This is a genomic window from Brachybacterium squillarum M-6-3 (assembly GCF_000225825.1).
GTDB lineage: Bacteria > Actinomycetota > Actinomycetes > Actinomycetales > Dermabacteraceae > Brachybacterium > Brachybacterium squillarum.
This window is the reverse complement of sequence record NZ_AGBX01000008.1, coordinates 170,432-217,225: the sequence shown is the minus strand read 5'-3', so window position 1 is coordinate 217,225 and position 46,794 is coordinate 170,432. Positions and strand designations below refer to the sequence as shown.

The window sequence follows — 46,794 nt, the reverse complement described above, 5'->3', positions numbered from 1 at the left end:
CGGGCGTTCGCGGTCCACGGCGAGATCCGCACGGTCTACCTGGAGCGAGGCGCCTACGACTGGATCGGATACCCGCTGACCTACGCCTACGCCTCCGGCGCCGGGGTCCGGCAGGACTTCCAGCGCGGATTCATGACGTACAGCGCCGCGAACGGGGTGCAGAGCACCATCCGCTGACGTCCGCCCGCGGCGGCCGGCGGGCGGGCCGCGGCATCGGGGCGTTCCTCCTGCTGTGGCCCGCCGGTCGGCTGCTGGTCACGGCCACGCCATCTTCGCCGTGAAGGCTCCTCGGAGGGTGCCGGCCAGGCTCCCGTCCCCGCGCCCCGAGGAGCCACCGGTGAAGATCGCGCTGCTGTGCGATGTCGACCAGACCGTCTACCACGTGGGGGACGAGGCGATCGCCACCGCGACCACCCGGCGGCTGCGCGCCCGCGGGCACGAGGTGCGGCGCATCTCCCGGCACGAGAAGTACGGGCCGGACGGTGCGACCGCGGCGGAGCGCACGATCCCGGCTCTGACCTTCCCCTGGCCGCTCGAGGACCGCGCCCGCTATCTCGCCGAGATCCGTGCGGTCCTGGCGGGGGAGCGCGACGCCCTGCCCGCGGGCGACAAGCTCTTCGCGATCATCGAGGAGCTGCGCGGGGTGGACGCCCTCGTGATCGGAGGTGGCGGCAGCCTCACCTCCCGCTTCGGCTGGCTGCTGGACGAGCGCCTGGCCACCGCCCTGGTGGCCGGGTCGCTCGGGAAGACGGTGGTCCTCAGCGGCCAGAGCCTCGGCCCCGAGCTGACCCCCGCGGACCGGGAGGCCGTCGGCGAGCTGCTGGGCCTGTGCCGCGTGGTGGGTCTGCGCGACGCCGCCAGCACCGCGCTGGCCCGCCGGCTCGCCCCCGACCACCCGGCGATCGTGCACACCCTGGACGACGCCCTCGGCCTGCCGGAGGTCACCGCGGCACCGCCCGCCGCGCGGGGCGAGCAGCAGCCGGTGATCAGCGTGACCGTCGGCGCCGACGGCGACCCCCTGCCGCGCGAGGACTACCTGCGCCTGCTCGCCGCCGTCGTCACGGAGCTGGCCGACCGCACCGGCGCCCGCGTGGAGCTCCTGCCGCACATGGCCGACCCCGACGAGGGCGGCAGCGACGAACAGGCCCACGCCGAGCTCGCCGCCCTCCTGGACCAGCCCGTCACCACCCACCGCATCGAGACGGACACCGTCTCCGCCGCCCGCACCGCGGCCGCCGACTGGGTGGTCACCACCCGCTTCCACCCCGCCGTCTTCGGCACCCTCGCCGGGGCCGCCGTGCTGGCCCTGCCGCTGAACCGCTACGGCATCCTGCGGATGGAGGGAGCCCTGTCCGCGACCGGCCTCGGCGGCGGCACCGTGCCGCTGGCCGCCCTCTGGGACCCCGCCGCCGGCGCCCTCGATCACGACCTGCTCGACGCCGTGCTCACCGCGCTGATCCAGGGCCGCGAGCAGGAGCGCGCGCAGCTGGCCGCGGCCCGGCCGCGGCTGCTGGAGGCCGCCGAGTCCTGGTGGGACACCGTGAGTGCCGAGCTGGAGCGCGCCCGGACCGAGCCCGTGAGCAGGCCCGCCATCACCGACCCCCGGGGTGCCGGGATCCCGGTCCGGCCGCGGTTCGGGGCCGAGCTGCGCGAGCGCCTGACGCCCTGGCTGCCGCCCGCGGCCCGCGGCCCCGAGGCGGGGGAGGCCCCGGACCCCACCGCCGCGATCGTGATGCGCACCCGCGACCGGCTGCGCCTGCTGGACCGGGCCGTGCAGGACGTCCTCGCCCAGACCCGGCAGGACTGGGAGCTGGTGGTCGTCGACGACGGCGGGGACGCCGACGCCGTGGACGCCGTGCTGGAGCGCCACCGCGCCGAGGCGGGGGAGCGACTGCGGGTGCTGCACCGGGAGACCTCCCACGGCATGGAGGCCGCCAGCAACCTCGGCCTGCGCGCCTCCACCGGCCCCGCCGTCGCGATCCACGACGACGACGACACCTGGCACGGCACCTTCCTGCAGGAGACCCTCGCCCACCTCGCCTCCCACCCGGAGCAGGAGGCCGTGGTGGTGCGCACCCTCATCGTCCACGAGCACGAGGTGGCCACCGGGTACGTGGAGGACGCCGCCTTCCCCTCCTGGCCGGAGCTCGGCGGGGTACGCCTGCTGGACTATGTGGCCGTGAACCGGCACGTCCCCATCGCCATGCTCTACCGGCGCCGCGCCCACGAGGCCACCGGGCCCTTCCAGGAGGACCTGCCCGTCGTCGGCGACTACGCCTTCCACCTGGCCCTGCTGCAGCGCTTCGAGGTCGGCTTCCTGGAGCGGCCGCTGGCCCAGTGGCGGCAGCGTCCCGCCGCCGTCGGCGCCCAGGCCAACTCGATGAACGCCGCCGCCGAGGGGCACCGCCACTACGACGCGGTGCTGCGCGAGCGGGCCTTCCAGGAGTGGACGGCCGAGCACGGCCTCGGACTGCCGATGTACCTCACCAAGACCACCGAGACGCAGCTCGCGGGGACCGAGCAGCGCCTGCTCGCCGAGATCCAGGGGCTCGCCCAGGAGGTCCGGGACCTGCGCGGCCAGCTCGCCGAGACCCGCGAGGAGCTCGGCGCGGTGCACCACCGGGTGCGGCGCCTGGACCCCTTCGCCCTCGGCGGCCGTGCCTGGCGGCGGCTGCGACCGGGCGACCGGGCCGCGCAGGCCTGAGCCCGCGCCCCCCGCCGTCGGGGCTCAGCCCAGGTGGCGGGGCAGGGTGCCCTCGCGCAGCTCCCGCAGCTCGGCCAGCTCGAAGACACCCACCCCGGCGAGGTCCAGCGCGGTGCCGCCGGTGGTGCCCAGCACCGTGACCGGGACCCCCTGGGAGGCAGCCAGCTCCCGCAGCGCCTCCTCGTGGGCGGGATCCACGGCCACCAGGGCGCGCCCCTGGGTCTCGGAGACCAGAGCGGAGAGCAGGTCGACGCCGGAGGACTCGACCACGGCGGCCGGGTCGACACGGGCGCCGACGCCGAAGCGGGTGGCGGCCTCCACCAGGCCCTGCACGAGTCCGCCCTCGGAGAGGTCGTGCGCGGCGGCCAGCAGCCCCCGCTCGCCGCCGGTGATGAGCACCTCGGCCAGGGCGCGCTCGGCCTCCAGGTCCAGCGCAGGGGGCAGCCCGCCCAGATGGCCGTGGGCGACCTGCGCCCAGGCCGAGCCGGAGAGCTCCTCGCGGGTGGCGCCCAGCAGCCACAGCGACTGCCCGGGCTCGGTCCAGCCGGCGGGGGTGCGGCGGCGCACGTCGTCGATCACGCCGAGCACGCCCACCACGGGGGTGGGGTGGATGGCGGAGTCGATGCGGCCGGGCTCCCCGGTCGAGTTGTAGAGCGAGACGTTGCCGCCGGTGACGGGCACGCCGAGGACCTCGCAGGCCTCGGCGAGGCCGCCGATCGCCTCGACCAGCTGCCACATGGGGCCCGGGTCCTCGGGGGAGCCGAAGTTCAGGCAGTCGGTGACGGCGAGCGGCCGCGCCCCCGAGGTGGCGACGTTGCGGTACGCCTCGGCGAGGGCCAGGGCGGCGCCGGTGCGCGGGTCCAGCTTGGTGTAGCGGCCGTTGGCGTCGGTGGCGATGGCGACGCCGCGGTGGGTGGTCTCGTCGACCCGCAGCACCCCTGCGTCGTCCGGCATCGCCAGCGCCGTGTTGCCGCCCACGTAGCGGTCGTACTGGTCGGTGATCCACCCGGTGGAGGCGAGGTTCGGGGAGGAGATCAGGGTGCGCACCAGCGCGGCCAGCTCCTCGGCGCCGGCGGGGCGGGGCAGGTCCTCGGCGCGGTCGGCCTGCAGGGCGTCCTGCCAGTCGGGCCGGGCATAGGGGCGGTGGTAAGTGGGGCCGCCGTGGGCCACGGTCACCGGGTCCACGTCCACGATGCGTCGGCCGAAGTGATCGATGGTGAGGCGGCCGTCGCCGGTGACCTCGCCGATCACCGCGGTCTCCACGTCCCACTTGCCGGTGATCGCCAGGAACCGCTCCAGGTTCTCCGGGGTCACCACGGCCATCATGCGCTCCTGGGACTCGCTCATCAGGATCTCGCCGGCGGTGAGGCTGGGGTCGCGCAGCAGCACGGTCTCGAGGTCCACGTGCATCCCGGAGCCGCCGTTGGAGGCCAGCTCGCTGGTGGCGCAGGAGATCCCGGCCGCGCCGAGGTCCTGAATGCCCTCGACGACGCCGCCCGCGTACAGCTCCAGGCAGCACTCGATGAGCACCTTTTCCATGAAGGGGTCTCCCACCTGGACGCTGGGCCGCTTCACGGGGCCGCCCTCCTCGAAGGTCTCCGAGGCCAGGATGGAGGCGCCGCCGATGCCGTCGCCGCCGGTGCGGGCGCCGAACAGCACCACCTTGTTGCCGGCACCGGTGGCGGAGGCCAGGTGGATGTCCTCGTGCCGCAGCACGCCCACGGCGAGGGCGTTGACCAGCGGGTTGGTCTGGTAGGCGGCGTCGAAGACGGTCTCGCCGCCGATGTTGGGCAGGCCCAGGGAGTTGCCGTAGCCGCCGACGCCCGCCACCACGCCGTGCACGACGCGCCCGGTGTCGGGGTGGTCGATGGCGCCGAAGCGCAGCTGGTCCATCACGGCCACCGGGCGGGCGCCCATCGCGATGATGTCGCGCACGATGCCGCCGACGCCGGTGGCGGCCCCCTGGTAGGGCTCCACGTAGGAGGGGTGGTTGTGGGACTCGACCTTGAAGGTCACCGCCCAGCCGTCGCCGATGTCGACCACGCCGGCGTTCTCGCCCATGCCGACCAGCAGGTGCTCGCGCATGGCAGGGGTGATGTGGTCGCCGAAGGTGGACAGGTGCACCTTGGAGGACTTGTAGGAACAGTGCTCCGACCACATCACGGAGTACATCGCGAGCTCCGCGTTGGTGGGGCGGCGGCCCAGGATCTCGCGGATGCTCGCGTACTCGTCGTCCTTGAGGCCGAGTTCCGCGAAGGGCTGGGGCTGCTCAGGAGTCGCGGCGGCGTCCTCGACGGTGTCGATGTCGGCGGCGCCGCGGGGAGCCGAGGGGGTGGGGGCGGGAGCGGTCATGCGCGGTCGTCATCCGTTCTCGGGACTCGGGCGGGAGCGGGCCCCGTCAGGGGCCCGCTCCATCCTACGGCGAGGTCGCGCCGCGGTGCCGGGGCGTCCCGGCGGGTCCGCGCGTGCCGCCTCAGCCGCGGCCGCCGCGGCCCCGGGAGGTGCGGGCGCGCTTCTTCTCCTGGTCCCGCAGCGCCTTCTCGCTGATCGGGGCGGAGGAGCTGGCCCGCTGGGCCCGGAAGTAGGCGGCGGCCTCCCGCTGCCGCTCCTCCTCGGCGCCGAGCGCGATGGGGGCGCGCACGTGGCCGGGGCGGATGTCGAAGGCCTCCACCAGGTCCAGGGCGTGGGGGCGCAGGCGCCACAGCAGTCGGTGCAGGTCCGAGGAGATCTGCCGGCCGCGCTGGGTGGAGATCAGACCGTTCAGCAGGTACCAGGCCAGGTCGTCCTCGATCAGGGTGAGGCCGAACAGGTCCCGCACGTCGGTGAGCACGGCCCGGGAGCCGGCGTCCTCGAGGCGCTCGATGCCCTCGGTGAAGGCCCGCCAGCGCACCAGGTCCGCATGGGCGCGGGCGGCGTCCAGCATCTCCACCTGGTGCTTGTTCACGTGCGCGGCCGCGTCGGCGGGATCCATCCGGGAGGTGGGGCGCAGGGCGAGGGCCACCTCCTCCACCTTGATGCGGGCCCGCTCGGTGAGCATCTCCTCCTGGAAGTCGGCCTGCCGCATCGAGTCGAAGGCCCGCTTGGCGTTGCCGCGATCGGAGAGGTCCTGGGCGAGGTTCGTCCAGGGGGTGTGACGTCGCGCCAGGGTCTCGGCGCGCTGGGCGATGAAGCGGCCGACGCCTGCCCGGTCCACCTGGCGCAGCTCGGAGGTGTAGTCCGAGAGCAGGCGCTTGGCGACCAGCTGCAGCAGGATCGTGTTGTCGCCCTCGAAGGTGGTGTACACGTCGAGGTCGTCGTGGAGCCCCACCAGCTGGTTCTCCGCCATGTAGCCGGCGCCGCCGCAAGCCTCGCGGCACTCCTGGATGGTGTCCATCGCCAGCCGGGTGGAGGTCGGCTTCAGGGTCGCGGCAAGGGTCTCGAGGTCCTCGCGGCCCTCGGGAGTGTCCCCGCGGCCGGAGAAGACGTCGTCGAAGGCCTGCAGCAGCTGCTCGTGGGCGAAGGTGCCGGCGTAGGTGGCGGCGAGCTTCGGCAGCAGACGGTGCAGGTGCGCCTGGTAGTCCAGCAGCACCGTCTCCCGGGTGGGGTCGGCGGCGGTGAACTGGCGGCGCTGGGAGGCGTAGGTGATCGCGATGTGCAGGGCCAGCTGGGAAGCGCGGGCGGCGGAGCCGTCCAGGGAGACGCGGCCCTGGACCAGGGTGCCGATCATGGTGAAGAAGCGGCGCCCGGGGGACTCGATGGGGGAGGTGTAGGTGCCCTCGGCGTCCACGTCCCCGTAGCGGTTCAGCAGGTTCGTGCGCGGCACCCGGACGTGGTCGAAGGCCAGACGGCCGTTGTCGATGCCGTTCAGGCCCCCCTTCTCGCCGTCGTCCTCGCTCTGCACGCCGGGCAGCAGGTTCCCCTCGGCGTCGCGGACGGGCACGTAGAAGCAGTGCACGCCGTGGTCGACGCCGTTCGTGATCAGGCGGGCGAAGACGGTGGCGGCGCGGGCGTGGATGGCGGCGTTGCCGTTGTAGTCCTTCCAGGCGGCGCGGAAGGGAGTGTGGATCACCCACTCGCCGTCCTCGCCGCCGTCCGGGTCGAAGGTGGCGGTGGTGGCGAGGGACTGCACGTCGGAGCCGTGGCCGATCTCCGTCATGGCGAAGGCGCCGGGCACCTCCAGGCTCATGGCGCCGGGGATCCAGCGGTGGTGGTGCTCCTCGGTGCCCAGCTGCAGGATCGCCGAGGTGAACAGGCCCCACTGCACGCCGGCCTTGATCTGCAGCGAGGGGTCGGCGACGACCAGCTCCTCGAAGCCGGCCACGTTGGCGCCGTTGTCGTTGGGGCCGCCCAGGTGCTCGGGCAGCATCGGCCAGGAGACGCCCTCCTCGGCGAGGATCTTCATCTGGCCGAACACGCGATGGCGGTGTTCGGCGACGCTCGCGTCCAGGGGGCGGTGCATCTCGGGGCGGGCGGCCCGCTGCCGGGCGGTCTCCCGGGTCTCGGCCCAGGCGCCCATCAGGGCGCGGGAGACGGCGGGCACGTCCAGCCGGGCGGTGCCGTCCGGCGGCAGCTCGATCGGGCCGGTGGGGTTCGCGGTCGAGGGGCCCGCCTCCCGCGGCGCCTGCGCGGGCGAGGCCGGGGAGTCGGGGGTCGGGGCGGTCACGGTGACGGGGCGGGGCCCCTCGGCGACGGTGTTCATGCGTGCATTCCCTTCATGAGCCAGGAGACGAGACGGAGGACGAGCCGATCGGCGTCGATCACCTCGTCGGGGGAGGGGGAATCAGGGTCCTGAGCGGCGTCCTGGTCGGTCATCCATGCCTCCACGGAGCGCTCGACGAAGCCGACGGCGCCCTGCGCCCACATGTGCGGGGTGGGCACGTCCTCGGGAAGGAAGGTGGTGACCAGGCGGGCCACGGAGTCCAGGAAGTGGTGCAGGCCGGCGCTGGGCCGGGTGACGAAGCGGTACACGCCGGGAGAGCGCTGCGCGGTGGCCACGTAGGCGCGGATCATCGCGTGCAGGCGCTCCTCGGCACCGGGGTGCTGGCCGTCCCGCTCCAGGGCCGCGAGCTCCTCCAGCAGCCGCTGGTGCATGGTGGCCAGGATCGAGCGCCCGAGCTCCTGCTGCAGCTGCGCCTTGTCCGCGAAGTAGCGGTAGACGATCGACTTGGAGGTGCCGGAGGCCGCGGCGATGTCCTCCATCGTCACGTCCGGGCCCTGCTCGTGGATCAGGTGGCGGGCGATGTCGAGCAGCTCCGCGCGCCGCTGCTCACGATGCTGGGCCCAGCGTGCGGAGCGGCCGTCGACCGGGGCTTGCGTCGTCGCATTCACGGAACCTAGGGTATCAAGTACCGAGGGTTCTATGTAAAGTCCTCCCGGGAACGCGATCCGGGGACTGCCCCGATCCGGACCCCGACCGAGACCCCCTCGAGAACTCCCGATGTCCGAACAGCCACAGTGAGGTGCCCCGTGACCGACAGCCCCCGCGACGCCCTGATCCTCGGCGGCAACCGCATCCCCTTCGCCCGCTCCGGAGGCCCCTACGCGGGGATCTCCAACCAGGACCTGCTCACCGCAGCCCTCGACGGCCTGGTGGCGCGCTACGGCCTGCAGGGTGCGAAGCTCGGCGAGGTCTCCGGCGGCGCGGTGCTCAAGCTCGCCGGCGACCTGAACCTCACCCGTGAGAGCGCGCTGGGCGCCCCGCTGGATCCCCGCACCCCCGCCATCGACCTCTCCAAGGCCTGCGCCACCGGTCTGGAGACCGTGCTGCACAGCTCCAACCGGATCCGCCTCGGCCAGATCGACTCCGCGATCGCCGCCGGCGTCGACTCCGCCTCGGACTCCCCGATCGAGGTCACCCCGCGCCTGCGCCGCACCCTGCACCGCGCCTTCGCCGCCAAGACCCCCGTGCAGCGCCTCAAGGCCCTCGCCGCGATCCGCCCCGCCGACCTCGCCCCCGTGCCCCCGCGCAACGGCGAGCCCCGCACCGGCCTGTCCATGGGCGAGCACATGGCCCTGACCGCCGCCGCCTGGGGCATCACCCGCGAGGACCAGGACGCCCTCGCGCTCGCCTCCCACCAGAAGCTCGCCGCCGCCTACTCCTCCGGCTTCCTCGACGACCTGGTCACCGGCTACCGCGGTCTCGGCCGGGACCAGAACCTCCGCGCCGACTCCACGATGGAGAAGCTCGCCGGCCTCAAGCCCGTCTTCGGGGTGTCCTCCCCGCAGGTGCCGGAGCCCACCATGACCGCCGGGAACTCCACCCCGCTGTCCGACGGCGCCTCCGCCGTGCTGCTGGGCAGCGCCGACTGGGCCGCCGAGCAGGGTTACACCCCGCTGGCGCGGGTGGTCGACGCCCGCACCGCCGCCGTCGACTTCGTGCACGGCGACGAGGGCCTGCTGATGGCCCCCGCCTACGCCGTCCCCGAGCTGCTCGACGCGAACGGTCTCAGCCTGCAGGACCTGGACTTCTACGAGATCCACGAGGCCTTCGCCTCCACCGTGCTGGCCACCCTCGCCGCCTGGGAGTCCCCGCAGTTCGCCCGCGAGCGGCTGGGTCGCGCCGAGCCCCTCGGCGCGATCGACCGGGACCGCCTGAACGTGCTCGGCTCCTCCCTGGCCGCCGGGCACCCCTTCGCCGCCACCGGCGGCCGCATCGTCGCGACCCTCGCCAAGCACCTGCACGCCGAGGCCGTCCGCACCGGCCGCACCCAGCGGGGCCTGATCTCCGTCTGCGCCGCCGCCGGACAGGGGACCGTCGCCCTGCTCGAGTCCGTCGCCTGAGCCGGCCCGCCCCCACGCCGCCCGTCCCGCCCCCAGGAGGAGTCCGCATGACCGACGCCTACACCCGCTTCGTCCGCTCCGCGCCCGGGAAGGCCATCGCGAAGCGCACCGGCCTGCCCCGCCCCGCCCGGCTGCCCCGCCGCGCCGACCGTCCCGGCACCGTCCTCGGCCCGGCCGTGGTGCTCGGCCACGGCGAGGGCGCCGAGCAGATCACCCGCCACCTGCTCGGCCACGGCGCCGACGTCCGCCGCCGCGTCGAGGAGCTGCGGAAGGTCGGCACCGTCGTGCTGGTGCTCGACGAGATCGCCGCCCCCGCCGAGCTCTCCGCGACCCTCCTGCCGCTGGCCGGGGCGATGCGCTCCCTCGCCCCCGGCGCCCGCGTCGTCGCCGTCTCCCGGCCCGCCACCGGTGAGGACCCGGCCCGCGACGCCGCCCGCGGCGGCGTGGAGGGCTTCGTGCGCTCCCTCGCCCACGAGATGCGCGCCGGCGGCACCGCCAACGGCCTGCAGGTCGCCGACGGGGTGGGCCTGGACGCCCCCGCCGTGCTCGGCGCCCTGGACTTCCTGCTCTCCGCCCGCAGCGCCTTCGTCACCGGCCAGTTCCTCACCGTCAGCCGCGACGCGGGCACCGCTCCCGCCGACCCGGCCCGGCCGATGGCCGGTCGCACCGCGCTGGTCACCGGGGCCGCCCGCGGCATCGGCGCCGCCATCGCCCGCACCCTCGCCGCCGACGGCGCCCGCCTGGTGCTGCTGGACGTGCCCGCCGCCGGCACCGAGCTGGCGCGCCTGGCCAACGAGCTGCGCGCCACCCCCGTCCAGCTCGACGTCACCGCCGCCGATGCCGGGGACCGCCTGGTGGCCTTCCTCCGCGAACGCCACCTGGTGCTGGACTCCGTGGTCCTCAACGCCGGCATCACCCGCGACAAGATGTTCGCCAACATGACGCCGGAGCGCTGGGACCCCGTCATCGCCGTGAACATCACCAGCCAGATCACGCTGATGGACACCCTGCTCGCCGCCCAGCAGCAGGACGGCGACGTGCTCGGCGAGCAGCCCCGCGTCGTCTCCCTGGCCTCCACCAGCGGCATCGCCGGCAACACCGGGCAGACCAACTACGCCGCCTCGAAAGCCGGGGTGATGGCCTTCGTCGACGCCCTCGCCGGGCGCCTGGAGCCGCTCGGCGGCACCGCCAACGCCGTCGCCCCCGGCTTCATCGAGACCGAGATGACCGCGAAGATCCCGCCGCTGCGTCGCGAGATCGCCCGCCGGGTCAGCTCCCTTCAGCAGGGCGGCCTGCCCGTCGACGTGGCCGAGGCCATCGGCTTCCTCGCCTCCGACCCCGCCGGCGGTATCCAGGGCCGCACCCTCCGGGTCTGCGGCCAGAACATCGTGGGGCGGTGACCATGGACACCGTGCACATCCAGACTCCCGGTGGTTCCGCGGAGGAGATCGTGGACCTCGCGCAGGTCCCCTCCTTCCCCGCGGTCTACACCGCCGCCCTCAGCCCCGGTCGGCCCCGCCGCCGAGGACGCCCCGTGCTGCCGGACACCGTGCTGCGGGTGCGCGGGGTGCACCTGGACGCCGCGCGGGCCCGCGACTTCGACCACCTGATGGGCGGGCCCGCCACCGACCTCGTCCACCCCGGCGTGCTGCACGTGGTGGCCTTCCCCGTCGCCCTGTCCCTGATGGCGCGGCGCTCCTTCCCCTTCCGCCTGCTGGGCGTGGTGCACCTGCGCAACCAGCTCCTCCAGCACCGCCCCGTGCGCGTGGGCGAGACCGTCGACGTGCAGTGCCGGGTGCGCGCGCTCGCCGCGCACCGCAAGGGCTGGACCTTCGAGGCCGTCGCCACCCTCCACGGCCAGGACGGGGAGATCATCGCGACCGACGTCTCCACCTACCTCGCCCCCGAGGATGTCGAGCACACCGGCACGGGAGGGAAGACCGGGGAGAAGAAGAGCTCCGGCTCCCGGCGCCGGGAGTTCACCCCGCCGGAGCCCACCGGCCGCTGGAGGCTCCCCGCCGACACCGGCCGCCGCTACGCCGCGGTCTCCGGGGACGCGAACCCGATCCACCTCTCCGCCCTCAGCGCCAAGGCCTTCGGCTTCCCCCGCGCCATCGCCCACGGCATGTACACCGCCTCCCGCGCCCTCACCGAGTCCCGGCCGGACCTCGCCACGCCGCTGCGCTGGGACGTCAGCTTCGACGCGCCCGTCACCCTGCCCGGCACCGTGCTGGTGGCCTACGAGGACACCCCCGCCGCGGCGTTGCTTCGAGGTGGAGGTCACCGCGCTGGGCTGAGACGCCGGAACCGCCCGGCCGCGGAGCGCGTGCGACCTAGAATCGCGCCATGAGCACCACCGCGGAGTTGCATGTGCTGGAGGCCCGGGCGGTCCCGCTCGGCGGGCCGCGCGGGATGACCGTGCACCGTTCGCTGCCGGCCCGGCGCACCTCCCTGATCGGGGCCTGGTGCTTCGTGGACCACTTCGGGCCCGACGACGTCTCGGGCGGCGGCGGGATGCAGGTGGCCCGCCACCCGCACACGGGCCTCGCCACCGTGTCCTGGCTGTTCGAGGGCGCCATCACCCACCGCGATTCGCTGGGCAACCACGCCCTGGTCACCCCCGGCGACGTGGACCTGATGGTCGCGGGATCCGGCATCACCCACTCCGAGTTCTCCGCCGCCGACACCACCGTGCTGCACGGCGTGCAGCTCTGGTACGCGCTGCGCGACGATCGCCGCTTCGGGGAGCGCGAGTTCCTGGTGCACTCCACCGTGCTGCGGCGCGACCTGGGCCTCACTGCCCGGGTGGGCCTCGGGGAGCTGCACGTGCGCACCGCCGACGGCTCCGTCTTCGAGGACTGCAGCCCGGTGGTCACCGACACCGCGCTCACCCTCGCGGAGCTCACCCTCGACGCCGGCACCGAGGTGGCGCTCGAGGTGGACCCGCGCCACGAGCACGGGATCCTGGTGGACACGGGCGCCGCCACGGTGACCGTCGCCGGGGAGCGCGCCGAGGCGGGCCGCAGCGACCTGGTGCTGCTGCCCGACGGCGCCCGCCGGGCCGTGCTCCGCGCCGGGCAGGAGCCGCTGCGGGTGCTGCTGCTGGGCGGGGAGCCGCTCGGCGAGGACATCGTGATGTGGTGGAACTTCGTGGGCCGCAGCCACGAGGAGGTCGCCGCCTTCCGCGCCCGCTACCAGGCGGAGATCGGCGCCGCCGACGCCGACCCCGACGCCCCCGTCGCGGAGGTGGTGCGTGAGCGCGGCGGCCTGAGGGCGGACGCCGAGCAGTTCGGGCCCTTCGCGGCCCACACCCCGGCCGCGATCCCCGCCCCGGAGCTGCCGAACGCGCGCCTGCGCAGCCGTGGCCGCGTGGGGAGCATCGAGCGATGAGCGGGGCCCTCGCGCCCGACCAGACCGAACGGGCGATCCTGCAGCACGCGTCCGAGGACGGCATGGGATGCCCCTGCGACCTGATGGTGCTCGAGGACGCCACCGGCGCCCTCACCGCCGAGGCGCTGGACATCGCCGCGGAGCACGAGGACGCCCGCGTGCTGAGCTGGACCGCCTCCGCGCGGCGCGCCGCCGCCCTGCACGAGCGCTTCTCCGACCACCCGCTGCGCGCCCGCCTGCTGCTGCCGGAGGGGCCGGAGCCGTGGCCGCTGCAGGAGGCGGCCGCGAGCATGGACGCGCGCACCACCCTCGCCCGGCTGCCGCGGTCGCTCGGCGAGCTCGAGGACCGGGCGCGGCGCCTGGGCGTCGCGGCCCTGACCGCCGGACGCGACGACCTGACGCTGATCGCCGGGGGACGGGTGAAGCACATGACCCGGTCCCAGAACGAGGTGCTGGCCCGGGTGTTCATGGAGGTCGCCCCCGGCCGCGGCGTCGGCAAGTCCCGCGCCCTGCGCGGCGCGGGCGTCCGTCCGGGTCTCGCCCTGCCCGAGCCGGCCGCCGGCCAGGCGGACGTCCGCGTGCGCGGGGAGTCCGCCCGCATCCCGCTGCGCGGGATCGGCGGGGCCTTCGGCGGCGCCAAGCCCGATGCCGGCAGCCTGCTGCTGCTGGGCGCCTTGGATGCGGCCCTGGTGGACGGCGAGGTACCGGAGGTGTCGGCCGCGGTCGACCTCGGCTGCGGCACCGGCCTGCTCACCCAGTGGCTCGCCCGGGCCCTGCCCGCCGCGCAGGTGCTCGGCAGCGACGACGACGCCGACGCCGTCGCCTCGACCCGCGCCGGCCTGCAGGCCGCAGGCCTCGACGACCCCGCACGGATCCGGCTGAGCTGGGACGACGCCCTGTCGCGGGAGCCCGAGGGCTCCGCGGATCTGGTGCTGCTGAACCCGCCCTTCCACGCGGGCACCGCCATCGACCCCACCCTGGTGCAGGGCCTGCTGGACGCCGCCGCCCGCGTGCTGCGCCCCGGCGGCGAGCTGTGGACGGTGCACAACTCCCACCTGCGCTACCGCCCCGAGGTCGAGCGCCGCATCGGCCCCGTCCGCGAGAGGGCCCGCGACCGCCGCTTCACCGTGCTGAGCGCCCGTCGCGCCTGACGCCCCACCTGCTGCCCCGTCACGCGGGACGGCGCCGGCCCCCACGGGGGACCGGCGCCGTCGGCGAGCGGGTGGTGCTCGGGTGAGTAGTGTGCTCAGGCCACCATGCTGCGCAGCACCGAGGTGAACAGGCCCAGCCCGTCGGTTCCGGTGCGGGTGCCCTGTCCGGGCTCGTCGGGGCCGAAGCCCGGCTCGACCGCGTGCTCGGGGTGCGGCATCAGCCCCACCACGTTGCCGCGCTCGTTGGTGATGCCCGCGATGTCGTGCCGCGAGCCGTTGGGGTTGACCTCGAAGCCCTCGGGGCCGTGGGTGGAGCCGGCCACGTAGCGGAACACCACGCGGCCCTCCTCCTCGAGCTGGGCGAGGGTGCGCTCATCGGCCACGAACTGGCCGTCCTGGTTCTTCAGCGGGATCCGGATCACCTGGTCGGCGGAGAAGTCGGAGGTCCAGGCGGTGGAGGTGTTCTCCACCCGCAGCGGTTGGTCGCGGCACAGGAAGCTGCGGTGCGCGTTCTTGATCATCGCGCCCGGCAGCAGGTGCGTCTCGCACAGCACCTGGAAGCCGTTGCAGATGCCCAGCACCGGCATGCCGCCGCGGGCCGCATCGATGACCTTGTCCATCACCGGGGCGAAGCGGCTGATCGCGCCCGCCCGCAGGTAGTCGCCGTAGGAGAAGCCGCCGGGCAGCACCACGGCCTCGACGTCGTGCAGGTCGTCCTCGCCGTGCCACAGCTCGACGGCCTCGCCGCCGCCCAGGCGCACCGCGCGCAGGGCGTCGCGGTCGTCCAGCGTGCCCGGGAAGGTCACCACGCCGATCCGCATCAGGCGGCCCCTCCGGTCGGATCCTCCACCTCGAGGGCGACGACGTCCTCGATCACCGGGTTGGACAGCAGCGTGGACGCGGCCTCGCGCAGGGAGGCGAGCACCTCCTCGGTGACCTCGCCCTCCACCTCGAGCTCGAAGCGCTTGCCCTGGCGGACCGAGGCGATGCCCTCGAAGCCGAGGCGGGGCAGGGCGGCGGCGACGGCCTTGCCCTGCGGGTCGAGGATCTCCGGCTTCGGCATGACGTGGACCACGACACGTGGCATGGGCGTCCTCCTGGGGAACGGCGCTGAGAGGGTCGGGGATGTGCGGATCGCCACCGGGGGCGGCGTGCACCCGGCCATCGTAGGCCAGTGCCCGGCCCCGGTGACGGGGCCGCCCGCCGCGGCGTAGCGTGAGCGGGAAGAACCCGCCCGGAACGTTCGAGAGGACACCCGTGAAGATCCGCCACCTCACCCATTCCTGCCTGCTCGTCGAGGTCGCCGGGCGGCGGCTGCTCATCGACCCGGGCGGCTTCAGCCTGGACGCCGTGCGGGCCCTGGACTCGGAGGTGCTGGCCGGCATCGACGCCGTCGCGATCACCCATCAGCATCCCGACCACGTCCATCGCGGCCTGCTCGCCGAGGTGCTGGAGGCCAGCGGTGAGGCGATCGTGGTCGCCGAGCCGGAGACCGCCGCGGCGCTCGCCGAGCCCGCCGGCGAGGACGCCCCCACCGGCGCCGCCCCGGCCGTGCCGCGCGAGCGGATCCTGGAGCTGCACGCCGGGGCCGCCCACGAGTTCGAGGCGGTCGACGGGGAGGCGCCGCTGCGGATCGCCGCCGTCGGCGGGCGCCACGCGATCATCCACCCCGACATCCCGAGGGTGGGCAACACCGGCCTCGTGATCAGCGCGGGGGAGGGGCCGCGGCTCGGCGTGACCGGCGACAGCCACGAGCCGATCGAGGAGTTCCACGGCATCGATGCCCTGGCCTTCGCCGTCGTCGCCCCCTGGTCGAAGATGGCTGAGACCATCGACTTCCTGCGGGCCGTGCGGCCGCGCCTGGCGCTGCCCGTGCACGACGGGGTCGCGAGCGCCGGGGGCCGCGGCATCTATCTGAATCAGGCGACGAACCTCGCCCCCGAGGGCACCGAGGTGCGCGACTGGGTCGACCCGGACCGCACCGTCGAGCTCTGAGGGCCTCCGCCACCACCACGCCCCGCCACGAGCGGCGCCGAGTCCGGTCTGGGTGAGGGGTCAGCTCGGGGCGGGAGCGTTCCTCAGAAGTCCCGGCCGGTGAGGCGCTCGTAGGCCTCGACGTAACGGGCGCGGGTGGCGGCCACGACCTCCTCGGGCAGGTGCGGCGGCTCGCTGCCGGAGCCCCGCGACCAGCCGGAGGCGGGGGAGGTCAGCCAGTCCCGCACGTACTGCTTGTCCAGACTGGGCTGGGTGCGGCCCTCCACGTAGGCGTCCGCGGACCAGAATCGGCTGGAGTCCGGGGTGAGCACCTCGTCGCCCAGGGTGAGGGCACCGTCGGTACGGGAGTGGCCGAACTCGACCTTGGTGTCGGCCAGCAGGATGCCGCGCTCCGCGGCGATGTCGCGGGCCCGCTCGTAGATCGCGAGGGTCAGCGCCTCCAGCTGGTCCACCAGCGGCTCGCCGAGGCGCTCGCGGGCCTCAGCCACGGTGATGTTCTCGTCGTGCTCGCCCTGCTCCGCCTTGGTGGAGGGGGTGAAGATCGCGGGGTCCAGGCGGGATGCCTCGACCAGGCCGGGCTCGAGCACATGCCCGCCGACGGCGCCGCCCGCGCGGTAGTCCGCCAGGCCCGAGCCGGTGAGGTAGCCGCGGGCCACGCACTCCAGCGGCACCATGTCCAGGCCGCGGCAGCGCAGCGCCCGCCCGGCCACCTGCTCGGGGACGTCGTCCGCGGAGAGCACGTGGTGGGGCACCAGGTCGGCGAGCTGCTCGAACCAGAACAGGCTGATGCCGGTGAGCAGGCGGCCCTTGTCGGGGATGCCCGGCTGCAGGGAGAAGTCGTAGGCGCTGATCCGGTCGGTCGCGACGACCAGCACCTCCTCGGCGGTGGCGGGGTCGGCGCCGGCCGGCACGTACAGCTCGCGGACCTTCCCGGAGACCAGGTGGTCCCAGCCGGGCAGCGCGGGGGCCTCGATCAGGGCGGCGCTCATGCCTCGTGCCCCGCGGCGGCGGCCTCGTCCTCGGCGGCGCGCTCGGCGATGTCGCCGCGGTGGAAGGCGCCGGGCAGCTCGATCGCCTCGACCCCGGCGAGGGCCTGAGCCCGCGCGGCGGAGAGGCTCGTCCCGGTGCCGACCACGCACAGCACGCGTCCGCCGGCGCTGCGCAGGGTGCCGTCCTCGTCGGCGGCGGTGCCGGCCTGGATGACGTGCGCCCCGGTGGCCTCGGCGGCCCCGAGCCCCGTGATCGGGTGCCCGGAGCGGGCCCTGCCCGGGTAGCCGCCGGCGGCGAGCACCACGGTCACGGCGGCGTCCCGGTGCCAGCGCGGCGCCTCGGCCTCGCGCAGGTCGCCGCGGGCGGCGGCCAGCAGCAGTGGGCCGAAGGGGGAGGCGAGGCGCTCGAGCACCACCTGGGTCTCGGGGTCGCCGAAGCGGGCGTTGAACTCGACCACCCGCACGCCGCGGGCGGTGAGCGCGAGCCCGCAGTACAGCACCCCGATGAAGGGGGTGCCGCGGGAGGCGAGCTCGTCGATGGTGGGCTGGGCGACCTTCGCGAGGACCTCGCGCTCGAGGCCCGCGGGCGCCCAGGGCAGCGGCGAGTAGGCGCCCATGCCGCCGGTGTTGGGGCCGGTGTCACCTTCACCGGCGCGCTTGAAGTCCTGTGCGGGGGCCAGGGGGACGACGCGCTCGCCGTCGCTGATGCAGAACAGGGACACCTCGGGGCCGTCGAGGTACTCCTCGACCACCACGGAGCCGCCGGCGCCGATCACGGCGCGGCCGTGGGCGACGGCCTGGCCGAGGTCCTCGGTGACCACGACGCCCTTGCCGGCGGCGAGACCGTCGGCCTTGACCACGAAGGGCACGTCGCGCAGCGGGTTCACCCGGTCCAGGGCGGGCCGCACCTCTTCGCCCGCGGCGACGGAGACGGCCATCGCGGTCGGGACCGAGGCGGCCTCCATGACCTCCTTCGCCCAGGCCTTGGAGCCCTCCAGGCGCGCGGCCTCGGCGGAGGGGCCGAAGACGGCGAAGCCCGCCTCGCGCAGCCGGTCGGCGGCGCCCGCGACCAGGGGCGCCTCGGGGCCGACGACGACCAGCTCGGGGTCGAGCTCGCGGGCCAGGGCGACCTGGCCGTCGAGGTCGTCCACGGCGACGTCGTGGCAGGTGGCGAGCGCGGCGATCCCGGGGTTGCCGGGGGCGGCGTGCAGGTCAGGGGCGGGGGTGTCGGCGGCGAGGCGGCGCACGATCGCGTGCTCCCGGCCCCCGGAGCCGATGACGAGGATCTTCACCCCTCCAGCGTAGCGAGCGGCCCTGACCGTCCGCCGAGTCGCCCAGCGCCACCATCACCGCTAGCATCGCCGCCATGTCCGAGCAGCCCGTCGTCGTGCCCGAGACGGGCCATGATCACGCCTCCCACCAGCGCTTCCGCCTGGACCTGGCGTACGACGGCTCCGGCTTCCACGGCTGGGCCGCCCAGCCCGGCCTGCGCACCGTGCAGGGGGTGCTGGAGGAGGCCCTGGGGCGCGTCACCCGGGTGCCGGTGCCGGTCACCGTGGCCGGACGCACCGACACCGGGGTCCACGCCCGCGGGCAGGTCTGCCACCTCGACCTCCCGCCCGCGGTGCTCGCCGCCCTGCCCGGCCGCTCCGACCGGGACCCCGCCGTGGCCCTGCTGAGCCGCCTCGCCGGGGTGCTGCCCGCCGACGTGGTGGTGCGCGCCGCCACCCCGGTGTCCGGGGACTTCGACGCCCGTTTCTCGGCGCTGGGCCGCCGCTACCGGTACCGCATCTCCGACGGCCCCGGCGCGCACGACCCCCTGCGTCGCGACGTGCTGCGCCACCGCCGCGAGCTGGACGTGGAGGCGATGGCCCGGGCGAGCGCCGTGCTGCTCGGCGAGCACGACTTCCTCTCCTTCTGCCGTCCCCGCGAGGGCGCCACCACCATCCGTTCCCTGGAGCTGCTGGACTGGCGGCGCCCCGAGGAGGGTCGGGCCGATGCGGGCCTGGTGGTCGCCACCGTCGTCGCCGACGCCTTCTGCCACCACATGGTCCGCTCCCTGGTGGGCACGCTGCTGCCGGTGGGGGAGGGTCGCGCCCCCGAGGACTGGCCCGCCGCCGTGCTCGCCGCCCGCACCCGCCAGGCCGCCCGCCGGGGCACCGCCGGCGCCGCCCCGCTCGCCCCGCCCCACGGGCTCACCCTCGAGCACGTCGCCTACCCGGATCCGGAGGGCTACGCCGCCCAGGCCGGACGCAGCCGCACCACCCGGGGGTGACCGCCCGCGCGGGCATCGGCCACGTGGACTCCGACACATTCGCCGCCCCGAGGGCGGTTCCCGCAGGTCATCCCGCGGATCGTCGCCCTTCATCAGAGTCCCCGCGCGTTGACCGGCCGTGCCTGGACCGCCTATTGTGGGTCGCTGTTGTGCCTTGATGCGGCACTGCTCCGCAGCCGACCTCTCACGTCCGGCGCGAGCAGGGCTCCTCACACGCATCGGGACCGTCGTCGCATCGTGAGCGGACCGGGACGGGCGCAGCAGGTGTGGCCATGCTTTTCCGAAGGAAGCGTGTCCCCGGTCCATTCGAACCGTGCCCCCGCCGTCCGGCGGTGGGCACACACGACGAGAGAAGAAGGCACGAGTGCGTACGTTCACCCCGAAGCCCGGCGATGTCGAGCGTTCCTGGTACGTCATCGACGCAACGGATGTCGTCCTCGGCCGGCTCGCTTCCCAGGCTGCTCAGCTGCTGCGGGGCAAGCACAAGCCGGTCTTCGCACCCCACGTGGATGCGGGCGACTTCGTGATCATCATCAACGCCGACAAGGTGGCCCTGACCGGCAACAAGCGGGAGACCAAGCTGGCCTACCGCCACTCCGGCTACCCGGGCGGCCTGCGCGGCATCCCCTACTCCGAGCTGCTCGAGACCCGTCCCGAGCGCGCGGTGGAGAAGGCCGTCAAGGGCATGCTCCCCAAGAACAAGCTGGCCGACCAGCAGCTGAAGAAGCTCAAGGTCTACGCGGGCCCCGAGCACCCGCACGCGGCCCAGCAGCCCTCCCCGTTCACCATCGGCCAGGTGGCGCAGTAAGCGGCCCGCGCCGCTGCTGCCAGCCGCACGTCACCATCTAGGAGAACCGTGACTGAGACCACCCCCGCGGACCTCGACGCCGTCACCGACGAGTCCGCTCCCGAGAGCTTCACCACCGAGTCCACCGGCGAGGCCGCCGTCGGCGCCGGCCAGTCGGCCACCGCGCCGGGCTACGGCACCGGTCGCCGCAAGCAGGCCGTCGCCCGCGTCCGCCTGATCCCCGGCTCCGGCCAGTGGACCGTGAACGGCCGCACCCTCGAGGACTACTTCCCGAACAAGGTGCACCAGCAGGAGGTCAACGAGCCCTTCACCGTGCTCGACCTGCAGGGCCGCTTCGACGTCATCGTGCGCCTCACCGGCGGCGGCCCCTCCGGCCAGGCCGGTGCGGTCCGTCTCGGCGTGTCCCGCGCGCTGAACGAGATCGACGCCGAGCACAACCGCCCCACGCTCAAGAAGGCGGGCTTCCTCAAGCGCGACGCCCGTGTCATCGAGCGCAAGAAGGCCGGCCTCAAGAAGGCCCGCAAGGCGCCGCAGTACTCCAAGCGCTGATCGACGCGGAGCACCGCTCCACTCGTCACCGCAGCACAGGGCCCCGGAACCGTCACGGTTCCGGGGCCCTGTCGCAAGCCCAACGGGCGGGCGTGATCCCGTGGGCGCCGCGGAAGGCACGGGCGAAGGTGTCCGGGTCGCGGAAGCCGGCCCGGCGGCTCGCCTCCGCCACCCCGCAGCCCATCAGCATCAGCTCCCGGGCGCGGTCCAGCCGGGCGTGACGGATGAGCGCGGCCGGGGAGTCCCCTTCGGCGGCGAGCAGGGATTGCACCGATCGCAGGGACCGATGCAGGCAGCGGGCTAGAGCGCGGGGGTCGAAGGCGGGATCGTCGGCGCGCTCGCGGATGACCCGGCGCGCTCGGGCCCGTTCCCCCTCTGCCGCGGGGATCCCCGCGGGCGGGGACGACGAGGGTCGGAACTCCAGGAGGAGGTGCCCCACGGCATCCATCCGGTGCAGCGTCCAGGCGACCGGGATGCTGTGGCCGTCCCGGTGCAGGAACCGCTCGTGGCCGGAGGCGGAGGGGACGGCCCGGTCGGCGGCCCGCACGATGGGGCACTGCGCCGCCGGGAACGGGCTGCCGTCCCCGTGGTGGGCGTGCAGCGCCTCGTGGCTCGGGGCCCCGTCCAGCTCGCTCCGGCGGGGCACCCCGAGCAGCGTGGCCGCGGCCTGGTTCAGATGGGCTACCGCGCCTGTCCTGCCGATTACCCACAGCGGGGTGCTGCTCGCCTCCACCACCGCCGTCATCAGCGGCGACCCCTCGTGCGACGCAGCCGTCGTCCCGAGCATCCGACCCTCCCGTGTTCGTCCGGCGCCGTCGCCCCGGTACCGGGCCAGCCTCGGCTGCCCCGCGGCCGGGGTCCAGGTCCGCGCCGCGCGGTGGCCGGACCGTGACCGCGTCCGCTGCGCGGGATGTCGGGGACCCTGCGCGTTCTGCGGTGGCGCGAGGAGCCCCTGTCCGGTGGGGTGAGAGTGCACGTCCGCCACCCGCCCCGACCGAGAGGACCCATGATGACGACGACCGCGGAGGACCGGCCCCTGGACAAGCAGCAGGCCGGAGAGATCATCGACGCGATCCGGCGGCGCCGAGGAGCGACCTGGGCGGAGCTGTCCGTGCTCACCGGGCGGCCCGTGGTGTGGCTGACCTCGGCGGTGCTCGGGGCGCATCCCGTGCCCGAGGATGTGGCCACGACGCTCCGGGACGAACTCGATCTCGACGCCGGGCTGGTCGAGGCCCTGACCCGCCAGCCGACCCGGACCCACGATCCCGCGCTGCTGGCCGACCCCACGATCTACCGCTTCCAGGAGCTCATCCAGGTGTACGGACCGGCGCTGAAGGCACTGATCCACGAGGAGTTCGGGGACGGGATCATGAGCGCGATCAACTGCTCGATCGACCTGCGTCGGGGCGAGCACCCTGGCGGGGACCGCGTGGTCCTCACCATCGACGGGAAGTTCCTGCCCTATGACTGGGTCTCGGCCGAGGCCTGAGCGGGGCCGACATGCGGGAGGCCCCGGGACCGTCCGGTCCCGGGGCCTCCCTCGGCGCTGCGTACGGCGGCCGGACGATCAGGTGGTGACGAGCTTGCCGTCCGAGACCCTCCGGTCCGAGCGGCAGGTCTGCGAGCCCGAGACGTGGATGCCGTCGAGGTCGAAGGACACCCCGCCGCGGGTCCAGGTGCGGATGCCGCGCGAGCCCCACAGGTGGGTGCACCACGAGTAGGAGTGGTCCCAGCCGAGGCCGGAGCCCCAGGAGTGCCCGGTCGGGAAGGCGCCCAGGATCGTGCTGCCGATGATCCAGAGGCGGAACTTCTGGTGGATGAAGACGCTGCCGAGGGCGGGCAGGCCGTCCCAGATCAGCGAGGTGAAGGTGCCCCAGCCGCCGAAGTCGTGGTCGCCCTCGGGGTCCGGGTGCTCCTCGTGGTCCGTGGCGGGACGGCACAGGATCAGATCGACCAGCTCGTCGCGGATCGAATCGGCGCCCCCGCCGTGGCGGTCACGACGCTCCCACCGAGGAGCGCCTTCCTGGACATGACGGTGTCGTGGATCGACATCCGGTACTCCCTGACTACTGCTGCCCGAACTGCTCGGGCCCGGCGAGATTATGTGCCGGACAAATCCGGCACCAAGGTTGTTGTCAGGGTTTTATGAGGTTGATTCATGGATCAGCGGAAAGGGCTGGCCGGAACGGAAAAAAGAAAATAGTTGACTATGCGAGGAGTCCACGGATGTCCTCCGCGGTCATGAGAGTGCGGAATGCGTCACCCCCGTCGGTGAGGGCGTCGAACAGCTCCGCCTTGCGGCGCTGCAGCGCCAGCACCTTCTCCTCGATCGTGTCCTCGGCGACCATCCGGTACACCATGACGGTGCGGTCCTGGCCGATGCGGTGGGCACGGTCCACGGCCTGCGCCTCCGCCGCGGGGTTCCACCAGGGGTCCAGCAGGAAGACGTAGTCCGCCTCGGTGAGGGTGAGGCCGAAGCCGCCGGCCTTGAGCGAGATCAGGAACACCGGTGCCGCGCCCTCGCGGAAGGCGGAGACCACGCCGTCGCGGTCCCGGGTGGAGCCGTCCAGGGAGGCGAAGTCGATGCCCCGGGCGGCCAGTGCCTCGCCGACCAGCCCCAGGTACGAGGTGAACTGGCTGAACAGCAGCACCCGGTGCCCGTCGCCGATCACCTCCTCGAGGCGGTCCAGCAGGGCCTCCAACTTGGAGCCGGTCACCTCCGCGTGGGCCTCGCCGTCCACCAGGCGCGGATCCAGGGCCAGCATCCGCAGCAGGGTCAGGGAGCGGAAGACGATGAAGCGGCTGCGGTCCAGGTCGGACTCGATGAGCCCCAGCACCTTCTTGCGCTCCCGCTGCAGCACCGAGTCGTACAGCGCGCGGTGCTCGGCGCCGAGCGTCACCGTGAGCACCTGCTCCTGCTTCTCCGGCAGCTCCGCGGCGACCCGCTCCTTGGTGCGGCGCAGCAGGAAGGGACGGATGCGGCGGCGCAGGCGCGTCATCCGCTCCGGATGCTCGCCGCCCTCGATGGGCAGGGTGTACTCGCGGCGGAAGCCGATGGCGGTGCCCAGCAGGCCCGGAGCCACCAGGTTCATGATCGCGAACAGATCGGCCAACGAGTTCTCCATCGGGGTGCCGGTGATGGCCAGGCGGAAGCCCGCCCGCACCCCCGCGGCCGCCCGGTGGGTGCGGGAGCGGCGGTTCTTCACGAACTGCGCCTCGTCCAGCACCAGCCCGGAGAAGCGGGGGCCGGCGAAGGCCTCCTCGTCGATGCGCAGCACCGCGTAGCTGGTCACCACCAGGTCCGCCCCGGCGATCTCCGCGGCCGGATCGGTGCCGCGGGCGCGGGCGGTGCGGTCCAGCACCCGCACGTCCAGGTCCGGGGTGAAGCGCTCCGCCTCGCGCCGCCACACCGGCAGCACGGAGGCCGGTGCGACCACCAGGAACGGCGGCGCGTCCTCCCCGGCCGTCGCGGCGCGCTCGCGGGCGTGGGCGATCAGCGCGAGGGTCTGCAGGGTCTTGCCGAGGCCCATGTCGTCGGCCAGCACCCCGCCCAGGCCCTGCTCGAACAGGAAGGTCAGCCAGGCCAGGCCCTCGCGCTGGTAGTCGCGCAGCTCGGCGTGCAGACCGGCGGGGCGCGGCGCGGAGGGCAGCGCGTCCAGCCCGGAGAGCGCTCCGACGGAGGAGTGCCACGAGGCCGCCGCGGTCGACTCCTGGGCGATCTCCTCCAGCTCGTTCCACAGGTCCACCTGGAAACGGGAGATGCGCTGCTGCTCCGGCTCCCACTCGGCCAGGGCCTCGCCCTCGCGGATCAGCTCGCGCAGCGCGTCGAAGGCGGGGTCGTCCAGGGAGAAATAGGTGCGGTCGGGCATCAGCACCCGGTCCTGCCCGCGGGCCAGCGCCGTGAACAGAGAGGGGAAGGGGATCACCCGCTCGCCGATGGTGACCTCGAAGCCGAGGTCGAACCAGTCGCGCTTGCCGGGGGAGGACTGCTGGGTGACCCGCACGTGCGGGGCGCCGTCCAGCTCCCGGTAGGCGTGGCGGGTGCCGACGACGGCGGTCTCCACGTGGTCCAGCTCGGCCAGGTCGTCCAGCACGTGCTCGGAGAAGCGGGCGGTGTCCGGGCCGGAGAGCAGCTCGGGGCCCTCCGCCCCGGCGCGCGGCCACAGCTCGCGGGCGCACTCCAGCACGGCGCGCTCGTGCTCGCGGTCGCGGCGCGCCCCCTGGCGGGGGTCCATCGGCAGCACCCGGTCGGGGTCGTGGTAGTGCCAGGACCAGCTCAGCCGAAGCCGGTCCCCGTCGGCGTAGGCCGCCTCCAGGTGCAGGGTGGGCCGCGGGGCGGCGGGCAGGGCGAGGCCCGGATCGGTGCTGGTCACCTCGGTGAGGGCGCGCAGCCGCGGGTAGGCCGTCTCCAGGAAGGTCTCGCGGTCGGCGGCGGGCACGCGCAGCGGCTCGCGGCGCTGCAGCAGGGCGCGCAGGGTGCGCGGCACCGTGTCGGCCAGCGGCGCCAGGCGCACCACCAGGGCGTCCCCGCTGCCGGGCTCGGCCAGGATCACTCCCGCGCCGCCCAGCAGGCGGGCCCCCGGCGCCGTCTCGCCGGCCAGGGTGATCCGGGCGGCGATCTCCAGCTCGCCCGGCTCCCGTCCGGTCGTGGCGGTGGCCTCGAAGTCTTCTACCTCCGGCTCCGGCTCCAAATCCAGCTCCGGTGCGGTGCGCAGCTCCAGTCCCGCCTCCGCCTCGGAGAGCAGGCTGACGGCCTCCAGGCCCGGCCCGGGCAGCAGCTCCACCCCGGCGCGGCGGGCCTGGGTGAGGGCCTGCCAGGGCAGCGGCGAGGTGATGGTGTTCAGCCACAGGTGCTCGACGGTCCCCGAGGAGTAGGAGCGCTCGGAGGATGCCGCCGCGAACACCCGGGCCAGGGCCTCGGCCTGCACCGGGTCCAGGCGGCGCGAGGCGGGGCCCGCCTCCAGCGCCCGCCAGGACAGATCGCTCTTCACCCAGGAGCCGGTGCGGCCGCGGGTGAGGGGGCGCAGCCCGAGCCACAGCTCCGCGCCGGCCTCCAGGTCCGCGACGCGCGCCGGGTGGCGGCGGTTGCGGGAGGCGGCGCTGCCGGCGGGGCCGGCCTCCAGCTCCACCAGGACGGCCAGCGGGGCCGGGGTGGCGGTGCCGGCGGTGGGGGAGGCGCCGCGCAGCAGCGGGCGCAGCACGCTGCGCCACTCGGGCGACGGCTCCTCCGCCTCGGCGCGTCCGGCCAGGTCGTTCAGGTGGTGCAGCGCCGCGGCCGCGTGCTCGCAGTCCCCGCCCTCGGGGCCGTCGCAGCTCGAGCGCAGCGGCCGCCACAGTCCGCCCGGGGCGGGCGGCAGGAAGCGGCGGGAGACCGAGTCCTCCTCGTACTCGCCGAGGGTGACGCCGACGCGGCGCACCTCCCCGGACTCCTCGGCCACCCGTGCCGTGATGGTCGACTCGGCCGGGTCCCAGCTCAGCTCCGACACGGCACCCGCGCGGGCCCGGGCCAGGCCGCGCCCGGCATCCCGGTCCCCGACGTGGTGGCTGATCGTCGCGGGGAGGACGCGGGGGAGCAGGACGCTGTCGGGCATCCCTCTAACGTATCGCCGCGCGGGGCGGAACTGGGCGGGTCGGGCGGGGACAGCGGGTAGCCTCACAGCAGACCCGCGCCCGCCCGCCGCCCCGCGGCGGGCGGGCGCGGCCCCTGTCACCCGATGCGAGGAGAACACCCGTGGCCCGACTGTTCGGCACCGACGGCGTCCGCGGACGCGCCAACGACGACATCACCGCGGAGCTCGCGGTCGAGCTCTCGGTGGGCGCGGCGCACGTGTTGGCCACCCTCGGCGCCTTCGGCGGCACCCGGCCCCGCGCGATCCTGGCCCGCGACACCCGCCCCTCCGGCGACTTCCTCGGCGCCGCCGTCGCCGCCGGGCTCGCCTCCGCCGGAGTGGACGTGCTGGACGCCGGGATCCTGCCCACCCCGGGCCTCGCCCACCTGGTGCAGTCCACCGAGGCCGACCTCGGCGTGATGATCTCCGCCTCCCACAACCCCGCCCCCGACAACGGAATCAAGTTCTTCGCCCGCGGCGGCACCAAGCTGCCCGACGAGGTGGAGGACGCCATCGAGCGTCGCCTCGGTGAGGAGTGGGACCGCCCGCAGGGCACCGAGGTCGGCACCATCACCCCCTACGAGGGGGCCATCGAGGCCTACGTCGACCACCTCGTCTCCACCCTGGACACCTCCCTGGAGGGCCTGACCGTCGTCGCCGACTGCGCCAACGGTGCCGCCGCCGAGACCGGCCCCGCTGCGCTGCGCCGCGCCGGCGCGACCGTGCACGTGATCGGCGACCGCCGCGACGGCGGCCTCATCAACGACGGCGTCGGCTCCACCCACCTCGAGCCGCTGCAGGCCGCGGTGCGCGAGCACGGCGCCGACATCGGCGTGGCCTTCGACGGTGACGCCGACCGCTGCCTCGCCGTGGACGCCGCCGGGGAGGTGATCGACGGCGACCAGGTGATGGCGATCCTCGCCCTGGACCTCCACGAGCGCGGCGCCCTGCACGAGGACACCCTGGTGGTGACCGTGATGAGCAACCTCGGGCTGAAGCTCGCGATGGAGCAGCGCGGCATCCGCCTGTCCCAGACCGCCGTCGGCGACCGCTACGTGCTGGAGGAGATGAACCTGGGCGGCTTCTCCCTGGGCGGCGAGCAGTCCGGCCACGTGATCCTCGCCGAGCACGCCACCACGGGCGACGGCGAGCTGACCGCCCTGCACCTGCTGCAGCGGATGCGCACCACCGGCTCCACCGCCCGGGAGCTGGCCGAGGTGATGACCCGCCTGCCGCAGTGCATGATCAACGTGCGCGGCGTCGACCGCGCCCGCGCCACCATCGACCACGAGGTGCTGCGCGCCGTCGAGGCCGCCGAGGAGGAGCTGGGCGAGACCGGCCGCGTGGTGCTGCGCCCCTCGGGCACCGAGCCGCTGGTGCGGGTGATGGTCGAGGCCCCCACCGACGAGGAGGCCGCGGAGGTCGCCGAGCGCCTCGCCACCGTGGTGCGGGAGCGCCTCGCCCTCTGACCCGGACGCCGGAGCTCCCCTCCGCCCCACCTCTCCCGTGCTTTTCCATCGGGCATTGCTGAAGAAGGGACGCAGGTGCACCCTCACGCCGCTTTTCGGCCGTCATGGTGCACCTGCGTCCCTTCTTCAGCGCGCCGGGGGCGGGCAGGGGGCCAGGGAGGGGGATGCGACCGGGCGGGTAGGGCGCGGCTGGTCGGGCAGGAGCAGCCGGGCGGTGCTCAGACCTTGCGCAGCAGCACGCTGTCGACGCGGTGGCGGCCGTCCTTGCGCAGCACCAGGTCGGCGCGGCCGCGGGTGGGCAGCACGTTCTCCGAGAGGTTCGGGCCGTTGATGCGCTGCCAGATGGACAGTGCCGTCTCCCGCGCCTGCTCGTCGTCCAGCTCCGCGTAGCGGCGGAAGTAGGAGCGCGGATCGGTGAAGGCCGTGCGCCGCAGCGCCAGGAAGCGGTCCACATACCAGCGGCGCACGTCCTCGGGGCGCGCGTCGACGTACACGGAGAAGTCGAAGAAGTCGGAGACGGCCACCCCGACCCGGCCGTCACGGCGCGGATGCGCGGGCTGCAGCACGTTCAGCCCCTCCAGGATCAGCACGTCGGGCTGCTCGACCACCACCCGCTCCTCGGTGACGATGTCGTAGGTGAGGTGCGAGTACACCGGCGCCTCCACCCGGGTCATGCCGGCCTTCACGTCGGAGACGAAGCGCAGCAGCCGCCGCCGGTCGTAGCTCTCCGGGAAGCCCTTGCGGTGCATGATGCCGCGCCGCTCCAGCTCCGCGTTGGGCAGCAGGAAGCCGTCGGTCGTCACCAGCTGCACCCGTGGGGTGTCGGGCCAGCGGGCCATCAGCTCCCGCAGCACGCGGGCGGTGGTGGACTTGCCCACCGCCACCGAGCCGGCCACCGCGATCACGTAGGGGGTGGCCTGCTGCGGCTGGTGCAGGAAGTCCCCGCGGGAGCGGCGCAGCGCCTGTGCGGCCCCCACCTGGATGTTCAGCAGTCGCGAGATGGGGCGGTAGACCGCATCGACCTCGCGCAGGTCCAGCCGGTCCCCGAGGCCCTGCAGGCGCCCCACCTCCTCCTCGGTGAGCGGCAGCGGCGTCTGCCCGGCCAGCCGCTCCCAGTCCGCCCGCGGGATCTCCGCGAAGGGGGAGACGGAGGCGGGGGCGCCGGGGGAGGGGGCGGAGGTGGGTGAGGCGGGGGAGGGCTCCGCGGCGAGGCTCATGCCGCGATTGTTCCAGGTCCGGCGATCCGATCCGGACGGTTCACACGCCGCGTCGCCGCTCCGAGGGTGCCGATCGGGGTGCCTGACCGATGCTGACGGGGCCCCTGCGCGATCCGTCAGGAGCGCTCACGTGCCCCCGGGGACGTGAGCCACGACTCGCCGCCGCGAGGCCTTCGTGCTGGTCGGAGGGGGGTCCGGACGCTACGGTCGGGAGCATGTGTGGAATCGTCGGATACGTGGGCCAGCGCCCCTCCAACCTCTCGACCCGTCCCGTCGACGTCGCCCTGCAGGGCCTCGCGCGCCTCGAGTACCGCGGATACGACTCCGCGGGCGTCGCGGTGCTCGAGGACGACGGCGTCCGGATCGCCAAGAAGGAGGGCAAGCTCAAGAACCTGCGCGACGCCCTGGACGGCGAGGAGGTCAGCGCCTCCGCCGTGGCCATCGGCCACACCCGCTGGGCCACCCACGGCGCCCCCACCGACGGAAACGCCCACCCCCACCTCGGCGGCAAGGACGACGAGCTCGCCCTGGTCCACAACGGCATCATCGAGAACTTCGCCCCTCTGCGCGCCGAGCTGGAGTCCGAGGGCTTCGTCTTCCGCTCCGAGACCGACTCCGAGGTCGCCGCGCACCTGGTGGCCCGCGAGATGTCCCTGACCGGGGACCTCACCACCGCCATGCGCGCCGCCGTGAACCAGCTCGAGGGCGCCTTCACCCTGCTGGCCGTGCACCGCCTTTCCCCCGATCGCGTCGTCGCCGCCCGCCGCAACTCCCCGCTGGTCGTCGGCCTCGGCGAGGGTGAGAACTTCCTCGGCTCCGACGTCGCCGCCTTCGTGGACAACACCCGCGAGGCGCTCGAGGTCGGCCAGGACCAGATCGTCACCGTCACCGCCGACGACGTCGTCATCAGCGACTTCTCCGGCACCGAGATCACCGAGCAGAAGCGCTACACCATCGAGTGGGACGTCGCCGCCGCGCAGAAGGGCGGCTACGACTCCTTCATGGCCAAGGAGATCCACGAGCAGGCCACCGCCGTCGCGGACACCCTGCTGGGCCGCATCGACTCCGGTGCGCTGCACCTGGACGAGATGAGCATCGACGAGTCCGTGCTGCGCAGCGTCGACAAAATCGTCGTGGTCGCCTGCGGCACCGCCGCCAACGCCGGCAGCGTCGCCAAGTACGCCATCGAGCACTGGTGCCGCATCCCCACCGAGGTCGAGCTGGCCCACGAGTTCCGCTACCGCGACCCCGTCGTCACCGAGAAGACCCTGGTGGTCGCCATCTCCCAGTCCGGCGAGACCATGGACACCCTGATGGCCATGCGCCACGCCCAGGAGCAGGGCGCCAAGGTGGTCGCGATCTGCAACACCCACGGCTCCACCATCCCCCGCGAGGCCGACGCCGCGCTGTACCTGCACGTCGGCCCCGAGATCGCCGTGGCCTCCACCAAGGCCTACCTCGGCCAGATCACCGCCTGCTACCTGCTGGGCCTGTACCTCGCGCAGGTGCGCGGCAACCTCTTCCCCGACGAGATCGCCGCCCTGATGGAGGACCTCGAGCAGCTGCCCACCCACGTGCAGACCGTGCTGGACGGCGCCGCCGAGGTGGAGGAGCTGGCCCGCTCCATGAAGGACGCCGCCTCGGTGCTGTTCCTGGGCCGCCACGTCGGCTACCCCACCGCGATGGAGGGCGCGCTCAAGCTCAAGGAGATCGCCTACATCCACGCCGAGGGCTTCGCCGCCGGTGAGCTCAAGCACGGCCCGATCGCCCTGGTCGAGGAGGGGCAGCCGGTGTTCGTCATCGTGCCCTCCCCGCGGGGCCGCGATTCCCTGCACTCGAAGGTGGTCTCCAACATCCAGGAGATCCGCGCCCGCGGCGCCCGCACCCTGGTGATCGCCGAGGACGGCGACGACGACGTGCTGCCCTACTCGGACGTGGTGCTGCGCGTGCCCCGCACCCGCACCCTGTTCGCTCCGCTGCTGACGATCATCCCGCTGCAGATCTTCTCCTGCGAGCTGGCGACCGCGAAGGGCCTGGACGTGGACCAGCCCCGCAACCTCGCCAAGTCCGTCACCGTGGAGTGAGCGGCCACTGAGCCGTCGACCACGAGGACGGGGCGCCGGGGACCACCCCGGCGCCCCGTCCTCGTTCACGCAGCCTGCACGCCCGCAGGCGCCGGTGAGACACTGCCGGGGTGAGGACCAGCTCAGACCCCGACCCGATGCCCGCGGCCCCCGCTCCCGGGGACCTCGCCCGCGCCTTTCCGCCGCGGGAGGACGGCCGCGTGGTCGGCGTCGGCATCGACGTGGCCGGCATCGAGCGGCTGCGCGCCATGATCGAGCGCACGCCCGCGCTCGCCGAACGGCTCTTCGCCCCCGAGGAGCGGGAGCTCTCCGACGCCTCCCGCGCCGCCCGGGTGGCCGCCAAGGAAGCGGTCGGCAAGGCCCTCGGCCAGCCCGGCGACTTCTCCTGGCAGGACGTCACCGTGCACCGCACCGCCGAGCGCCGTCCCTACCTGGTGCTGTGCGGCGCCACCCTCGCCGCGGCCGAGCGCCTCGGCGTCACCCACCTGCACCTCTCCCTGTCCCACGACGGCGACGTGGCCACCGCGATCGTGGTCGCCGAGCGCGACGGCGGCGCCCTGCGCGGCGACCCCGCCGGCGGCACGGTCGGGGGAGCGGCATGATCCGCGGGTACCCGGCCGGCGCCGTGCGCGAGGCCGAGCTCCCCCTGCTGGAGGCGGGGCAGCCGTTGATGCGACGGGCCGCCGCCGCGCTCGCCGAGCAGGTGCGCCGCCGCCTCGACGCCACCCGCCGGGCCGGCGGGCAGGCCCCGCGGGTGCTGGTCCTGGCCGGGGCCGGCAGCAACGGCGGCGACGGACTGCACGCCGCCGCGATGCTCCGCGAGGCGGGCCTCGACGCGCGCGCCTGGGCCCTCGCCGAGAACCTGCACGAGGAGGGCGCCGCCGCGCTGCGCGCCGCCGGGGGGACCGTCACCCCGCTCTCCGCGCTGGACGCCGCGACGACGGGGGAGGAGCTGGCCCGCACCGACCTCTTGCTCGACGCGATCCTCGGCCTCGGCGGCCGCCCCCGCGTGCCCGAGCACCTCGCCCCCGTGCTGGAGGCCGTGCGCGGTTCCGGCCTGCCCGTGATCGCCGTGGACCTGCCGAGCTTCGTGGACGCCACCACCGGGCAGGCCGCCCCCGCGGTGCTACCCGCCGTCGTCACCGTCACCTTCGGGGCGGTCAAGGCCGGGCTGCTGCTCGGAGAGGGCAGCCACCTGGCCGGGGACGTCGTCCCCGTGGACCTCGGCCTCGGCCCGCACCTCGCCGCCACCGACCGCGACGTGCTGCGCCTCGAGGACGCCGACGTGGCGACCGCCTGGCCCCGGCCCGGCCGCGAGGACTCCAAGTACAGCCGCGGCGTGGTCGCGCTGCTGGCCGGTTCCGCCCCCTACCCGGGCGCCGCCGTGCTCGCCGCCTCCGGGGCCGCCCGCGCCGGCGCCGGGATGGTGCGCCTGCTCGCCCCCGAGGCCGTGCGCACCCTGGTGCTCGGCCGCCGCCCCGAGGTCGTCGGTCACCCCGCTCCCGACGAGCCCGCTCCCGACCAGGGAGCGGCGGAGAGCGTGGACATCGCCGGGGCCGGCCGCAGCCACGCCCTCGTGATCGGCCCGGGGCTGGCCCCCGAGGACCCCCGCATCGCCGCCGGGCTCGCCGTCCTGCGGGGCGACGTCCCCGCCCCGCAAGACCTGCGCGCCGCCGTGCTCGACGCCGGGGCCCTCGGCGCCCTCGCCCCGGGCGACCGCCTCGACTCCGGGCCCGCCGAGGTGGTCCTCACCCCGCACCGCGGCGAGGCCGAGCGCCTCGCCGCCCGCCTGGGCCTGGACCCCGAGCTGCCCGGCCCCGAGCTCGCCCGGGCGCTCGCCACCGCCCTCGGCGCCACCGTCCTGTTGAAGGGCGCCGTCACCGTCATCGCCCCGCGCGACGGCGGCCCCCTGCTCGCCCAGGACGACGCCACCTCCTACCTCGCCACCGCCGGCACCGGCGACGTGCTCGCCGGGATCCTCGGCACGCTGCTCGCCGCCGGCCTGCCCGCCCCCGAGGCGGCGGCCGGCGCGGCCCTGCTGCACGGCCGCGCCGGGCGTGACGCCTCCCACGGCGGACGGGTGCCGCTCGTCGCTCTGGAGGTCGCCGAGCACCTGCCCGGCGTGCTCGCCGCTATCCTGGCGGGCGGCCCGGAGACGACCCAAGGAGCCCGATGACCATCCCGATCCCGGCGGAGGACCCCCGGCACGTGCCCAACCGTGCCCTGGTGGACCCCTCCGCGATCACCCAGAACACCCGGGCCCTGACCGGCCTGCTCGAGGAGCAGACCGCCCTGATGGCCGTGGTGAAGGCCGACGGCTACGGCCACGGCATGCTCACCGCCGCCCGCGCCGCCCTCGAGGGCGGGGCCACCTGGCTCGGCGCCGCCCACCCCGCCAGCGCCCTCGCCCTCTCCCGCGCCGGCCTGGACGTCTCCATCCTCACCTGGCTGTACGAGCCGCACACCGCGCGCAGCATCCTCCCCGAGGCCCTGCGCGCCGGGATCAACGTGGCCGTCGGCTCCCCGGAGATGCTGGCCCTGGTCTCCGAGGCCGCCCGGCAGGCCGACCGCCGCGCCCGCGTGCACGTCAAGATCGACACCGGCATGGGCCGCGGCGGCGTGCGCCGCGAGCGCCTGCGTGAGATGGGCGCCTCGATCCTGGCCGACGACTTCCTCAGCCTCGGCGCCGCCTGGACGCACCTCACCAGCGCCGACGACCCCGAGGACCCCGCCACCGACGAACAGGTCGAGATCTTCGACGCCGCCTGCGAGGAGCTCGCCGAGGAGGCCGGCCCGATCCCGCTGCAGCACCTCGCGAACTCCGCCGCGCTGCTGTCCCGGCCCGACCTGCACCGCGACATCGTCCGACCCGGCATCGCCCTGTACGGCTACGCGCCGGTGCCCACCGACACCCCGCTGCGGCCCGCCCTCACCCTCACCAGCCGCCTGGCGATGGTCAAGGACGTGCCCGCCGGCGCCAGCGTCGGCTACGGCCGCACCCACCGCACCTCCCGCGACACCACCCTCGGCCTGGTCCCCATCGGCTACGCCGACGGCCTGCACCGCGCCGCCAGCGGCGGCGTCGAGGTGATCGTGCGCACCGAGGCCGGGGACCGCCTGGCCCCGCAGGTCGGCCGCATCTCCATGGACCAGATCGTCGTGGACCTCGGCCCGGGCACCACCGCCCGTCCCGGCGACGAGGTGGTGCTGTTCGGCGATGCCGGCGGCGCCCCCACCGACCCCGTCGCCCCCACCGCCGAGGACTGGGCCCGCGCCGGGGACACCATCCCCTACGAGGTCCTCACCTCCGTCTCCGGCCGCGTGGCCCGCGAGGTGCTGGCATGAGCACCCTCCGGATCGACACCGCCACCGCCGAGGGCACCCGTCGCGTCGCCGTGGCTCTCGCCGCCGTGCTGCGCGCCGGGGACCTGCTCGTGCTCGACGGCCCCCTCGGCGCGGGGAAGACCACCTTCACCCAGGGACTCGGCGCGGCGCTCGACGTGCGCGGCCCCGTCGCCTCCCCGACCTTCGTGATCTCCCGGGTCCATCCCTCCCTGCGCGGCGGGCCCTCGCTCGTCCACGTGGACGCCTACCGCCTCGGCGGCGGCGGGGACATCGACGACCTCGACCTCGAGGCGGAGCTGGACGCCGCCGTGACCGTCGTCGAATGGGGCCGCGACGTGGTCGAGCACCTCAGCGACTCCTGGCTGCTCGTCGAGCTGGAGCGCCCCGAGAGCGGCGGCGACCCGGAGGACCCCGAGGAGCCCCGCACCCTCCGCCTGACCCCCGTGGGCCCTCGCTGGGACGAGGCCGCCCGCGCCGCCCTGCGGGACGCGCTGGCCGAGCACGCCCCCGTGGCGGAGGAGTCCGCCGACCACCCCGCTTCCGACGAGGAGACCCGCTGATGCTGCTCGGGATCGACACCTCCGGCGCCGTCTCCGTCGCCCTCGCCGAGGGCACCCTGGACGACCCGGCCACCCCGCCGCGGGTGATCGCCCGCCGCGCCGATGAGCGCGCCCGCCACCACGACGAGGTGCTGCTCGCGCTCGTCGAGGCGGTGATGGACGATGCCGGCGCCCGCCGGGACCAGCTCACCGGGATCGTCGTCGGTCGCGGCCCGGGTCCCTTCACCGGCCTGCGGGTGGGACTCGTCGTCGGCCGCACGATCGCCGCCGTGCTCGGCGTCCCGCTGGTGGGCGTCTGCTCCCTGGACGCCCTCGCCCTCCAGGCGCTGGCCGAGGCGGAGGAGCCCGCGGCGGTCGGCACGGTCGCCGTGGCCCTCGACGCCCGCCGCCGCGAGGTCTACCACGCCCGCTACGCCCGCACCGCCGACGGCGGCCTGGAGCGCACCGCCGGACCGGCCGTCGACGCCCCCGCCGCGGTCGCCGCCGAGCTCAGCGCCGCGGACCTGCTGGCCGGCTCCGGCGCCGCCCTGTACCCGGAACTGCTGCCCGCGAGCGCCGCCCCGGTGCACGCCGACGCCGGTCACCTGATCCTCGCCGCCCACGCGGCCGCCGCCCGCGGTGAGGACCTCACCGACACCGCGCCGCTGTACCTGCGCGAGCCCGACGCGGCCAAGCCCACCGCCCCCAAGAGCGCGCTCGGACGGTGAGCACCGCGCACCCGGCGGGGGAGTGGGCCCTGCGGACGGCCGGCCCGGTCGACGTGCCCGCCCTCGCCGCCGCCGAGCTGCTGCTGTTCCCCGACGAGGCCTGGAGCGGCACGCAGCTCGCCGCCGAGGTCTCCCACCCCGACCGCAGCTACGTGCTGGTCACCGCTGACCCGGGCGGCCCCGGGGCCCCGACGAGGCCCGGACCGCTGGGCGCCGCGCCGATATCGCTGGAGCCACGGCTGCCCGGCGGCGAGTCCCTGGCCGGCTACGCCGGGATCATGCTGCTGGGCGAGGACGCCGAGCTGCAGACCATCGGCACCAGCCGCCCGGGCCGCGGCATCGGCCGCGCCCTGCTCACCTGGGCCGAGCAGCGTGCCCGCGAGGGCGGCGCCACCCGGATGCTGCTCGAGGTGCGGGAGGACAACGCCCGCGCCCGCGCCGTCTACACCGCGGCCGGGTACCGGGAGATCGGCCGCCGCCGCGGCTACTACCGGATCCGCGGCCGCCGCATCGACGCGATGGTGATGGAGCGCGACCTCACCGAGTGATCGCCACCGGCCCCGCGCCAAGCGCCCCGGCCCTCGGAGGAAGGCCCCTCAGAGGAAGGCGCGGACCTTCTGGAACAGGTCCGGGTAGCGGGCGTCGAGCCGGGCGCAGCCGATGCGCAGGCCCAGCCCGAACTCGACGACGCCCACCACCAGGGCCAGCATCCCGGCGCCCAGCTGGAGCAGCAGGTTCCCGGAGGCCGCCCCCCAGATCCCGAGGCCCAGCGCCGGCAGCTGCGGCACGATCACCGCGAGCATCGTGACGGTCATCGAGACCATCGCGTTCCCGGTGGAGGCGGACTTGTCCTTCAGCGGGCTGGTGCCGGGCGGGGAGGCGGGGTACGGCAGGATCGAGCCGATCGCGACCGAGGCACCCCAGCCGCCCACCGTCATCCCGGCCGCTCCCAGCAGCACCATCGGCAACAGCGAGGCATAGCCGAACAGCACCGCGATCACGCCCAGCATCACCAGCATCACGGGCGCCACCAGCACCGCCATGGCGATGACGCGGCCCAGCAGGTTGTCCCGGGCCCGGACGCCGGCGGTGATGTTCACCCATCCGGCCGGGCCGTCGAAGCCCACCTCGTTGGACAACGTGACCCCGCTGAGCGCCGTGAGCACCACCAGCATCGTGAAGTAGAAGGGCCGCTGCTCCGGCAGCACCACCCCCATCGCTCCCAGGAACACGAAGACCAGCGGATACACGCCCAGGGACGCGAGGTAGCGGGTGTCGCGCCGCCAGTAGCGCAGGGTCCGCCCCACCGAGACGCCCAGCGCGTTCGAGGGCGCCCAGCGCGGCACCAGCGCCGTGACCTTGGCGGCCCCGGAGGAGGCGTCCCCGACCAAGGCCGAGGTCAGGGCGGCGTCCAGGGAGCGTCGCCACCACCGCCACAACAGCACCAGGGTGGCCGCGGTGATCAGCGCCCGCACCAGGGCCGTGAGCCACGCGCCTTCGGCGACGTCCAGGGGGATCGCGAAGGCCGCGCCGAACGGCGTCCAGGCGGCCACCTCGGCCGCGGTCGCGGCCCAGGTGCCCACCCGGGTGATGTTCTCCCCGAGCGACTGGGCCCCGAGGGAGACGCCGTACAGCGCCGCCAGCATCACGATCAGCGCGACGACCCCGCCGATCTCGCGGCCGCCGCGGGAGCTGGACCGGGACGCCTGGTGGGCGAACACCGCGCGCGGCAGCAGCAGGCAGGTGGCCAGGCCCGCGAGGTTCGCGGGCAGGAGCACCACCAGGCCGAGCACCGTGCCGAGCGCCCCCGGTCCGAAGGCCACCATCCAGATCGCCTCGAAGGCGCTCACGACGGCGACCGCCAGCAGGGTGAACAGCGCCGGCAGCGACAGCGCCGCGGCGGCGAACAGGCCCGGCTGCAGCTCCCGGGCGCTGCGCGGGTAGGGGGCGAAGGTGCGCGCGTCCAGGGTGTCGTCCACCCCGAAGGCCAGCAGGGGGATCAGCAGCCAGGCCAGCACGGTCGCCGCCCCGATCCCGCGCAGGACCGTGGGGAACAGGACGCCCTCGCCGCTCCACAGGGTCAGCCCCAGCATCGCGAACACCAGCAGCGCCAGGCCACCCAGGCCGTACAGGGCGCCGAAGGCGGTGCCGATGATCTTGCCGACGTTCCCGCGGTAGGACCGCCGCCACAGCGTCCACTTCAGACGCAGCTGGCCGCGGACCAGGGCCCGCCGGTCCGGGCCGCCGTGCTCGACGGTGCCTGCCGAGGCGACCGCGTGCTGCTCGCTGCTCAGGACTCCAGCCACGACAGGCTCCCCTCGGCGACGCCGGCCCCGCCGACCAGGTCGATGAAGCGCTGCACCAGGGTCGAGCCGCCGCGCACCTCGTCCAGGGTGCCGTCGGCCTTCAGCTCGCCCTCGGCGATGATCGCGACGTGGCTGCAGAGCCCCTCGACCAGCTCCATCACGTGGCTCGAGAGCACCACGGTGCCGCCGCCGTCCACGTAGGCGGTGAGGATGGTGCGGATGACCTGCGCGGAGACGGGGTCCACGGCCTCCAGCGGCTCGTCCAGCACCAGCAGCCGCGGCGCATGGATCAGCGCGCAGGCCAGCAGGATCTTCTTGGTCATGCCGGCGGAGTAGTCCACCACCAGCTTGCCGTCCTCCCCGGCGAGGTCCAGGGCCTCCAGCAGCGAGGCGCTGCGCTCCTGGACCACCGCGGCGTCCATCCCGCGGATCAGGCCGACGTAGGTCAGCAGCTCCTGCCCGGTCAGCCGGTCGAAGGTGCGCAGCCCGTCGGCCAGCACGCCCAGGCGGGCCTTCGCCTGCTCGGGCTGCCGCCACATGTCCGCCCCCAGCACGTGGGCGGTGCCGGCGTCGGGCCGCAGCAGCCCGGTGGCCATCGAGAGGGTGGTGGTCTTGCCGGCGCCGTTGGGGCCGACGATGCCGTAGAAGGAGCCGCGGGGGACGTCGAGGGAGAGGCCGTGCACCACCTCGGTGCCGGCGAAGGACTTGCGCAGGCCCCGGATCGAGAAGGCGGCCTCGGGGCTCGCCGGGGCGTCCGGGGGCAGCGGCGCCCAGGCGGAGGCCGGGGGTCCGGTGACCGTGGGGTCCGCGACGGGCGGTGCGGGGGCGACGGCCGGGGAGGTCGGCGGAGCGGGGTCGGGGGCGTCGAGACTCATGGCGTCACGCTACCCAGGGGGCGTGAGGCCCGGCACGGCCCTCCGCCGGGGGTTGCCTCCGACCTTCGTCGGGGGCATCGCTGGTCAGAGCGCTGGTCCCGGGTAGGGTGGGCACCGGGGGAGCCGTCCGGGCCGCCCGGAAGGAGTCGAGATGACGAAGCTGCGCGCCACCCCGCTCCCGCCCGAGCCGTCGAAGGAGGTCGCGGAGATCCCCATGGGGATCCGCCGCATGGCCGCCTGGTCCTGGCGTCTGCTGCTCATCGTCGCCGCCGTGTCCCTGCTGGTCTGGGGCCTGCTGCAGGTCACCACCCTGGTGATCCCGGTGCTGCTGGCGATCCTGCTGGCGGTGATGCTGAACCCGGTGGTCAAGATGCTCACCCGTTACACGTTCCTGGGTCGCGGCGCCTCCAGCGGCATCGCGCTGCTGGGCCTGCTGCTGGTGATCGCCGGCATGTTCACCCTCGCGGGACGCCAGCTCATCGCCCAGTGGGACGGCATCCAGTCCAACGCCGTGGCCGGCTTCCAGTCGATCACCACCTGGGTCACGCAGACCTTCCAGATCGACGACACCATGATCGACTCGGCGATCGACCAGGCCCTCGCACAGCTCCAGGCCAACGCGAACGCCCTGGTGGACCAGGCCGTGAACACCGCGGGGGTGCTGGGCAACATCGGCACCGGCATCGTCGTGTGCCTGTTCACCCTCTTCTTCCTGCTGGCCAACGGCACCTCGATCTGGCTGTGGGTGGTGGGTCTGCTGCCGCCCGCCGCCCGCACCTCCACCCATGAGTCCGTGCGCCGCGGCTGGAAGGCGCTGTCGGCCTACGTGCGCACGCAGATCCTGGTGGCCGCCGTCGATGCGACCGGCATCGGCATCGGCATGCTCGCGCTGGGGCTCGGCTCCTACGCGGTGCCGATATGGCTGCTGGTCTTCCTGTTCTCCTTCATCCCGCTGGTCGGCGCCGTGGTCTCCGGCGCGATCGCCGCCCTGCTGGTGCTGGTGCTGCAGAACTGGGTGTACGCCCTGATCATGCTGGCCATCGTGGTGGCCGTGCAGCAGATCGAGGGCAACCTGCTCCAGCCGCTGCTGATGGGCAAGGCCGTGGAGCTGCACCCGCTGGCCGTGTTCCTCGGCGTCGCCGCGGGCGCGATGGTCGCCGGCATCCCCGGGGCGCTGTTCGCGATCCCGCTGATGGCCTTCACCAACGCCACCATGCTCTACCTGGTGGGACGCGACCCCAGTCCCGAACTGGGCATCGACCAGGCGGCACGGACCCATTTCGCCGAGCTCAAGCGCAAGCGCCGGGCACCGGCGGTCTGAGCCGCGTCGGCCGCACAGCGCGAGGGCCCCCGATCCGAACGGATCGGGGGCCCTCGTGCGAGCAGTCGGGTCAGGCCTTGTAGGGCTTCGCCGTGAGGATCTCGATCGGCAGGGACTTGCCGTTCGGGGCCGTGTAGTCGATGGTCTGGCCCACGGAGGAGCCGTAGATCGCACTGCCCAGCGGCGAGTCGGAGGAGTAGACCTCGAGGTCGGTGCCCTCGGCGATCTCACGGTTGCCCAGCAGGAAGGTGCGCTCCTTGCCGGCCATGGAGATGGTCACCACCATGCCCGCCTCGACGACGCCGTCGTCCTTCGGGGCCTCACCCACCACAGCGTTCTTCAGCAGGTGCTGGAGATCGGTGATGCGGGCCTCGTTCATCCCCTGCTCCTCGCGGGCGGCGTGGTAGCCGCCGTTCTCCTTGAGGTCGCCCTCGTCGCGGGCGGCGGCGATGCGCTCCGCGATCTCGGTGCGGCGGGGGCCCTCGAGCTCGGCGAGCTCCTGGGCGAGGCGGTCGTAGGCGTCCTGGGTGAGCCAGGCGCCATTCGGCTGGCTGCTCATCGGTTCACTCCTGTCGTTCGTGGCGCGCCCGGGGGCACAGGCCCCGGAACGCGAATCACGGGGCACATATCTTCATGCGCCCCGTGTGCGGGTGATGACGTCCGGCGCGGTCGCCGGGTGTTCGGGGAAGCCTACACCGCAGGTCCCCGCCGGACGGGGACCTGCGTCACGGTGTGTACAGGGGTGATCCGGCGGGGTCAGGCCCGCTCGCAGCCCAGCACCTCGGCGGAGACCGCCTCGCCCTGGGTGGCGATGCGGGCGGCGTGCACGCTCTGGCGCTCGTCCTGCGGGGGGATCTCGACCTCGACGAAGCCCACCTGGGCGCGACCCTCGTTCATCGCCTGCACGGTGCAGCTCGCGGCCTCGCCGGGCGCCATGGTGACCACGAAGGTCACCTCCACCTCGGCGTCGGAGACGTGGTCGTAGGTGAGCAGCTCGCCCTTGACCGGCTGGTCGGCGAAGCGCAGCCCCACCAGCACCAGGACCGTCAGGGCCACCACGGCGCCCGCGATGATCAGCACCCTCGCGGTGCGGGCGGGGACGAGGGGGCCGCCGTACCGGTCGGCGCGGCGGGTGGGGGTGGAGGTCATGGACCCAGTCTCCCAGAGAGGGGGAGGCGGAGCCTGGGTGCCTCCGGCGTGATGCCGCTCCCGTGGGGGAGGCCCCCACCCAGGTCGGAGCCCTCCGGTGGCGTAGTCTCGTGCGGTGGCGCGACCGTGCCGGACGCGCCGGAAGCAGCCCCGGGCGAGGGGCCCCGCAGCCCCTCCCGCCCACCGTGTCCGAGGAGACCCGTGAACCTCCAGCCCCCCGCCCCCGACGAGCCTCTGCGCCTGCTCGCCGTCCACGCGCACCCCGACGACGAGTCCTCCAAGGGCGCCGGGTCGAGCGCGAAGTACGCCCGGCAGGGTGTGCAGGTCACCGTGATCTCCTGCACCGGCGGGGAGCGCGGGGACGTGCTGAACCCGCGCCTGCAGGGCGATGAGCAGGTGGCGGCGAACCTGGTCGCGATCCGCCGCGAGGAGATGGCCCGCGCCCAGGAGATCCTCGGCGTGGACCACGAATGGCTGGGCTTCGAGGACTCCGGGCTGCCCGAGGGCGACCCGCTGCCGCCGCTGCCCGAGGGCAGCTTCGCGAGCCTCGACCCGGTCGAGGCGGCACGACCGCTCGTCGAGGCGATCCGTCGGCTGCGGCCGCACGTGATGACCACCTACGACGAGAACGGCGGCTACCCGCACCCCGACCACATCCAGGTCAACCGGATCTCCCTGGTCGCCTTCGACCTCGCGGCCGACCCGGGGTACGCCCCCGAGCTCGGGGAGCCCTGGGAGGTCGCCAAGCTGTACTACATCAATGCTTTCCACCGGCAGAAGCTCGCCACCGTCGCCCGGCACCTGCGCACCCTCGGCACCCCCAGCGAGGACCTCGAGCAGATGCTCGCCCACTTCGACGAGAGCCGCGACCGCCTGCTCACCACCCGTGTGGATGTGCGCGACTACCTGCAGGTGCGCGACGACGCGCTGCGTGCCCACGCCACCCAGGTCGACCCCGATGGGCCGTTCTTCCGCGTTCCCCACGATGTGGAGCGCCTGGTCTGGGGCACCGACGACTTCGAGCTGCACCGCTCCCGGGTGGGCGTGACCCTGCCCGAGACCGACCTCTTCGCCGGGGTCCGCGAGGCTGCGGGGGAGACCCGATGAGCGGGCTCCCGCTGCTGGCCGCCCCCTCCGACGGCGAGGAGCTGACCGTCGTCTCGGTCTCCCCGGGGCTGCCCGGTTTCATCGCCATGTTCCTGCTGGCCGCGGTCGTGGTGCTGCTGGTCGTGGACATGACCCGCCGCGTGCGCCGGGTGCAGGCCGACGCCCGCGTCGAGGCACGCATCGCTCAGCAGAAGATCGAGGAGCAGCAGGCCGAGGAGCAGCAGGCGGAGCAGCAGCGGGCGGACGACCATACCGCCGCCGACGCTCCCGAGGCCGAGGGCTTGCGCGACTCCGGGGACGGCGCGGACGACGCCCCCGAGGACGACGCCCCCGAGGACGGGGACCGCCCGCAGGGCTGAGGTTCTGCGGGGCGGGCGCGGTCGGCCCGGATCAGATGACGGCCAGCGCCACGGCCACGAAGTGGCAGGCGAAGCCCGCCAGGGTGGCGGCGTGGAAGATCTCGTGGAAGCCGAACCAGGCCGGCGAGGGGTTCGGGCGCTTGAGGCCGTAGACCACGGCGCCGCCGGTGTAGGCCAGGCCGCCCGCCACCAGCAGCCACACCACGGCCCAGCCGCCGCCGGCCAGGATGTCGGGCATGTAGAACATGGCCACCCAGCCGAGCGCCACGTACGCCGGCACGTACAGCCAGCGCGGCGCCGAGGTCCAGAAGATCCGGAAAGCCACGCCGATCACGGCCCCGGTCCAGCAGATCACCAGCAGCGTCGTCGCCTGCCGCGGCTCCAGCAGCGCCACCGCGAGCGGCGTGTAGGTGCCCGCGATGATCAGGAAGATGTTGGCGTGGTCGAAGCGCCGCAGGATGATCGCGTGCTCCGGGGACCAGGTGCCGCGGTGGTAGGTGGCGCTAATGCCGAACAGCAGGCCCGCGGTCGCCACGAACACCACGCAGGCCATGCGAGTGGCCAGCGAGTCGCCGAGCGCCACCAGCACCAGCCCCGCCAGCAGCGAGGACGGGAAGGCGATCAGGTGCAGGATGCCGCGCAGGCGGGGCTTGGGCAGCTGCAGGCCGAGCTGGCCGGCGCGGGCCGCCATCGCCCGGGTCAGGGTGCGCGGCGCCCAGGGATGGCTGAGCGCGGTGGGGATGTCCTCGTCGCGCGGCGCCGCCCGCTCCTCGGGCTCGCTGAGGTGCGCGGCCGCGGCGGCGGCCTCGGGGCGGACCCCGGTCTCGGTGGCCTCGGCGAGGTCCGCGGGGGTCTCCTCGATGGTGGTGCCGGGACCGTTCGGCTGCGGGGTGCGGGGGCGGCGCGGGGCGGGGGTGCTCGGCTGCGCGCCGGGGGTCGGGGTGCTCACGGCGCGAGCGTAACCTACGGAACCGTAGGTCTTCTGGGTGGGATTGGTGACGATCCGGTCCCGGTTCCGCGGCGCGCCGGGCCCGCGCGGGTGTCGATCCGGTGTGGATCCGACCCGGATCCCGCCACCGGTTCCGGGACACCCCCGTCGCCGGGGATACTGGTGCGGGTGCGGCCCCGCTCCGGGACCGCCCCCACACATCGAGCAGCGACCGGGAGGATGCCTGTGGCGGACGACGACGGCCTCCTCTACCGCGTCTACGAGCGACGCCTGCTCAAGAAGCTCGAGGCCTTCGACCTGCCCCAGCACCTCGGCGTGATCGTCGACGGCAACCGCCGCTGGGCCAAGGCCGCCGGCGCCTCCACCGCCGAGGGGCACCGCGTCGGCGCCGCCAAGATCCTCGAGTTCCTCTCCTGGTGCCAAGACCTCGAGATCCCGCTGGTCACCGTCTGGATGCTCTCCACCGACAACGCCCGCCGCTCCCCGGAGGAGCTGGAGGCGCTGCACGGCATCATCACCGCCACCATCGAGCAGATCATCCGCGCTGGCTACGACGTGCGGCCCACCGGCAGCCTCGACGACCTGCCCGAGCCGATGCGCACCGCCATCGAGCGGGCCCGCGCCGAGGAGAGCGTGCGCGCCGACCTCACCGTGAACATCGCCGTCGGCTACGGCGGGCGCGAGGAGATCGTCTCCGCCGTGCAGGAGCTGGTGCGGGACCTCGGGGCGCAGGGCCGCTCCCCGGAGGAGATCGCCGAGGCGATCAGCACCGAGTCCATCGCCGAGCACCTCTACACCCGCGGCCAGCCCGACCCGGACCTCATCATCCGCACCTCCGGCGAGCAGCGCCTCTCCGGCTTCCTGCTGTGGCAGTCCGTGCACTCCGAGTACTGGTTCTGCGAGACCTACTGGCCGGGCTTCCGCCGCGTGGACCTGCTGCGCGCCCTGCGCGACTTCTGCCGGCGGGAGCGTCGCTACGGCGCCTGAGCCGCCGCGGCGGGCAGGATGGCCGCATCCGGGGCGCCGGGAGAGCTGGGCAGCACGGAACCCCGGATGACGATCGGGTGAACGTCGCCCCGCGCCCCGCGGGACACGCCCGAGGCCGGGTGTCCGCGGCGATATCGTCCAGGCATCCGCGTGAGGACGGGAGGCCCTCGATGGACCAGACCACCACGGCGCACCGGATGGCGCCGCAGCTCCTGGACGACGACGGGACAGGGGGTCTGAGCCCGCTGCCGGGCGAATCCAGCCCCGTCGTCCCCTCGCTGCGGCCAGGCAGCGCCCAGCAGCAGCTCTCCGAGGTGGAGACCGGGGTGATCACCTACGTGCTGGACACCTCGGTGCTGCTGGCCGATCCGCTCTCGCTGACCCGCTTCGCCGAGCACGACATCGTACTGCCGATCGTGGTGGTCACCGAGCTGGAGGCCAAGCGCCACCACCCCGACCTCGGCTACTTCGCCCGCCAGGCGCTGCGGCTGCTGGACGACCTGCGAGAGCGCCACGACAACCTCTCGAAGCCGCTGCCCATCGGCACCTCCGGCGGGCACGTGCACGTGGAGCTGAACCATCAGTCCACCCAGTCCCTGCCCGACGGCTTCCGCCTCGGCGACAACGACACCCGCATCCTCGCGGTCGCCAAGAACCTACAGCTCGAGGGCAAGAACGTCGTGCTGGTCTCCAAGGACCTGCCGATGCGGATCAAGGCCTCGGCCTCCGGCATCCACGCAGAGGAGTACCGGGCCGAGCTGGCCCGGGACCGCGGCTACACCGGCATGGTCACGGCCGCCGTGGACGACGCCACCATCTCCGCCCTCTACGACGGCCAGGAGGTGACGATCCCCGAGGTCGCCCACCACCCCGTGCACACCGGTCTGACCATCACCTCCGGCCGCGGCTCGGCGCTGGGCCGGCTCACCAAGGACCGGACGGTGCGCCTGGTGCCCGGGGACCAGACCGTCTTCGGGGTCTCCGGCCGCTCCGCCGAGCAGCGCATCGCCATCGACCTGCTGCTGGACGAGTCCGTGGGCATCGTGTCCCTGGGCGGACGGGCCGGCACCGGCAAGAGCGCCCTGGCCCTGTGCACCGGGCTGGAGGCGGTGCTGGAGCGCCGCACCCAGCGCAAGATCATGGTGTTCCGCCCGCTGTACGCCGTGGGCGGGCAGGAGCTCGGCTACCTCCCCGGCGGGCAGGACGAGAAGATGGGGCCCTGGGGGCAGGCGGTCTTCGACACCCTCGGCTCGATGGTCTCCCAGAACGTCATCGACGAGGTGCTCTCCCGCGGGATGCTCGAGGTGATGCCGCTGACCCACATCCGCGGCCGCTCCCTGCACGACGCCTTCGTGATCGTCGACGAGGCGCAGTCTTTGGAGCGCAACGTGCTGCTGACCATGCTCTCCCGCATCGGCCAGAACTCCCGGGTGGTGCTCACCCACGACATCGCCCAGCGCGACAACCTGCGCATCGGCCGCTACGACGGCATCGCCTCCGTGGTCGAGGCGCTCAAGGCGCACGAGCTGTTCGGCCACATCACCCTGCAGCGCTCCGAGCGCTCCAAGGTCGCCGAGCTGGTCACGCACGTGCTGGACGAGCCGGTGGTCTGAGAGGGCGCTGCGAGGATCCGGCGCCCGGTGCGGGGTCACCGCCCCCTGCCGGGGGTGACCCCGCACGGAGCGCCGGATCTCAGCGGGCGTCCGAGGTGGCGATGCCTGCGAGGCGCCTGATCTCCGCGACCAGGGCGGTGAGGCCCGGCTCCTCGAGCGGGAAGTGTCCGCACTCGTCGAGCCGCACCGCGCGGGTCGGTCCCGTCACCCGCGCCAGGACCCGTTCGCTCAGCTCCGGGGGCGTCCAGGTGTCGCGGGCCGGGTGGGCGAGCACGACCGGCACCCGGACCTGCTCCGGGCCCCGGTGGTGGTACCCGAGGTAGGACCGCAGGAAGCCGAGCGGGACGCGGCCGCCCCCGCCCCGCGGATCGCGCGCGCACAGCGCGCCGAGCGCCGGGTCCCGGCTCATCCGCGCGAGCGGTGCGATCTGGGCGATCGGGAGCGGGAGGCGATCCAGGAGCCGTGGGAGGGGCACGGCGGAGAGGGCCCGGCCGGGCCCCGCGAGGGGGCCGAGACG

General features: G+C 74.4%; 41 protein-coding genes (1 of these 41 running past the window's edge). 25 read left to right on the top strand and 16 right to left on the bottom strand.

Annotation, left to right across the window (positions count from 1 at the left end):
• Positions 1-24: 24 nt before the first annotated feature.
• Both OM98_RS16525 and OM98_RS14915 read left to right on the top strand, forming a co-directional pair.
• The gene (locus OM98_RS16525) at positions 25-177 is read left to right on the top strand and encodes a hypothetical protein (RefSeq protein ID WP_217491426.1); all 153 of its coding nucleotides are present in this window, start codon (positions 25-27) and stop codon (positions 175-177) included.
• 160 nt (positions 178-337) lie between these two features.
• Positions 338-2,704: a polysaccharide pyruvyl transferase family protein gene (locus OM98_RS14915; protein ID WP_010535332.1), complete on the top strand. Its 2,367-nt coding sequence runs from the start codon at positions 338-340 to the stop codon at positions 2,702-2,704.
• Between the two features lie 24 nt (positions 2,705-2,728).
• Here OM98_RS14915 and purL read toward each other — a convergent pair whose 3' ends face one another.
• The 3 genes from purL to OM98_RS14330 form a co-directional block, all read right to left on the bottom strand.
• The gene (gene purL / locus OM98_RS14340; RefSeq protein ID WP_010535331.1) at positions 2,729-5,056 is read right to left on the bottom strand and encodes a phosphoribosylformylglycinamidine synthase subunit PurL; all 2,328 of its coding nucleotides are present in this window, start codon (positions 5,054-5,056) and stop codon (positions 2,729-2,731) included.
• A 121-nt stretch (positions 5,057-5,177) separates the two neighbouring features.
• Complete coding sequence (locus OM98_RS14335) at positions 5,178-7,382, bottom strand: acyl-CoA dehydrogenase family protein (RefSeq protein WP_010535330.1); 2,205 nt, start codon at positions 7,380-7,382, stop codon at positions 5,178-5,180.
• Positions 7,379-8,011, bottom strand: coding sequence for a TetR/AcrR family transcriptional regulator (locus OM98_RS14330; protein ID WP_010535329.1), 633 nt, complete (start codon positions 8,009-8,011; stop codon positions 7,379-7,381). The genes OM98_RS14335 and OM98_RS14330 overlap by 4 nt, the downstream gene beginning before the upstream one ends.
• A gap of 138 nt (positions 8,012-8,149) precedes the next feature.
• Between OM98_RS14330 and OM98_RS14325 the strand changes: the two genes are divergently transcribed.
• From OM98_RS14325 to OM98_RS14305, 5 genes are read left to right on the top strand one after another with little or no spacing between them, the layout of a single operon-like run.
• Positions 8,150-9,463 (top strand): acetyl-CoA C-acetyltransferase, encoded by a 1,314-nt coding sequence (locus OM98_RS14325; RefSeq protein ID WP_010535328.1) that lies wholly within the window; start codon positions 8,150-8,152, stop codon positions 9,461-9,463.
• Between the two features lie 47 nt (positions 9,464-9,510).
• Positions 9,511-10,863 carry a 3-oxoacyl-ACP reductase gene (locus OM98_RS14320; protein WP_010535327.1) on the top strand — a complete coding sequence of 451 codons (1,353 nt, stop codon included), beginning with the start codon at positions 9,511-9,513 and terminating at the stop codon, positions 10,861-10,863.
• 2 nt (positions 10,864-10,865) lie between these two features.
• A complete protein-coding gene (locus OM98_RS14315; protein WP_033195281.1) occupies positions 10,866-11,813 on the top strand; it encodes a MaoC/PaaZ C-terminal domain-containing protein in 948 nt (315 codons plus the stop codon).
• On the top strand, positions 11,810-12,853 hold the full coding sequence (locus tag OM98_RS14310; protein WP_010535325.1) for a pirin family protein: 1,044 nt from the start codon (positions 11,810-11,812) through the stop codon (positions 12,851-12,853). The genes OM98_RS14315 and OM98_RS14310 overlap by 4 nt, the downstream gene beginning before the upstream one ends.
• Complete coding sequence (locus tag OM98_RS14305; RefSeq protein WP_010535324.1) at positions 12,850-14,004, top strand: class I SAM-dependent methyltransferase; 1,155 nt, start codon at positions 12,850-12,852, stop codon at positions 14,002-14,004. Before OM98_RS14310 ends, OM98_RS14305 begins: the two co-directional genes overlap by 4 nt.
• Before the next feature lie 95 nt (positions 14,005-14,099).
• Here the strand turns inward: OM98_RS14305 and purQ are convergent, their stop codons facing one another.
• Together purQ and purS are read right to left on the bottom strand one after the other, a co-directional pair.
• Complete coding sequence (gene purQ / locus OM98_RS14300; RefSeq protein ID WP_010535323.1) at positions 14,100-14,825, bottom strand: phosphoribosylformylglycinamidine synthase subunit PurQ; 726 nt, start codon at positions 14,823-14,825, stop codon at positions 14,100-14,102.
• A complete protein-coding gene (gene purS / locus OM98_RS14295) occupies positions 14,825-15,091 on the bottom strand; it encodes a phosphoribosylformylglycinamidine synthase subunit PurS (protein WP_010535322.1) in 267 nt (88 codons plus the stop codon). Before purS ends, purQ begins: the two co-directional genes overlap by 1 nt.
• Positions 15,092-15,261: 170 nt before the next feature.
• On the opposite strand from purS, the gene OM98_RS14290 reads away from it, so the two are divergent.
• The gene (locus tag OM98_RS14290; RefSeq protein ID WP_010535321.1) at positions 15,262-15,999 is read left to right on the top strand and encodes an MBL fold metallo-hydrolase; all 738 of its coding nucleotides are present in this window, start codon (positions 15,262-15,264) and stop codon (positions 15,997-15,999) included.
• Between the two features lie 83 nt (positions 16,000-16,082).
• Here the strand turns inward: OM98_RS14290 and OM98_RS14285 are convergent, their stop codons facing one another.
• Positions 16,083-16,988 carry a phosphoribosylaminoimidazolesuccinocarboxamide synthase gene (locus OM98_RS14285; protein WP_010535320.1) on the bottom strand — a complete coding sequence of 302 codons (906 nt, stop codon included), beginning with the start codon at positions 16,986-16,988 and terminating at the stop codon, positions 16,083-16,085.
• Positions 16,985-18,280 carry a phosphoribosylamine--glycine ligase gene (gene purD, locus OM98_RS14280; RefSeq protein WP_010535319.1) on the bottom strand — a complete coding sequence of 432 codons (1,296 nt, stop codon included), beginning with the start codon at positions 18,278-18,280 and terminating at the stop codon, positions 16,985-16,987. The genes OM98_RS14285 and purD overlap by 4 nt, the downstream gene beginning before the upstream one ends.
• A 74-nt stretch (positions 18,281-18,354) precedes the next feature.
• Between purD and truA the strand changes: the two genes are divergently transcribed.
• The 3 genes from truA to rpsI all read left to right on the top strand — a co-directional run bounded on the left by truA (position 18,355) and on the right by rpsI (position 20,620).
• Positions 18,355-19,263, top strand: coding sequence for a tRNA pseudouridine(38-40) synthase TruA (gene truA, locus OM98_RS14275; protein ID WP_010535318.1), 909 nt, complete (start codon positions 18,355-18,357; stop codon positions 19,261-19,263).
• A 364-nt stretch (positions 19,264-19,627) separates the two neighbouring features.
• Positions 19,628-20,071: a 50S ribosomal protein L13 gene (gene rplM / locus OM98_RS14270; protein ID WP_010535317.1), complete on the top strand. Its 444-nt coding sequence runs from the start codon at positions 19,628-19,630 to the stop codon at positions 20,069-20,071.
• A 48-nt stretch (positions 20,072-20,119) separates the two neighbouring features.
• Positions 20,120-20,620 carry a 30S ribosomal protein S9 gene (gene rpsI / locus OM98_RS14265; protein WP_010535316.1) on the top strand — a complete coding sequence of 167 codons (501 nt, stop codon included), beginning with the start codon at positions 20,120-20,122 and terminating at the stop codon, positions 20,618-20,620.
• A 52-nt stretch (positions 20,621-20,672) separates the two neighbouring features.
• Here the strand turns inward: rpsI and OM98_RS14260 are convergent, their stop codons facing one another.
• Positions 20,673-21,407: a helix-turn-helix domain-containing protein gene (locus OM98_RS14260; protein ID WP_010535315.1), complete on the bottom strand. Its 735-nt coding sequence runs from the start codon at positions 21,405-21,407 to the stop codon at positions 20,673-20,675.
• A 222-nt stretch (positions 21,408-21,629) separates the two neighbouring features.
• Here OM98_RS14260 and cynS point away from each other — a divergent pair, with 222 nt between their 5' ends.
• The gene (cynS, locus tag OM98_RS14255) at positions 21,630-22,109 is read left to right on the top strand and encodes a cyanase (RefSeq protein ID WP_010535314.1); all 480 of its coding nucleotides are present in this window, start codon (positions 21,630-21,632) and stop codon (positions 22,107-22,109) included.
• Between the two features lie 718 nt (positions 22,110-22,827).
• Here the strand turns inward: cynS and OM98_RS14250 are convergent.
• Positions 22,828-26,211: a DEAD/DEAH box helicase gene (locus OM98_RS14250; RefSeq protein ID WP_010535312.1), complete on the bottom strand. Its 3,384-nt coding sequence runs from the start codon at positions 26,209-26,211 to the stop codon at positions 22,828-22,830.
• 140 nt (positions 26,212-26,351) lie between these two features.
• Between OM98_RS14250 and glmM the strand changes: the two genes are divergently transcribed.
• The gene (gene glmM, locus OM98_RS14245) at positions 26,352-27,698 is read left to right on the top strand and encodes a phosphoglucosamine mutase (RefSeq protein WP_010535311.1); all 1,347 of its coding nucleotides are present in this window, start codon (positions 26,352-26,354) and stop codon (positions 27,696-27,698) included.
• A gap of 218 nt (positions 27,699-27,916) precedes the next feature.
• On the opposite strand, the gene coaA is transcribed toward glmM, so the two are convergent.
• Positions 27,917-28,915: a type I pantothenate kinase gene (gene coaA / locus OM98_RS14240; RefSeq protein WP_010535310.1), complete on the bottom strand. Its 999-nt coding sequence runs from the start codon at positions 28,913-28,915 to the stop codon at positions 27,917-27,919.
• A 215-nt stretch (positions 28,916-29,130) separates the two neighbouring features.
• Between coaA and glmS the strand changes: the two genes are divergently transcribed.
• The 7 genes from glmS (at position 29,131) to OM98_RS14205 (ending at position 36,159) form a co-directional block, all read left to right on the top strand.
• Positions 29,131-30,999 carry a glutamine--fructose-6-phosphate transaminase (isomerizing) gene (glmS, locus tag OM98_RS14235; RefSeq protein WP_010535309.1) on the top strand — a complete coding sequence of 623 codons (1,869 nt, stop codon included), beginning with the start codon at positions 29,131-29,133 and terminating at the stop codon, positions 30,997-30,999.
• Between the two features lie 110 nt (positions 31,000-31,109).
• Positions 31,110-31,601 carry a holo-ACP synthase gene (locus OM98_RS14230; protein ID WP_342626433.1) on the top strand — a complete coding sequence of 164 codons (492 nt, stop codon included), beginning with the start codon at positions 31,110-31,112 and terminating at the stop codon, positions 31,599-31,601.
• On the top strand, positions 31,598-33,175 hold the full coding sequence (locus OM98_RS14225) for an NAD(P)H-hydrate dehydratase (RefSeq protein WP_010535307.1): 1,578 nt from the start codon (positions 31,598-31,600) through the stop codon (positions 33,173-33,175). The genes OM98_RS14230 and OM98_RS14225 overlap by 4 nt, the downstream gene beginning before the upstream one ends.
• Complete coding sequence (gene alr / locus OM98_RS14220) at positions 33,172-34,344, top strand: alanine racemase (RefSeq protein ID WP_010535306.1); 1,173 nt, start codon at positions 33,172-33,174, stop codon at positions 34,342-34,344. The genes OM98_RS14225 and alr overlap by 4 nt, the downstream gene beginning before the upstream one ends.
• Complete coding sequence (locus tag OM98_RS14215) at positions 34,341-34,904, top strand: bifunctional tRNA (adenosine(37)-N6)-threonylcarbamoyltransferase complex ATPase subunit type 1 TsaE/phosphotransferase (RefSeq protein WP_010535305.1); 564 nt, start codon at positions 34,341-34,343, stop codon at positions 34,902-34,904. Before alr ends, OM98_RS14215 begins: the two co-directional genes overlap by 4 nt.
• Complete coding sequence (gene tsaB, locus OM98_RS14210; RefSeq protein ID WP_010535304.1) at positions 34,904-35,611, top strand: tRNA (adenosine(37)-N6)-threonylcarbamoyltransferase complex dimerization subunit type 1 TsaB; 708 nt, start codon at positions 34,904-34,906, stop codon at positions 35,609-35,611. The genes OM98_RS14215 and tsaB overlap by 1 nt, the downstream gene beginning before the upstream one ends.
• Positions 35,608-36,159 (top strand): GNAT family N-acetyltransferase, encoded by a 552-nt coding sequence (locus tag OM98_RS14205; protein ID WP_010535303.1) that lies wholly within the window; start codon positions 35,608-35,610, stop codon positions 36,157-36,159. Before tsaB ends, OM98_RS14205 begins: the two co-directional genes overlap by 4 nt.
• A gap of 48 nt (positions 36,160-36,207) precedes the next feature.
• Here OM98_RS14205 and OM98_RS14200 read toward each other — a convergent pair whose 3' ends face one another.
• On the bottom strand, positions 36,208-37,917 hold the full coding sequence (locus OM98_RS14200; protein WP_010535302.1) for a hypothetical protein: 1,710 nt from the start codon (positions 37,915-37,917) through the stop codon (positions 36,208-36,210).
• On the bottom strand, positions 37,902-38,792 hold the full coding sequence (locus OM98_RS14195) for an ABC transporter ATP-binding protein (RefSeq protein WP_010535301.1): 891 nt from the start codon (positions 38,790-38,792) through the stop codon (positions 37,902-37,904). Before OM98_RS14195 ends, OM98_RS14200 begins: the two co-directional genes overlap by 16 nt.
• 151 nt (positions 38,793-38,943) lie before the next feature.
• On the opposite strand from OM98_RS14195, the gene OM98_RS14190 reads away from it, so the two are divergent.
• A complete protein-coding gene (locus OM98_RS14190; protein WP_010535300.1) occupies positions 38,944-40,113 on the top strand; it encodes an AI-2E family transporter in 1,170 nt (389 codons plus the stop codon).
• Between the two features lie 70 nt (positions 40,114-40,183).
• Here the strand turns inward: OM98_RS14190 and greA are convergent, their stop codons facing one another.
• Positions 40,184-40,672 (bottom strand): transcription elongation factor GreA, encoded by a 489-nt coding sequence (gene greA, locus OM98_RS14185; RefSeq protein ID WP_010535299.1) that lies wholly within the window; start codon positions 40,670-40,672, stop codon positions 40,184-40,186.
• Between the two features lie 197 nt (positions 40,673-40,869).
• Positions 40,870-41,262, bottom strand: coding sequence for a DUF4307 domain-containing protein (locus OM98_RS14180; protein WP_010535298.1), 393 nt, complete (start codon positions 41,260-41,262; stop codon positions 40,870-40,872).
• A gap of 201 nt (positions 41,263-41,463) precedes the next feature.
• On the opposite strand from OM98_RS14180, the gene mca reads away from it, so the two are divergent.
• Positions 41,464-42,369: a mycothiol conjugate amidase Mca gene (gene mca / locus OM98_RS14175; protein ID WP_010535297.1), complete on the top strand. Its 906-nt coding sequence runs from the start codon at positions 41,464-41,466 to the stop codon at positions 42,367-42,369.
• Positions 42,366-42,728: a hypothetical protein gene (locus OM98_RS14910; protein ID WP_010535296.1), complete on the top strand. Its 363-nt coding sequence runs from the start codon at positions 42,366-42,368 to the stop codon at positions 42,726-42,728. Before mca ends, OM98_RS14910 begins: the two co-directional genes overlap by 4 nt.
• A 31-nt stretch (positions 42,729-42,759) precedes the next feature.
• Here OM98_RS14910 and trhA read toward each other — a convergent pair whose 3' ends face one another.
• Positions 42,760-43,677: a PAQR family membrane homeostasis protein TrhA gene (gene trhA, locus OM98_RS16305; protein ID WP_010535295.1), complete on the bottom strand. Its 918-nt coding sequence runs from the start codon at positions 43,675-43,677 to the stop codon at positions 42,760-42,762.
• Between the two features lie 225 nt (positions 43,678-43,902).
• Between trhA and uppS the strand changes: the two genes are divergently transcribed.
• Together uppS and phoH2 are read left to right on the top strand one after the other, a co-directional pair.
• Positions 43,903-44,664, top strand: a complete 762-nt coding sequence (uppS, locus tag OM98_RS14160) for a polyprenyl diphosphate synthase (RefSeq protein WP_010535294.1) — start codon at positions 43,903-43,905, stop codon at positions 44,662-44,664.
• Between the two features lie 170 nt (positions 44,665-44,834).
• Complete coding sequence (phoH2, locus tag OM98_RS14155) at positions 44,835-46,277, top strand: RNA 5'-3' helicase PhoH2 (protein WP_010535293.1); 1,443 nt, start codon at positions 44,835-44,837, stop codon at positions 46,275-46,277.
• 79 nt (positions 46,278-46,356) lie between these two features.
• On the opposite strand, the gene OM98_RS14150 is transcribed toward phoH2, so the two are convergent.
• Positions 46,357-46,794, bottom strand: the final stretch of a protein-coding gene (locus tag OM98_RS14150) for an alpha/beta hydrolase (RefSeq protein WP_010535292.1). It continues 501 nt past the right edge of the window; the window shows 438 of its 939 coding nt (coding positions 502-939); the start codon falls outside the window, past its right edge; the stop codon is at positions 46,357-46,359.

Coding starts and splice junctions, on each gene's coding strand:
- cynS (WP_010535314.1), top strand. CDS start 21,630: ATGACGACGACCGCGGAGGACCGGCCCCTGGACAAGCAGCAGGCCGGA.
- OM98_RS14195 (WP_010535301.1), bottom strand. CDS start 38,792: ATGAGTCTCGACGCCCCCGACCCCGCTCCGCCGACCTCCCCGGCCGTC.
- OM98_RS14305 (WP_010535324.1), top strand. CDS start 12,850: ATGAGCGGGGCCCTCGCGCCCGACCAGACCGAACGGGCGATCCTGCAG.
- purQ (WP_010535323.1), bottom strand. CDS start 14,825: ATGCGGATCGGCGTGGTGACCTTCCCGGGCACGCTGGACGACCGCGAC.
- OM98_RS14250 (WP_010535312.1), bottom strand. CDS start 26,211: ATGCCCGACAGCGTCCTGCTCCCCCGCGTCCTCCCCGCGACGATCAGC.
- OM98_RS14910 (WP_010535296.1), top strand. CDS start 42,366: ATGAGCGGGCTCCCGCTGCTGGCCGCCCCCTCCGACGGCGAGGAGCTG.
- OM98_RS14225 (WP_010535307.1), top strand. CDS start 31,598: ATGATCCGCGGGTACCCGGCCGGCGCCGTGCGCGAGGCCGAGCTCCCC.
- coaA (WP_010535310.1), bottom strand. CDS start 28,915: ATGAGCCTCGCCGCGGAGCCCTCCCCCGCCTCACCCACCTCCGCCCCC.
- alr (WP_010535306.1), top strand. CDS start 33,172: ATGACCATCCCGATCCCGGCGGAGGACCCCCGGCACGTGCCCAACCGT.
- greA (WP_010535299.1), bottom strand. CDS start 40,672: ATGAGCAGCCAGCCGAATGGCGCCTGGCTCACCCAGGACGCCTACGAC.
- OM98_RS14215 (WP_010535305.1), top strand. CDS start 34,341: ATGAGCACCCTCCGGATCGACACCGCCACCGCCGAGGGCACCCGTCGC.
- purS (WP_010535322.1), bottom strand. CDS start 15,091: ATGCCACGTGTCGTGGTCCACGTCATGCCGAAGCCGGAGATCCTCGAC.
- glmS (WP_010535309.1), top strand. CDS start 29,131: ATGTGTGGAATCGTCGGATACGTGGGCCAGCGCCCCTCCAACCTCTCG.
- OM98_RS14190 (WP_010535300.1), top strand. CDS start 38,944: ATGACGAAGCTGCGCGCCACCCCGCTCCCGCCCGAGCCGTCGAAGGAG.
- phoH2 (WP_010535293.1), top strand. CDS start 44,835: ATGGACCAGACCACCACGGCGCACCGGATGGCGCCGCAGCTCCTGGAC.
- OM98_RS14335 (WP_010535330.1), bottom strand. CDS start 7,382: ATGAACACCGTCGCCGAGGGGCCCCGCCCCGTCACCGTGACCGCCCCG.
- truA (WP_010535318.1), top strand. CDS start 18,355: ATGTCCGAGCAGCCCGTCGTCGTGCCCGAGACGGGCCATGATCACGCC.
- OM98_RS14310 (WP_010535325.1), top strand. CDS start 11,810: ATGAGCACCACCGCGGAGTTGCATGTGCTGGAGGCCCGGGCGGTCCCG.
- OM98_RS14285 (WP_010535320.1), bottom strand. CDS start 16,988: ATGAGCGCCGCCCTGATCGAGGCCCCCGCGCTGCCCGGCTGGGACCAC.
- OM98_RS14260 (WP_010535315.1), bottom strand. CDS start 21,407: ATGCTCGGGACGACGGCTGCGTCGCACGAGGGGTCGCCGCTGATGACG.
- purL (WP_010535331.1), bottom strand. CDS start 5,056: ATGACCGCTCCCGCCCCCACCCCCTCGGCTCCCCGCGGCGCCGCCGAC.
- OM98_RS14315 (WP_033195281.1), top strand. CDS start 10,866: ATGGACACCGTGCACATCCAGACTCCCGGTGGTTCCGCGGAGGAGATC.
- tsaB (WP_010535304.1), top strand. CDS start 34,904: ATGCTGCTCGGGATCGACACCTCCGGCGCCGTCTCCGTCGCCCTCGCC.
- OM98_RS14180 (WP_010535298.1), bottom strand. CDS start 41,262: ATGACCTCCACCCCCACCCGCCGCGCCGACCGGTACGGCGGCCCCCTC.
- OM98_RS14320 (WP_010535327.1), top strand. CDS start 9,511: ATGACCGACGCCTACACCCGCTTCGTCCGCTCCGCGCCCGGGAAGGCC.